Consider the following 57,671-nt stretch of genomic DNA (forward strand, 5'->3'; position numbering starts at 1 on the left):
AAATGCAATGGTGTCGAACCCGCTGCCCAGTTTGATGACCGCTCCCCTGACTCCCTTGTCGGACACGAGCGTATTGGAGCCGCGGCCGAGCGGCGTCCAAGGCACGCCATGCTTATGAAGAAGCCTCAGCGTTTCGGACAACTGTTCGCGGGATTCGGGAACGATGAAGAGGTCCGCAGGGCCGCCGATCTTCCAAGTCGTATGCTCGGCGAGCGGTTCGTTCAACTTCACGTGCCCGACTCGGGCTTGTTCCAATTCCGCGACCAACCGTTGCATGAATGTTCCTCCAATTCCGAAAGCTTATCAGTCCGCTGCCGCGCTGCCTTACGCATGCCGGTTCGACAGTCACGATTACGCTTCATCTTATGACGAGCGGCACGGTGTGGTGACAAACGCCCAGCAGCCGAACCTTTGCATTCCTGTATTAATTACGTTTGCTTATAATTTCTTTCATCTGTCCGTAAATGGTCGCGGCCGCTTCGGGCATGCCCAGGCCGCGGGCCGCCCGCGACATCGCCTCGCGGCGCGCGGGATCGCCCATGATGCCGGCGATAGACGCGAACAGGGCGTCCCCCGTCAGCTGCTTCTCCAGAATCATCACCGACGCTCCCGCAGCCGCAAGGCTCTCGGCATTGGGCTGCTGATGATTGTTGGTGACGTTCGGAGAAGGCACCAGAATGGACGGGACGCCGAGCGACGTGATCTCGGCAAGGGAAGAGGCGCCCGCGCGGCTGACGACAAGCGAGGCGGCCGCCAGCACTTCCGGCATGTTGTGCACGTAAGGCAGCACATGAACGCGGCTTGCCAGGGCGGAGAGCTGTTCCTTCATCCGCGCGAGCGTCTCTTCGTAATAGCGTTCGCCAGTGACGAAAACGTAGTGCACGCCCGAAAGGGACGCAAGCTTAGGGGCCATTTCCGCCACCGCATCGTTCAGCGCTTTGGCGCCGCGGCTGCCGCCGACGACAAGCACAAACGGCGTGCCGTCGGAAAGGCCGAGCGAAGCGAACCCCTTCCGCCGGTCCGCCCGGGCGACGGCCGAAGCGCACGGATTGCCGGCATGCACGACATAGGACTTGCCCTTGAAGTAAGGTTTCGAATCCGCGAAGCTGACGGCGACTCCGTCCGCGTAACGGCTCAAAAATTTGTTGGTCAGCCCGGGAACGACATTCTGCTCGTGAATGAGCGTCGGGATGCCGAGCTTCGATGCCGCGTACACGACCGGTCCGCACACGTAACCGCCGGTGCCGACCACGATGTCCGGCTTGAATTTGCGGAGCAGCTCTTTGGAGCGTCTCACGCCCCGGAGGAAGCGCGCGACCGTCCGGACGTTTTCCAGCGACAGCGAACGGCGGAAGCCGGTAATGTGAATGCTCTCGAACGGAATCCCCTGTTCGGGGACGATGCGGCTTTCCAGTCCGCGCTCCGTTCCGATGTACAGCAGCGAGGAATCGGGCTCGCGCTCCTTGACCTCGCGGCCGATCGCAAGCGCGGGGTAAATATGCCCGCCGGTGCCTCCCCCGGTCAACACGATACGCATACGAACGGTCACCTCGAATAACGGGATAGATTTAGCAAAATGCCGAGCGCCGTCAGCAGCAGCGTAAGCGAGGAGCCTCCGTAACTGACGAGCGGCAGCGTGATGCCCGTAACCGGCAGCAGGCCGATGACGACGCCCACGTTGATCAGCACCTGAACGCCGAGGATGCCGACGATCCCCGCGGCCAGAAAGCTGCCGAACGGGTCGCTCAGCGTAATGGCGCACCGCATGCCCCGCCAGATGAGAATCAGAAACAGCAGAAGCAGCAGCGATCCGCCGATGAAGCCGAGCTCTTCGGCCAGAATCGAAAAGATAAAATCGGTCTGCGGCTCGGGCAGGTAATTGTATTTCTGCCGGCTCATGCCGAGCCCCAGCCCGACAAGCCCGCCGGGCCCGATCGCATAGAGCGACTGGATCGCCTGGTAACCGGCGCCCAGCGGGTCCTGCCAAGGATCGAGAAACGCGGTGATCCGCTGCAGACGGTAGGGCGCCGCGGCGATCAGGCCGACGAGCCCGGCCGCTCCGATCAGCGCCAGCCCGCCCAAGTGGACGAGCCTCGCGCCCGCCACGAAGATGACAAGCAGCGACGCGCCGATCATAACCGCTCCGGTCCCCAGATCGGGTTGAAGCATGATCAGGCCGAACGCAGCGCCGAGGATGGCAAGCGGAGGCAGCAGCCCCTGCGTGAACGAATGCATCCGATCCTGGCGTTCGGCCAGAAAACGGGCCAGAAACAAAATCATGGCCAGCTTCATGAATTCCGAAGGCTGAATGCCGAAGGATCCGACCCCAAGCCAGCTGCGGGCGCCGCCCCGCACGACGCCGACGCCCGGAACGAGCACGACGACCAGCAGCGCAAAGCATACGATCAGTCCGGGCAGCGACCATTTCCGCCACCGCCAGTAATCGACGTTCATCGTGACGAACATCGCGGCTACGCCCATGGCGGCGAACAGCAGCTGGCGCTTGACGTAATAAAATTTGTCTCCGTAATCGTGGAAGGCGGCTACGGCGCTGGAGCTGTACACCATGACAACGCCGATCGCCAAAATGGCGATCGTCGCCGCGATCATCCAGATGTCGGGAGCGGAACGGGACTTGACCATGGTACCGGACACCTCACGTAAGCGAAGAAGTGGGGACATGCCCCCTTCTTACAACGTATGCGCCGATTCCTTAAAAATGCGGCCCCGCACTTCGTAGGACGGAAACATATCCCAGCTTGCGCAGGCCGGAGACAGCAGCACGGCGTCTCCGGGTTCCGCAAGCTTCGAAGCTTCCCTGACGGCAAGGCGCAGCGTTTCGGCGGCATCATCAACAGGATCGACGATTCTTACCGCCGCCAAACCGGCCGCTTCCGCCACTTTCGCAATCTTTTCCCGCGTCTGGCCGAGCGCGACGACGCCTTTGAGCCGGCGGCGGAACGCCGGCAGCAGTTCCATGTAGTCCGAGCCGCGGTCCAGTCCGCCGGCGATCAGCACGATCGGCGCGGACAGCGATGCGATCGACATCGCCGTCGCCGTCGGATTCGTCGCTTTGGAGTCGTTGTAATACTTCACGCCGCGGAACGTGCCGACGTACTCGAGCCGATGCTCCACGCCGGTAAACGTCTCAAGCGGCTCGACAAGCTTCTCCGGAGCCGCGCCGGCCGCCAGCGCGACCGCGATCGCCGCGAGCGCGTTGGCCGCGTTGTGCCGTCCCGGCAGGCCCAGCCGGTCGACCGGAACGATCGGCACCTCCGTGCCGTCGCCGGGACGGTACACGATCATGCGGCGCACGCTCCCCGCCGGCTCCTCGTCCTCCGAAGGACGGAGGGATGGAAACGGCGGCTCCACGCACACGCCGCGCTCAAGCCGCCGCGCCAGCGCGAACGGCAGGCGCCTCGCCCGGAACGACTCGGCCAGCTTCCGGCAGACCGGGTCGTCCGCATTGTACACCGCCGTGTCGTCTTCCGTCTGGTTGGCGAATAATTTCGCCTTGGAGCCGACATAATCCTCCATCGTTCCGTGATAATCGAGATGCGTTTCGGCGACGTTGAGCAGGCAGGCGATCTTGGGACGGAACGCGGTCGTCCCCTTGAGTTGAAAGCTGCTCAGCTCCGCGACGAGCCAGCCGTTCGGGTCGGCTTCCAGCACCGCGTCGCACAGCGGGCGGCCGATGTTGCCGGCGACAAGCGGCTTAAGGCCCGCCGCCTCCAGCAGCTTGCCCGTCCACGTCGTCGTCGTCGTTTTGCCGTTGGAGCCGGTGATGCCGACGATCGGCGCGGGCGAAATATGCCACGCCACCTCGACTTCCGTCACCACCTCTACGCCAAGCTCCGCAGCCTTGACGAGCGGCGGCGACGTGTACGGGATGCCGGGATTTTTGACCAGCAGCGCCGTATCCGGCGTCACCAGGTCGTCCGGATGTTCCCCGCACACAACAGAAATGCCCAAAGCTTCGAGTTCCGAAGCTTCGGGGCATTGTTCGCGGGGCTTGCGGTCGCTTGCGACGACGACGGCCCCCGCCTCGTAAAACAGCTTTGCGGCGGCGACGCCGCTTCGCGCAAGACCGAGGACGACGACGCGGCGTCCCCTGTAGTGGGTTGGCTGTTCCATCATTCTATATCCCCTTGTACAAGATGAATCCGGCCAGCGCAAGCACGAGGCCTGCCAGCCAGAACGTCGTGACGACCCGCCATTCGGACCAGCCCGACAACTCGAAATGGTGATGAATGGGACTCATTTTGAATACCCTTTTGCCCCGGGTTTTAAACGAAACGACCTGAATGATGACCGAGAGCATCTCCACGACGAACACGCCGCCGATCAGGATCAGGAGCAGTTCCGTCTTCGTGAGGATCGCCACGGCGGCAAGCCCGCCGCCGATGCCGAGCGAGCCGGTATCGCCCATGAACACCTTGGCCGGGTGCGCGTTGTAGACCAGAAAACCGAGCACCGCGCCGATCATGGCCGCCGAGAAGACAGCCGCCTCCGATTGCGACGCCTCCAGCGCGATCAGCGCGTAGGCGCCGAACGCCACAGCGCTTGTCCCCGACAGGAGGCCGTCCAGACCGTCGGTAAAGTTCACCGCGTTGCTCGCGGCAAAAAAGATCACGATGACAAACAGATAATAGCCCCAGCCGAGATCCAGCGACCAGCCGGTTCCGGGAACCGCAATCGCGGTGGAATGGCCCATCCGGTACAGCATTACGCAGAAAACGACCGAAAACAGCAGCTGACCGAGCAGCTTCTGCTTCGCCGTAAGGCCGAGCGAACGCTTCAGCGCGATCTTGATGTAATCGTCGAGAAACCCGACGAGCCCGAAACCGAGGCACGCGACGATCAGCGCCCAATATTCCGGCCCGCGGTCGGCGAACCGCAAAAAGGCGATCGTGAGCGACAGCAAGATGATGATTCCGCCCATCGTCGGCGTTCCGGACTTTTTCTGATGGGACTGCGGGCCTTCCGTCCGCACCTGCTGCCCGAATTTGAGCCGCCGCAGAACCGGGATGCACAGCGGGCCGAGCAGGACGGAGAGCAAGAAGGAGACGCCCATCGTCCACAGCGTTGTCGTATAGTCCATACTCTCACCCCACGGCTCCTTTTTGCAGCGCCGACACGACCTCTTCCAGCTTCATGCCGCGCGAAGCCTTCGCCAGCACCAGATCGTCCGGGGACAGCTCCCGCAGCAGCGCGTCGATCAGCTCCCGCTTCCGCTCGAAATGCCGCACCGCGCCCGGAGGAAAAGCGGCCTCCGCCGCCTTCGCCGTAAACGCGGAAAGCGGTCCGACCGTGTACAGGACATCCGCCTTGTCCGGCGTCAGAAACCGGCCGATGCCGGCGTGAAACTCGGCCTCGTCCGGCCCCAGCTCCAGCATGTCGCTGAGCACGACCCACTTGCGCCGGTACCCTTTCAACTGCGCGACAAGATCGATCGCCGCCCGCACCGACGTCGGGCTGGCGTTGTACGCGTCGTTCAGCACGACCGCGCCGTTGTACGCCTTCGTCCGTTCGATCCGCATCCCGGTGAGAACCGCGGTTTTGAACCCTTCGGCGATTTGCGTTTCGCTCAGCCCGAACAGCCGGCCGACCGCAAGGACCGCGAGCGCGTTCACCGCATTGTGCCGCCCGGTCACGGGCAGCTCGAACAGAGCGTCCGGACGGTCCGCCGTACGGAAGGCGCAGCCTTCAAGCGTCACCTCCGCTTCGAGCAGGCGCACGTCGCAATCCGCTCCTTCCCCGAACGCGATCCGCTTTATGCCCGCAGGGAGCTTAAGCTCCGCCAGTTCCTCCGCAAGCAGCGGCTCATCCCCGTTGTATACGAGCGCGCCGCCCGGCTTCAGCCCTTCGGCAATTTCAAGCTTGGCGCGGGCGATGTTGCGGCGCGAGCCGAGCTGCAGCAGGTGCGCGTCGCCGATGTTCGTGATGACGGCCGCGTCCGGCTTCGCCAACCGGGACAACAGCGAAATTTCGCCTCTGCCGCTCATGCCCATTTCGAGCACAAGCACTTCCGTGTCCGCGGGAGCGCGCAAAATCGTCAGCGGCAGTCCGATATGGTTGTTCAGGTTGCCCGCGGTGCAGGCGACCTTGAAGCCGGTCGCCAGCACGGAGGCGAGCAGATCCTTGGTCGTCGTCTTGCCGTTGCTGCCCGTCACGCCGACCACGCGGGCGTTCAGGCTGCCCAGATAGTTCTCCGCCAGCTTCTGCAAGGCGGCCAGCGTGTCGTCCACGACGACGAGCGGCACCCCGGGGGCTGCCGGAAGCGGTCGATCCGCCTGCCACAGCGCGGCGGAAGCCCCGGCCTTGACGGCCGCCTCCAGATGGTCGTGTCCGTCGAACCGTTCGCCGGCGAGCGGTACGAACAATTGGCCCGGCGCAAGCGTCCGCGTATCGGTCGACACGCCGGCGACGCGCTGCCGCCCGGCGTCCTCCGTCCCTTCGATCCGGCCGTTTCCGCACCAGTCCGCTACGGTTCTAAGCGATGCGATGATCACAATTTTCGACTCCTTAACGCTTCTTTCGCTACCAGGCGGTCGTCAAAATCGTGCGTGACGCCGCCGATAATCTGATAGGTCTCGTGGCCTTTCCCCGCAATCAATACTACATCTCCGGGGCTTGCCATTTCAACCGCCTTCCGGATCGCCTCGCGCCGGTCGGGCTCAAGCGTGTAGCGGTCCCGGGACGTTCCGGCTTCCGCGATTCCCGCCTCGATGTCGCGCAGAATCGCCAGCGGGTCTTCCGAGCGCGGATTGTCGCTGGTCACGATCACCCGGTCGGCAAGCTGGGCCGCCAGCCGGCCCATGATCGGGCGCTTCGTGCGGTCGCGGTCTCCCCCGCAGCCGAACACGCAGATCACGTTTCCTTCCGCGATTTCCCTTACGGTCCGCAGCACGTTTTCGAGCCCGTCGGGCGTGTGCGCGTAATCGACGATGACCGCGAACGCCTGCCCTTCGTCCACCGCTTCCATCCGGCCGGGCACGCCGGGCGCGCTTTCCAGGCTGGCGACCGCCTCATCCAGCCCGATGCCCTCGCAGAGCGCCGCCGCAAGCGCGGCGAGCGCGTTGTAGACGTTAAACTTGCCGACCAGCTTCAGGCGCACCTCGCGGCTGCCGCGGAACGTATCGGCCGTAAACGAAGTGCCGCTTGCGGAAATGCGCACGTTTTTCGCCCGGACGTGCGCCTCCCGCTCCACGCCGTACGTCACGACCTCCGCCGCCGTAAGGCGCGCGAACCGCCGCGACGCGTCGTCGTCCGCGTTCAGCACCGCGTAGCCGCGCTGCGCCGGATCGCTTTCGTACGCGTTGCCGAGCCGGGAGAAAAGCAGTCCCTTGGCGTCCGCGTACGCTTCCATCGTGCCGTGGTAGTCCAGGTGATCCTGCGTCAAATTGGTAAACACCGCGCCGCGGAACCAGGTTCCTTTCACGCGCCCTTGCTCCAGGGCGTGGGAGCTGACCTCCATGACGCAGCGCTCCGTTCCGCTGTCCACCATCTCGCGGAAAATCCGCTGCAGGTGAAGCGCGTCGGGCGTCGTGCCCGACATCGGCCTCCTTTCGCCATTAAAGCGGGTTTCGATCGTGCCGATGACGCCCGGCTTGATTCCGGCATCCGCCAAAATGCGCTCGATCAGGTACGTCGTCGTCGTCTTGCCGTTCGTGCCGGTGACGCCGATCGGGCGCAGCCTGTGCGACGGGCGGCCGAACCAGGCGTCCGCCAGCATCGCGAGCGCCTGGCCGACATCGGGTACGATCAGCTGCGGCAGGTTCACGTCAAGCCGGCGGTTGACGACCAGCGCGGCCGCCCCGGCCGCTGCGGCCTGGGGCGCGAAGTCGTGTCCGTCCACGGTATGCCCGGGCAAACAAAAGAACAGCTGACCCGGCCGCACGCGACGGGAATCAGCCTCCAAGCCTTGTATCGGAATGCGGATATCGCCGACGGAGCGATATACGATCAACTGATTGGCGAGCTCTTGCAACAACATCAACCATCGGCCTCCTTCGACTTGCAGTATCCTCATTATCAACCAATGACCATTCCGTTACAAGAGAAACCGGGCACGATTTTCTGAAAATGAAAAGATTTTTATGCGCTCAGGATTCCGGCGCTCCTTCGCCCAGATAGATGCGGATCACCGATCCTTTTTCCACCCTCGCTCCGGCCGCGGGCGCCTGGCGGATCACGGTCGTTCCTTTGCCCGAAGCGGACAGCCGGAAGTTCATGTTCAAATCCTCGTACAAATCCGTTACCGTCTTGCCGACGATGTTCGGCACGGTGACGATCCGGGTTTCGCCCGGCTTGTATTCCTTGGACAGCTGCTTGGCGCTCGGCTTCACGCCCAGATACGGCAGCGCGTCCGCCATGATGTTGCGCACGACCGGCGCCGCGACGACGCCGCCGAACTGGATGCCCTGCGGATTGTCGACCGCGACGTAAACGATCAGCTTCGGATCGTCGGCCGGAGCGAAGCCGATGAACGAAACGATATGCTCGTTCGGCGAGTACCTGCCGTTCACGACCTTTTGCGCGGTCCCCGTTTTGCCGCCCACCCGGTAGCCGTCCAGAAACGCGTTGCCGCCCGTCCCCCGGGCCACGACGCTTTCGAGCGCCTCGCGAACCTTCTTCGAAGTCTCCGGCGAAATCACCTGACGAACGAGCTCGGGCTGCGTTTCCTCCAGCACGGCGCCCGTTTCCGGCTGGATCCACGCCTTGGACACGTGCGGCTTATACAGCTTCCCGCCGTTGATCGCCGCCGCCACCGCCGTAATTTGCTGAATCGGCGTCACGGACACCCCTTGCCCGAACGAAGTGGTCGCAAGCTCCACCGGACCGACCCGGCTCGGCTTAAACAAAATGCCGTTTTCTTCGCCTTCCAGATCGATGCCGGTCCGCTTGCCGAAGCCGAAATCCTTGATGTACTTAAACAGCGTATCCTTGCCCAGCCGCTGTCCGAGCGCCACGAACCCGGGGTTGCAGGAATTTTCGACGACCTCGAGGAACGACTGGCTGCCGTGCCCGCCCTTCTTCCAGCAGCGCAGCTTCGCGCCGGCCACGTCGACATAGCCGGGATCGTAGAAAAATTCGTTTTTCAAATCCACCTTGTTTTCATTCAGCGCCGCGGACAGCGTAATGATCTTGAACGTGGACCCCGGCTCGTACGTCATCCAGATCGGCAAAATCCGGTTGTACACCGACGGATCGGCCTGCTGGTACTGATCCGGCTGGAACGTCGGCCGGCTGGCCATGGCCAGAATTTCGCCGTTGTTCGGGTCCATGGCGATGGCGATAACGCTGTCGGCCTGGTATTGCAGCATGGCCTGGTCCAGCTCCCGTTCGACAATCGACTGGATCGGCTCGTCGAGCGTAAGCTGCAGCGTCAACCCGTCGCGCGGAGGCGCGTAGTTTTCCGACGACTCCGGCATCTGCCTGCCCGCGGCGTCGGTCAGAAACGAGACGTTGCCCTCAAGGCCCGTCAGACGGTCGTTGTAGCGCTTCTCGAGCCCCGTGAGCCCCTCGTCGTAACCGACGATGCCGAGAATGTGCGAGGCCAGGCTGCCGAACGGATAATACCGCTTGCTGTCTTCGGCGACGATGATGCCCGGAAGGCCCAGATCGCGCACCTTTTGCGCCAGCTCCGTCGTCATTTTGCGGCCTCCCGGCTGCAGGCGAACGTTGCTGGCTCTTTTGGTCAATTGCGAATAGAGCTTTTCCTCCGTCATGCCGAGCAGCGGGGACAGCTTTCTCGCCGTCTCGCCCGGATCTTTGACCTGGGCCGGAATCGCGTATATCGTCGGCGCGCTGACGTTGTAGGCGAGGCTGACGCCATTGCGGTCCACGATGGCGCCCCTCTTGGCTGCAAACGGAATTTGCCTCCGCCACGAGTCTTCGGCCTTAGCGGACAGTTCTTCGCCTTTCCACAGCTGCACGTAACCAAGTCGGAAGATCAGCGCGCCGAAGCCGATGACGACGAGAATAAGGGCGGCAAACAGCCGCCTGCGGACGGTCACCTGAGATATTTTCATGCTAAAACCCCCTCCCCGGAACCGGCGGGCCGAGCCCGCGCCGCTTAGTTCAAGCTATTCCAAGGAAAGGGGGGTTAGAACAAGCCCTGCTATTTCTTTATAAAACCGCCCGCCGGACAAGGCGGATGACCCGGCTTCATCCGCCGGCCGGTCCATTCGCGCCGCCGCCTCCGGACGAATCGCCGGAAGAGGCGTCCGACTGCCCGCCGGCTGACGCGTCCGGCCGTTCCGCGTCCGCTTCGCCCGCAGGCCGCTGCATTTCCCCGGGAGGGGCGAGCGACAGCGCGACGGAGATCCGGCCGTCCTTCACCGTCGCCTGCTGCGCGATTACATATCCTTCGCCCGTTGCCTGGCACGTCGCGCCGAGCAGCGAGCAAAGGTCGAGCGCGTCGCGCAGCGACAGCCCCTTCATGTCCGGAACGCTGCCGACTTTCTTTTCGGTAAACAAGTACACCCGCTCCGATGTCGGCAGCACGCTTCCGGGTTCGGGCAATTGATTCAGCACCTTGCCTCCCTTGCCCAGCACCTCCGTCTGAAAGCCGGCGTTTTTCAGTTCCGCCGACGCCCGTTCCACCGTCATGCCGCCGACATCGGGAACGGCAACGGTGACCGGAGCCTTCTCCGCCTCCTTGCCGCCGCTGCCGTCTTTCTTCTCCACCTTCGGCAGCACGCCGAGATGGCGCAGCGACTGCTCCATGATCTGCTTGAAGATCGGCGCCGCAACCGAACCCCCGCCGGCGAACTTGTCGTCCGGGCGGTCCACCAGCACGTACAGCACGATCTTCGGGTCTTCCACCGGCGCGTAGCCGATGAACGATACGACGTATTTGTCTTCGGCGATTTTTCCGTTTTCATAGACTTGAGCCGTCCCCGTCTTGCCCGCGATGCGGTAGCCGGGAATGTAGGCGTTGCGTCCGGTGCCGATTTCCTGGTCGCTGACGACCTGCTCCAGATATTCGCCGACCTTCTTCGAAGTCGCTTCGGAAATCACCTGCCGCACGACCTCCGGCTCGACGACCGTCTTCTTGCCGGTAGCCGGGTCGGTAATCGCCTTGACCAGATGCGGCTTCATCAGCTTGCCGCCGTTGGCGACCGCCGCCACCGCCGCCACCTGCTGAATCGGCGTCACCGTGACCGCCTGGCCGAACGTGGCCGAAGCCCAGTCGCGGTTCCACGTGGGGGTCGATTTGCCGATAACCTCGCCCTGCAGCTCGATGCCCGTTTTGACGCCGAAGCCGAAGTTATCGATATACTGCTTGAATTTTTCCTTGCCGAGCATTTGGTAGCCGAGCTTGACGAACGCGACGTTGCTGGAATGCTTGAGGCCGTCCAGATAGGTGATTCGTCCCCAGCCGCTCCAGTTGTGGTCGTGAATGGGCTTGTCCCGGCTGGAGATGCTGATGCTCCCCGACTGGTAGTAGGCGTTCGGATTGAACAGCCCTTCCTGCACCGCCGCCGCGAGCGTGACGATCTTGAAGGTGGAGCCGGGCTCGTACACCGATTGGATCGCGTTGTTTTTAAACGCTTCCGGGTTCTTCGTCTCCCAATAGGCGTTCGGGTTGAAATCCGGAAGGCTGACCATGCCGAGAATGTCCATCGTCTTCGGATCGGCCGCGATCGCGGTAATGCTGACCGGATTGTATTGCTTGTAGGCCGCCCTCAGCGCTTCCTCCATGTAGAACTGAATGTCCCGGTCGATCGTCAGCGTGACGTTTTTCCCGTCAATCGCCTGCTTCACTTCCACCTTGCCGTTCGGAAGCTGCGTGCGGATGCCGTCTTTCTCGTACGTGATCGACCCTTCCTGGCCCTTCAGTTCGTCGTTCAGCGTCTTCTCCAGCCCCATCACCGCGACGCCCTCTTTATTCTCGTAGCCGAGGACGTGGGAAGCGAGCGAGCCGTTCGGATAGAAACGCTTCTTATCCTCGATAAAATAGAGGCCGACGTCGGTTTTGCCCGTCTGCTCCCTAAGCTGATCCCGAAACGCCATCAGCCGGTCGGCGACGTTCTTGTCCATCTTCCATCCTTCCGGCCGAATCTCGCGCTGGTCCAGATAGCTTCCGTCTTCCCGTTTGGCGTCGACGGCCGCGCGGACTTCCGATTCCGGCTTGTTCAGCACCAGATGCACCTTGTTGACGATCTGGTCGATCAGGCGCCATTCGGGATGTTCTTCGTCGAGCTCGTGAAGCTTTTTCGGCCCGACCGCCAGCGTATAGGCGACCGTGTCCGCCGCCAGCACGTTGCCGTCCCGGTCCGTAATGGTCCCGCGGTCCTGCACCAGCTTCTTGCTCGTGATCCATGTTTTGCGCGCCTGTTCCTCCCAAAACGCCGCATTGGCGACCTGCACCCAGTAGATTCTTACGATTAAACCGAAAAACAGGAGGGTGATGAACCCTCCCAGAAACAACGTGCGTAATTTGATTCGTTTGACCATGTCCGTTCACCCTCTGGCAAAGCTTCACGGCTTCGAAGCCGCATCCGTTCGGCTTCCGGCGGGAGACAGCGTGATCGGTTGCTCGTCGTTTTGAATCAGGCCGTTCTGTCTTGCAATCTCTTTGATCCGGCCCGGATCTTTCAGCTTTTCCACTTCTCTTTGCAGTTCTTTCGCTTCTTCCACCTGCTGCTCGTACCGCGCCGTCACGTCCTGAATCTCGCGGTTCAACTGATAGAGTCCCGCATAACGGTAGATGACGACGCTGGACACCGCAACAAACAAAAAGACGGTAAACAAATAAAGCAGCTTCTCTCCGACCGGAATCGAGCGCCGGCGCGGTTCGCGCGCGGACGCAGGCGACGGCGCCCGCCGCTTTGCCGGCTCCTCGGGCTTGCGTTCCGGCCGGAGCGCCAAGTTCCCATAGTAACGCTCAGGCATTCTTTTATTCCCCTTCCGGGCTATTGTTCACGGGCTCATCTTTTCCAAGCCTCTCGGCAATGCGCAATTTGGCGGAGCGGGCCCTGGGATTCTCCTTGAGCTCGCGTTCGGACGGCAAAATCGGTTTTCGCGGCGTAAGCTTAAGCCGACCCTCGCTCAGGATTTCGACGGGAAAACCCGGAGGGGACAGATTTTTCGGCACTTCGCTCACAAAGGTCTCCTTGCAGATGCGGTCCTCCAGCGAGTGAAACGTAATGACGGCGATCCGCCCTCCGGGCTTCAGGCAATCGATCGCCTGCAGCAGCGCTTCGCGGAAGGCTTCCAGCTCGTCGTTCACGGCGATGCGGATCGCCTGGAACGTCCGCTTCGCCGGGTGCGGCCCCGTCCTCCGGGCTGCGGCGGGAATGGAAGCTTTCACGATTTCGGCCAGCTCGCCGGTCGTTTCGATCGGCGATTTCGCCCTGGCCTCGACGATCCGGCGGGCGATCGGTTTCGCGAACTTCTCCTCGCCGTAATCGCGGATGATGCGGGCGATCTCCCGCTCGTCCCATTCGTTGACGATTTCCCGGGCCGTAAGCCGCTGATCCCGGTCCATCCGCATGTCCAACGCGGCGTCGTGGTTGTAGCTGAAGCCGCGTTCCGCCTCGTCGAGCTGCGGGCTGGAGACGCCGAGATCGAACAGGATGCCGTCCACCTGCGGCTTGCCGCCTGCCTGCGGCACGCCGGCCTTGCGGAGCACGGCTTCCAGATGCCGAAAGTTGCTTTTCACCAACGTTACCGTTTCGCCGTATGGAGCAAGCCGCTCCCGGGCGTGGGCAAGCGCCCGGTCGTCCTGGTCGAGGCCGATCAGCCTGCCGTAAGGAGCGGCGAGCTTCGCGGCGATCGCTTCGCTATGTCCGGCGCCGCCCAGCGTGCAGTCGACATAAATGCCGTCTTTCCTGACATTCAGGCCTTCTACCGCTTCCTCTTTAAGCACAGTAATATGGTGAAACAAATGCAAGCCCTCCCGGCAACCTCATGGGGTCCTTCTTTGTGTCTATTTTCTATGTTGAAAGCAATGTGTAAACCAGGTCTGTTCCCGACGAACCGGCCGGTCCGAACCTAAAACGGAAGATCGAAATCGACGAGCTTCTCGGCGATCTCGGCAAACGACTCCTCGGACTGCTCTTTGTAGGCGTCCCAGGTTGATTTGTCCCAAATCTCCACCCGGTTCGAGACGCCGATGACGACGCACTCTTTCTCCAGCTTCGCGTATTCCCGCAAATGGCCGGGCAACGTTACCCTTCCCTGTTTGTCCCATTCGCATTCGGACGCCCCGGAAAAGAAGAAGCGGGTAAACGACCGCGCGTCCGACTTCATCAGCGGCAGCTGTTTCAGTTTTTGTTCAAACGCATTCCACTCGGAGCGGGGGTAGACGAACAAGCAGTTGTCCAATCCGCGGGTGACGATGAAATCGGTGCCGAGGGCTTCGCGGAACTTCGCAGGGATGATGATTCGACCTTTGTCGTCGATCGAATGCTGGTATTCCCCCAAAAACATCGGCCCTCGCCACCCCCTCCACTATACACCACTTTCCCCCACTTTCAACCACTTAGAAAATTATTCGCCCCATAAAATAAAAATCCTGCCTTACGGGCAGGATTTTCGAAAAATATTTTACGGGATTAAACGATTTTCATTTTCCGCTCTCGCCTTGTTCCGCGTCGTCCTGTGCCGCCTCGTCGGACGCCGTGGCGTCCTGCGGCGTTTTTTCGGCGTTGAGCAGCCTTCGCTTCTCCGCGCTGCGCTCCCTTCTCGCTGCGCGGCTGCGGCGAACGAGCACGAACGTCGGCGCCGCCAATATGGCGGCGACCAGCAAAACGGGCAGCAGCGCCGCCAGGAACGTCAACAGCCCCTCGCCGATCAGGCCCAGCACGCGGGCGCTGCCCTTCATCGCGCGAGCCAGACGCGCGCCCAGGTCCGCGTTTCCGTCTTCCGCCGGCTCCGTCATGTCTTCCGGCTCGCCTTCGTAAAGCCGCAAGTTCACCGTGGAATACGCCACGTTCTGATCGAGGTAACGCATCCGGCCTTTGATCTGCTCGATTTTCTGCTGGACGCTTGCGATCTCGTTCGAAAAGCGGACCAGGTCGTCCGACTTCGTCGCCTTGTCCATAAAGGCGAGCAGCCGTGCCTCCAGCGCCTGCTGGGCCTTCAGCCGCGCTTCCAGATCCACATATTCCTCGGTGACGTCGTTGCCCTGCATCTGCCTTTCAAATTCGAGATGGGGGATTTGCTTGAGCTCGGCCAGAAAGGAACTGAAGCCGGACGAAGGCACCTTGATGACGTAAGTCGAGCCGATCCGGCCGTCCGTGCGCGTATCGGCAAACTGGACGATGTATCCGCCGCTTTGGAAAATCGCATTGGACACCTGTTCCTCCGCTTTGGCGAACGACGCGACTTTCATCGTCACGTTCGCGGAATAGATCATCTTCCGGTTGTACCCGGCGTTCGCATCGGCGACGGGACCGATTCCCGCGCCCGCGGCCGGCGGGATCGAATCGGCTTCGCTTCCGGAACCCGCCTCCCCCGCCGCCTCCTGTGCCTGAGCCTTGCCCACGTCGGCCGCCTGCGCCTCCTGTCCGGCGGCGGGCAGCGCATCATGCTGCGCGCCCCCTTCGAAGGTCGGCTGCGCCTCCGCCGCGGCCGGCGCTCCCGGCGCGCTCATTCCGCCCGCGGCCGCGTCGTTTTTTTCTTCCCCGCCGGAGCTGCATCCCCCCAGCAACAGCGCCAGGGCAAGCAGCGATCCCGCCGCCCAAACGCCGATGCTCCCGATCCTTGTCCGCCTTCCCTTTTCCATGCGCTCATCCCCCTTTGTTTTTCCATTTCGATTGACGAGGGGTAAAAGGAAAATGTTGCATCTTTTTACAAACGCAGTTCGAGGGCCGCTCCCCGCTTGTCCGTCGGGCGTCGGGAGACGGGAACCGATCCGAAACGGATTCTCCGTTCCGATCCGCGGATCCACTCGCCTCTCCCAACCGCTCAAGCCTTACGCGCTCTCTGCATCCGTACGCATTTTCTGCGCCGAGACCTGCTCCTTCGTCTGCAAAAATACGAGGTTCAGCAGGAGATCCCGGGAGAGCGGAACAGCTACAGCAAGAGGGAGCCGGACGCCGCCATCTTTGAGATGAAGGCAGAGCACAATATGAGGTATAGATCATGACGTTGGCGAGTCTCTTCGGGCGCGCGGCTCGTCTGACCGGCCGGGCGTAGCTGCAGTTGCCATAACCGCAACTGCGCAGCCCATTTTCGCGCAAGCCCCCGTTCTAGTTGCTTTAGCGGCAATTAAATCGGGCGCGCGGCTCGTCTGACCGACCGGGCGGCACTGCAGTTGCCATAACCGCAACTGCACAGCCCATTTTCGCGCAAGCCCCCGTTCTAGTTGCTTTAGCGGCAATTAAATCGGGCTGGCGAAAAAAGAAATATGAATCCGGATATGAAGAAATCCAATTCTCCAACCCGATTCGCCTTCGCCGGCTGTTCGAGGAAAGGATGAAGCCGAGAGACAAAAGCGAACCGAAAACGGAACGCAGGACAGACACGCCAAAGGCTGCTTCCCCTTTCCTTCCCCGGCTTATGGCCATAAAAATAGGCCAACCAGAAATCTCTGGCTGACCTGATCATACGAAAGCCGCTCCACAACGTTTGGACTGCTTAGGGGGCAGCCCCTTAACCGCTCCGGTACCGGTTGCCGGTCAGTGGGTCGCCCAGCTTTGCAGGTACGCTTTCTGCTCTTCGCTCAACGTGTCGATGGAAATGCCCATCGCCGCAAGCTTCGTCCGGGCGACCTGTTCGTCAATCTCGTACGGCACGTTGACCACTTTCGCGCCGATCGATTGGTAATTTTCGTTTACATAACGCAAGGAGAGCGCCTGCAGCGCGAACGTCATGTCCATAATCTCCGCCGGATGCCCGTCGCCTGCGGCAAGGTTGACGAGACGCCCTTCGGCGAGCACGTAGATGCGGCGTCCGTCCTTCAGCACGTACTCTTCGATATTGCGGCGGACGGTACGCTTCGAGACGGCAAGTGCGGCCAGCTCGACCAGATTGACTTCCACGTCGAAGTGCCCCGCATTGGACAAAATCGCGCCGTCCTTCATGTTTTCGATATGGCAGCCGCGAATGACGTCCTTGTTGCCGGTAACCGTCACAAAGAAATCGCCGACTTTGGCCGCTTCGGCCATCGGCAGCACCGTAAAGCCGTCCATGTACGCTTCGACCGCCTTGATCGCGTCCACTTCCGTCACGACCACGTTCGCGCCAAGCCCTTTCGCCCGCATCGCCACGCCTTTGCCGCACCAGCCGTAGCCGTTGACGACGACCGTCTTGCCCGCCACGACCAGGTTCGTCGTCCGGTTGATGCCGTCCCACACCGATTGGCCCGTGCCGTACCGGTTATCGAACAGATGCTTGCAATACGCGTCGTTCACCGCGACCATCGGGAATTTCAAGGTGCCGTCCTTTTCCATCGCTTTGAGCCGCAAAATGCCGGTCGTCGTCTCCTCCGCCCCGCCGCGGATCGTGGACAGCAGGTCCTGGCGCTCGGTGTGCAGAATGGTAACGAGATCGCCGCCGTCGTCAATGATCAAATCGGGCTTTGTTTCGAGCGTCTTGATGAGCAGATCGCGGTATTCCTGCGCCGTCGGATTGTATTTTGCGAACACGGTAATGCCGTCCGCGGCCAGCGCCGCGCAAATGTCGTCCTGCGTCGACAGCGGATTGCTGCCCGTGATCGCCACTTCCGCGCCGCCCGCCTGCACGACTTTGGCCAAATAAGCCGTTTTCGCTTCCAGGTGCAGCGAAATCGCGACCTTAAGCCCCTTGAACGGCTGCTCGCGCTGGAACTCCTCGCGGATACGGTTCAGCACGGGCATGTGCGCCTGCGCCCAGTCGATTTTAAGCTTGCCTTCCGGAGCCAGCGACGGGTCCCGGATAATGCTGTTGGTAGTCGTAGCCAATTCCTTTCCTCCTCAACCGTTTTATAGGTAGTTAAAGCTGTCAGGCTTGATCCAGCAATCCCTCGACCAGCCGGTGGCCGCCCGTCGGGTCGAACGGCACGCCGTTCCAGGCGTCCAGCCATTTGGGGCCGTATCGATTCAGAAAATGAACGATTCCCAAAACGCGCTCCTGCCATCTGTCCTGAGGAGCCAGCGACAGACGCATCCGGTCCCACTGCCTAAGCCCCGCCTCGTGCTGCTTGGCCAGCGCGTCGACGGCGCGTTTTTCCAGATAGTCAATCTGCTCCATAATTTTGCTTTGATTGCTTTCGCCGAGCTTCCGCAGCGCCGGCTGAAGCGCCTCAAGCGTGTCGAGGATCGGACCGTAAAGTCCGGCAAACCGGTCTCTGACTTCCTGAAACTTCTCCTCCAGACGCCACTTGTCCTGCTCGGCCAGCCACTGCGCCTTCTTTTCCGCGCCTTCCCGCACGATGTCTTCCGCCGTTACGCCGTATTTGTCGAGCAGCTTTGCGATGTTGGGCTCCAAATACGTGAACGATTGCCGCGGCACGATCAGCGGCAGCGACATGCCGAACCGCTCGAATGCGGGACCGAGCACGCTCCAATAAGCGATCTCGGCGGGACCGAGCACGGTGGCGAGCACCGGGAGCACGAACTCCTGCATGATCGGCCGCGTCAGGGCGTTGTTGCTCAGGCGGGCCGGGTCCTCGTCCGCCAAGGAAAGAAGTTCATCCCGCGAAAACAAAACGTTCCCCTTTCGATCGGCAAACCGGCCTTCCCGTTTAAACAGCAGCGTCCGGCCCGCATCGAGGTGGACAAACAGGTTCGCGCCCCCGGGCGCCGATTCGGCCTGCAGCGGAAAGCCGAGCGATTTTACGGCCCCCTCCCCTTCCCGCAAAGCCGCCTCCAATTCGTCGTTGCGATCGATCAGTTGGCGGAACATGGGCCCTTCCAGCGCCCTCAGCTCGGGATCGTCGGCGTCGAGCAGCAGCAGCCCGTCCGGAGCGAACCAATCCGCGATCAAGCGGGCGAACGCAAGCGTCAGCGTCGGCGCGTCCGCGGCATGCTTGCGCAGCCGGTCGAGCAGTCCGGGCTTGAACTCCGTTTCCGGAAGCGCAGCCGCCAAGGCGTCGAGCGCAGCCTCCCAATCCCGCTGCTTAAGCGGGGTCCGGCTGACGGAATGGCGGGGGCCTTCGGGACGCTCGATCCGAATCCGCGCCAGCTCGCCGTCGGCGGCCGCCACGTAGACGTGGTTCGCCTCGTCGAAATCGTGATCCTCGCCCGCTATCCAGAACACCGGAACCACCGGGCGGCCAAGCAGGCGTTCGGCGTAGCGGGCCGTTTGAACGACGGTCAGCGCCTTATAGGCGATCATCAGCGGGCCGCCGAACAACCCGGCTTGCTGCCCGCCCACGACCACCAGGCTATCGGGCCGCTCCAGCCGTTCCAGCGAGCGCGACACCGCTTCGTGCTTCGGCAGCCGGGCATGATAGGCGCGGAGCGCTTGCGCCAGAAGGCGCCGGTCCGCCCTCCGCTCCGCCGCCGCATCCAGCGCGGCGGCCCGCCGCTGCCAATTGGCGGAAACGGACGGGTGGCCGCCGAACAGCCCGCAAACCTTGTCGTCCCGGCGCCGGTACAGTTCCGCTAGCGAAGGAGAAGACAACCCTTCCAGGGGTGTTACGTTCATTAAGGGGTCCTCCCATATCTTTTGAGACATATCAAACTTGATTGTACACAACAGCCGGTAGGCCGTCAAAAAGAATCGCCGTTTGCCGAAGGCGGCAAGCCGGACTCGGGGAGGCCGGCTTGTTCGAAGCGGATGAGGCCGGACGGCGACAAAAAAAGCCGTCCGCAGCCTTTCGCTGCGAACAGCTTTAACCTTCGGCTTGCCGCGCGATCGCAAACCGGCTTTCTCCCGCCGCCGTCCGCGCCCGCGCCAGCCGGCGCGCCGCACCCGGCGTGCGGTCAGGCGTAATGGCACGCCACCCGATGCCCCGGACGGATCTCGCGAAAGGCGGGAGATTCGGCCGCGCATTTCTCCGTGGCGTACGGACACCGCGTGCGGAACGCGCAGCCGCTCGGCGGGTTGATCGGGCTTGGCAAATCGCCGGAGAGCACAATCCGCTCCCGCTCCGCCTCGACCTTCGGATCGGGGATCGGAATCGCCGAGAGCAGCGCCTGCGTATACGGATGCTTCGGATTGCCGTACAGCTCGGCGCTTTCCGCAAGCTCCACGATTTTGCCGAGATACATGACGGCGACGCGGTCGCTGATATGCTTGACCATCGACAGATCGTGCGCGATGAACAGATAGGTCAGCCCCATCGACCGCTGCAAATCCTTCAGCAGGTTGACGACCTGCGCCTGGATCGACACGTCGAGCGCCGAAATCGGCTCGTCGCAGACGACGAATTTCGGCCCGGCCGCAAGCGCGCGGGCGATGCCGATGCGCTGGCGCTGTCCGCCCGAGAACTCGTGCGGGTAGCGGGCGGCGTGGTCGGGGCGCAGGCCCACCTTGTCCAACAGCTCCTCGACCTTTTTGCGCCGCTCTTTGGCGCTGCCGGCAAGACCGTGAATGTCGAGCGGTTCCGCGATGATGTCGGCTACGCTGAAGCGGGGATTGAGCGACGCGTGCGGGTCCTGAAAGACCATCGCCATCTCCCGCCGCAGCGCCTTCAGCTTCGCGCCTTTTAGCTTGAAAATGTTTTGCCCCAAAAACCGCGCTTCGCCTGCCGTCGGCTCGTACAGCCGGACGATCGTCCGGCCCGCGGTCGATTTGCCGCAGCCGGATTCGCCGACGACGCCCAGCGTCTCGCCTTGCCCGACCTGGAACGTCAAATTGTCGACCGCGCGAAGCGTCTGCTTGTTGCCTATATGAAAAAATTTGCTGAGTCCGTTCACTTCCAGCAGCGCTCGATTCGTCCCTGCGCTCATCGTACCGCCTCCTTCGCCAACGGATGGTGCAGCCAGCACTTGGCCGCCTGCCCGGCCGGACCGACCGGCACCAGCTCGGGATCGCGGTCCGCGCACACTTCCATCGCCTCGGGACAGCGCGCGCAGAACGCGCATCCCGGAGGCGGCGCGAGCAGATCGGGAGGGGTGCCTTCGATCGGGATCAACGGCTTGCCTTTGGGCAGATCGAGCCGCGGCATCGAACGCAGCAGTCCGCGCGTATACGGATGCTGCGGATTGCGGAACAGCTCCCATGTCGTTCCCGACTCGACCACCTGGCCGGCGTACATGACGACGACGCGGTCGCACAGCTGGGCTACGACGCCGAGGTCGTGCGTGATCAGAATAATGGACGTGCCGAACCGTTCCTGCATCTCTTTCATGACGCGCAGAATTTGCGACTGGATGGTCACGTCGAGCGCGGTGGTCGGTTCGTCCGCAATCAGAAGCGACGGATTGCAGGCCAGGGCGATGGCGATCATCGCCCGCTGGCGCATGCCGCCGGAGAACGAATGCGGATATTGGCCGTAGCGCTTCTCCGGATTCGGAATGCCGACGAGCCGGAGCAGCTCGACCGCCCGTTCCCGCGCCTCGGTTCGGTTCATTCCCTGGTGCTTGAACAGGCCTTCCGTAATTTGCCGGCCGACGGTCATCGTCGGATTGAGGGATGTCATCGGGTCCTGGAAAATCATGCCGATGTCCCTGCCGCGCACCGCCTCCATTTCCCGCTCCGGCAGCTTCAGCAGATTCCGCCCTTTAAATTCGATCGAGCCCTTCTCGATCCGCGACGGCGGACTCGGCAGAAGCCGCATGATGCTCTGCGCCGTCACGCTTTTGCCGGAGCCGGATTCGCCCACGATCGCGACCGCTTCGCCTCTTTTCACTTCGAAATTGACGCCCCGCACCGCCCGAATCTTCCCGCCTCGCGCGGCGAACGATACGTGCAGGTCGGACACCCGAAGAATCGTTTCCATCTCCTCACCCCCAAGTCGAAAAGCGTTATTTTTTCAGCTTCGGATCAAACGCGTCCCGAAGTCCGTCCCCGAACACGTTGAACGCCAGCATCGTCAGACTGAGCAGCGCGGCGGGTATCAGCAGCTGCCACGGATACAGGCTCCAGCTTGCGAGCGAATCGTTGATCATCGTGCCCCACGAAGCCGCCGGCGACTGTACGCCAAGCCCGAGAAAACTCAAAAAGGCTTCGGCGAAAATCGCGGACGGCACCGAAAGCGTCAGGGTGACGATAATCGGACCGAGCGAATTCGGAATGAGGTGCCTGAACAGGATACGCATCGGCCCCGCGCCCATCGAGCGCGCCGCGAGCACGTACTCCTGGGTTTTGAGCTGCAGAATCTGGCCGCGGACAATCCAGCTCATGTTGATCCAGCCCGTCACGCACAGCGCCGCAATAATCGTCCACATGCTCGGCTCCATGACGACCAGAAGCAGAATGACGACCAGCAAATACGGAATCGAATAGAGGATTTCCGATATTTTGTTCATCGCTTCGTCGAGGCGTCCGCCCGCATATCCCATGATGCCGCCGTACACGACGCCGATGATCAGATCGATGAAGGCGGCGGCCAGCCCGACGGTGAGCGAAATCCGGGCTCCCATCCAGACGCGGGAAAACAAATCCCTTCCCAGATGGTCCGTGCCGAACCAGTATTCCGCAGACGGCGGCTGATTGGTCATGTCCAGATTGTTCGTGTAATAGTCGTGCGGCGAAATGACGGGGCCGATAACGGCCATCGCCGACAGCAGCGCCAAAAACGCGAGCCCGCTCATCGCCAGCCTGTTGCGGACGAGACGGCGCATCGCATCGCGCCAGAGGGGAACGCTCTCGCCGGCAATCGCTTCGGCCGAAGGACGCTTGGCCAGCTTCCGGAACATCTCCCGGGTCAGCGCCCCATCCCCGCCCCGCTGCCGGGCCGAAGACTCCGCTTGCGCCGCCGTTGTTTTTTCGCTCATGATGCCGCCCCCTTCCCGGACCGCAACCGGATTCTCGGATCGACCAGCCCGTAGACGATATCCGTAATCAAGCGGGCCGCCATCAGCACAATCGCGTAAAACAGCGTAATGCCCATGATGAGCGTATAATCCCGGTTCGATACGCTGGCGACGAAGTATTGCCCGAGCCCCGGGATGCCGAAAATTTGCTCGACGATCACCGAGCCGGTCACGATGTTGGCCGCCATCGGCCCCGCATAGGTGACGACCGGCAAAATGCCGTTGCGCACCGCATGCCGCAGCACGATCGCCCGTTTGCTCAGCCCTTTCGCTCTGGCCGTCTTGATGTATTCGGCGGACAGCGCTTCAAGCATCGAAGACCGGGTCAGCCGGGCGATATACGCGATCGGCAGCGCCGACAGCGCAATAACCGGCATGACGTAATCGAGCGGCCCGTTCAGTCCCGCCACCTGAAGCCAGCGGAGCTTGTAGCCGAAAACATACTGCATCAGGGAGGCGAGCACGAAGTTCGGCACGCTTACCCCAAGCACGGCGAGCACCATTGAAACGCTGTCAATCAGCTTGCGGTGATGCATGGCCGCCAAAATGCCCACCGCCACGCCGACGATGATCGATACGGCGATGGCGACGACGCCCAGCCGAAAGCTGTAGCCGAACGAGTCCGAGATGATGCCGGCCACCGTTTGATAATTGCTTTTCATGGACATGCCGAGATCGAAATGCAGCAAATTGTTCAAATACGCCAAATACTGCTGCCATACCGGCTTGTCCAGCCCGTAATAAGCCAGCAGCTTCTGCCTGATTTCCTCCGGCACCGCCTTCTCCTGCGTAAACGGATCGCCGGGGATGGCTTTCATCAGAAAAAAAGTCGCCGTTGCCAGCACGAACAGCGAGACGGCGACGGAGACGATTTTCCCGATCCAATAACGTGTCACGTGACCAAACGCTCCTTCCTGCCGCGGCGCGCCGGCGGCCAATCGGGATATGGAGTGGCGGCGCCCGGTACCATATCCCGATTGGCTCAGCCCGTTATTCCAGATAAGCCCGCGTATAGTCAACCATGCCTTGGTAGTCCATGACGATATTTTTCAGGTTCGATTTGACCAAATGAACGCCCGTGTAGTAATAGAGCGGCAATATCGCCATGTTGTCGCCGATCAGAATCTTCTCGGCCCGGTGCATCAGTTCCATCCGTTTCTTCTGGTCGACGGTTGCGTAAGCTTCCTTGACCAGCTTGTCGTACTCCGCGTTTTTGAAGCCGATATCGTTGTTCCCGCTCGCCGACGTCATCATGTCGATGAAGGTCATCGGATCGTTGTAGTCGGCGGACCAGCCGGCGCGGGAGATGTCGTAGTTCAGGCTCGTGCGGTTTTTGAGAAACACTTTCCATTCCTGCGTCTCGATCTTGACTTCGACGCCGAGCGTTTTGCGCCACATGTCGGCCAGCGCTTCGGCGACCTGCTTGTGGCCCGTGTTCTCGTTGATCGTAAGCGTCACCGGCGGCAGCTTCGCCAGCCCTTTCTCCTGCAGGCCTTTGGCCAGCGCCGCCTTGGCCGCTTCCGCGCTCGGGCTCATGAAATCCCGGTCCGGATACTCTTCGCGGTACGTTTTTTGCGCGCCCATGATGCTGGGGGGAACGAAGCCGTACGCCGGTTCCTGGCCGCCCTTGGTCACCTTGTCGACAAGCTGCTGCCGGTCCACCGCCAGGGCGAACGCTTTCCGGATATTGACATTGTCAAACGGCGATTTCGTATTGTTGAAGTTGTAATAATACGTGCTTGCGATCGGCTTGATGCGCAGCTCGTCCTTGTTCGTTTCCTTCAGCTTCCCGATCTGCTCGACCGGAATTTCGCCGGTCGGGAAGCCGGCGTAGTTGAGCTGTCCGGTCTGGAACATCTGCAGCTCGGTCGAAGCGTTGGCCACCATGACGAAACGGACTTTGGACAGCTTGATCTCGTCTTTGGCGTAATAGTTCTCGTTCGGAACGAGTTCGATTTCGTTGCCGTGCTTCCAGGTCGCGATTTTGAACGGACCGTTGGAGACGATCGTTTTCGCTTCGGCCGCCCACGCCTCGTTGTCCTTGGCGGACGAATGAACCGGGAACGTCGTCCAGAACGACGTAATACTCAAAAAGTAAGGCGTCGGATGTTCCAGCCGCACCTGCAGCGTATAATCGTCCAGCGCCTTTACGCCCACCTGCGCCGGATCGCTGATATGGTTCGGATTGTTCGCCTTGATGTTGTAGTTCTCCGCGTTTTTGATATAGTACAGCTGATAGGCGTACGGCGATGCCGGATTCAGATCCGGATCGAGCACCCGTTTCCACGCGTATTCGAAATCGTGCGCGGTTACCGGGTCGCCGTTGGACCATTTGGCGTCCTTGCGCAAATGAAACGTATACGTCAGCTGATCGTCGGAAATGTCCCAAGATTCGGCTATGCCGGGAAGGACCTTTCCGTTTTCGTCCTTGCGCGTAAGGCCTTCGTACAGTCCCGTAAGAACCGTAAAGGAAACGGAGTCCTGCGCCAGCGCGGGATCAAGCGTAGGCGGCTCCGACGTCAGATTCATGCTGAATACCTGATTTTTTGCTGAAGACCCGCCTTCTTTCCCCGATCCGCACGCGGCCAGCACGGAAGCCAGCGCCAAAATTAGCGAAAGGGTGACAACCCAAGATTTCCGCATACTGGAAAGCTCCTTTTTTTATCTATTTTTAATAACATCTAGCATTATACCGCCGAGTTCATGTTTGAACTACAGGTCGATATTTCCAAGCAGAATCGCGAAGGCGTTTGGCCCCAAAAAAAAGAAACAACCTTCCTCAATTGGTAGGTTGTTTCCGGAAACGCCTTTTTATGCCGACGTTTTTTTGTGCCAAAGTTTAAATGCTAATTTTTATGCTAATGAAAAGGTACGTCTTCCTTTACGCGGACAGCCGGAAGAGCGACCGAACAAGCTCAACCGCCATCAGCAGGACGTACATGACGCTGAGGACAAAAAAGGACAAGCGCCACACCGCCCGGATCAGTTTCGCTCCGTCGACCTTGCCCCTGACCCGGTTCTGGGCGTTGCCGATCAGGCCCGCAAGCAAAAGCATAAACAGCAGGATCAAGTAAGGTCCGAAGGAAGTGCCGAGCTTGTTGAGCAGGCTGGATACGATGCCGATCAGAAACAGCGTCGTGACATCCATCGACAGCCGGATGGCCCGCTTCTTGTCCTTGCTCCGCGCATGAGCGACGAAGAACACAAGCAGAAAAGGGACGACCGGCACAACGGCCAGCGCCGCGTAGCCGTATTTCAACGCTTCCCAGACAGCAGCCATGAACACCTCTCCTCATCCGCCGGATAACGCCTTCACCAATGCCGTCAGCTTGTCGTTCCAGGGCGATGCCCGTCCGATCGCGGACGCCAGGCGGCTGACCGCTCCGTTGATGGAGCCGATCTCCGTCGCCCGCCCCGCAAGCGCGTCCTGCAGCATCGAGGAGCGGTTGGCGGCCGTTCGTTCGCAAACGCCGATCACTTCCCGCCACAACTCCTCGGAAGCTTTAAGCCCATACGAAGCGAGAATGCCGGCCGTTTCCTCGTAGACCGCCCTCATCGCCGAGCGCCTCTCGGCCGTCGCCAGCATTTCCCCGTTCGTCACGCGCAGCAAAGCGGTCAAAGGATTGATCACCGCGTTGACGAGCAGCTTGCGCAATATCCGCTCCGTCATTTCATTCGACAAAAATACGGTAAATCCTGCCTGGGAAAGGCAACTTTCGACGGTACGGGCCGTTTCCGCGGGGATGGGACCGGCCAGGCGGACGGGGGTTGCGCCAAGCAAGGGAGCGCGGCCGAACCAGGTCGTCCCGCGCCCGGTATGCCGGACCGTCCGCGCGTCGATCTTCAGCGCCGCCTCGGTCGTCACCGCGGCCATAAGCGTTCTGCCGGGCAATGCGGCTTCAAGGCGCTCCAGATGGCCGATGCCGTTGCACAGCGCCACGATCGCCCCGCCCCGGCCGACGGCCCGATCCAGCGCCGCAAGCAGCGGCGGCTTCAGCGCGGTTTGCTTCACCGCCAGAAAAGCAATCACGTCTTCCCCGGGCGGCGCATCCTTGACCGCCGCCGCCTCGACGGAGGCGACGGCGTCCGCGGTCCCGTCCGCATGCTCGATGCGGACGCCTTCGGCTTTCAACAGCCTTGCCTGTTCTTCCGTGCGGGTCCAGATTTCCACCGGCTGGCCGGACGCCGCCAGCTTCCCGCCGATCAGCAAGCCGAGCGCTCCTCCCCCGACGACCGCAATGCGCGTCATGGCGTTTCCTCCTCTCTTTTTCGTTCCAATGCGTTCCCCCTCTTTCTCGCTTAAATACGTTTCCCCTCTCTTTCTCGCTCCAATATTATACAGCAAGATTGTACAGCCGGCTCTCAACGGGAGTTCCTCTCGTAGGGGCGACGCCCCGGGCGAGGGGGGGCTCCATGCGGCAGTGCGCATCCAGCATGTAGTCCGCCCCGTACCTCTCTTAGCCCCGAGCGGCTATATTGGAATTGGTGCAGGATATGGTCTCCTTTCGCGCCTTTCCGGATCGCATTCTCTTTTCGGGGACGACGCGATTTTTGAGCAGGGGGCGGGTCCGGCCGCACAAAAAAACGACCTGCCCACAAATCTTGTGGAAACAGGCCGATTTCTTCATTCGATGCGCTCCAGATTGCCGTTGGCGTCCATCTTGAAGCGAGTCTTCTCTTCCTCCGGTTCTTCCGCGAGAAACGCAAGCCGCCTCGCACGGTCCATAATCTTGATCAGCGCCTTATAGTCGTCGTTCACGACTTGGTAGTCGGTCTGGACCTCGTTTACTTCCTTGGAAAGACGCTCGTTCTCCTCCTGCAGGGCGGCAATCCGTTCGTCCTTCTCTTTCAATTCTTTTTCCAGGTGCTTGATTTGCCGGTTCAACTCCTGGATCAAGCCTTTCCATTGCCGCAGATAACGGATGACTGCTTCGAGCGACAGCGATTCGGCCGTCACCGCTTCCCCTTTGGCCAGTGGCGCCTCGCCGCCGGTTGTTTCTTCCGCGGCGTCCAAATCGGCTATGCCCTGCTTTTTCAAATAATTCCGCTTCTGCCGCTGCTGCTTGGCGAGCTGGATCGCCTCGCTATACCGTTTCCGCACGCAGCTGTTCCACCTGAATCCGCAGGCCGCCGCGGTCCGCGCGATTCTCCGCCCTACTTCTTCGAATGCGGCCAGCTGCGTGCCGCCTTCCCGGATATGCCGCAGGGTCACCTCGGCCAAAATCAAATCGTCGTCTTCCGTCCATGCATCCTGTCTGGCTGCTGTCATCTGACTGTTTTCCCTCCTCAACTTGCATCGATGCTTCTCAATCCATTTCTATGCTTGGCGAGAAATTCATAGAATCTATCGGATACTCCTATGTATATCCAATTTTTGCGCGCGTATACCTGTGCGGTACCGAAACGAAATCCAGAATAAAAACGCGATCCTTGCGGAAACCTACGTAACCGAAACGAAAAGTTTGCCAATTCGTCACTTCTTCCGGTTTACACTTCGTACGGGCAGCGGGTATAATAGCGTTTAGAATTGGGTTGGAATGCGAAGCAGAGAGGGGGATCTTTCATGGCACGCATGTTTCGGGTGCTCGGCTTCTTCACGCTTGTGATCGCGCTGATGTCCTTCGCAGGCGATATGTGGGAAATGGCCTTGCTGTTCTTTATACAGGCGGCCGTATTTTTCCTGTTCGGTTATCTGAAATTCACGGAGCGGACCTATATCTTCATGTTCTGGGGATATATGATCATTGCGTTCCTGGGCTTTACATACTGGTCGGTGTTCGAGATGGGTCTGCCGTTCTGATCGATGGCGGAGCCATTCGGAAGAAAAGCTTGAGACGCAGGCTTCCCTGCGTCTCAAGCTTTTTTGTTTGCCGCCCTTTCTTTTTCACCGTGCCGGTCAACCGCGTTTCGCGAAAATTTGCACCTTGAACAGTTCGCCCATCCCGTCGGACAGCAGAAGCTGGCGGATCTGGCGGTTGCGCCGGACGACCGGGGCAAACGGATCGGTACACGCATGCGCGGCAAGCCGGTCCAGCACGCCCGACGCGATCAGAAACCGCTGCTGCGTCCCGTACCAGAGCGGCTCCCAGCCCGCGTGAACGGCGGCGTCGCGGATCGCCGTAAAATTCACGTGCGCGGTGATGTCCTGCTCGCCGGGCAAAACGTAGGGTTCGCCGTGCGCGATATGCCGCCTGTAGCATACCAGCGTTCCCTCCATCCGGTGCGGACCCGTCAGCTCGGCCGCCTCATCCCCGTAATCGAGGATGACCAGCAGCGCATTTCCGAGCTTGCCGTACAAGCCGGCCACCCAATCGGCCGCGTCGAGGCCGACCTCCGCAATCTGCCCCTTAAGCAGCTTCGTCCCGTCCAGCGCAAGGCGTTCCGCGAGTCTCGGCGTGCTGAGTCCGGTCAGGCAAGGCGCGGGCCGCCCGGCGTTCTCGTCCCAGAACACGCCCTGCTCTGCCAGCCCGTCCTCCGTTTGCACGACCCGATGGACCGGAAAAGCATCGAGCAGCTCGTTCGCGATAACGATCGTGTTCCCTTTCCGCCACGGATAAGCCTCGGCCTCCGCTTCCGCGAAAATGCGGGCCGATCCGCTTTCGATCCGATCGCGCAGCGCAATCTCCGCCTCCCGGCGGTGCGCCGGATGATCCTCGACGACAAAAAGCCGGAACCGGTCGCTCGCCCCCTCCCGGCCCCAGGATTCGCCCAGCTGCCGGATCAGCCTTCCCGTCCCGCCTCCCCAATCGACCACGTTTGCGCCGCTTCCGACGCCGAACCGTTCGTCGGCCAGCTTCCAAAGCGCAGCCGCAAGCTGCTCGCCCATCGTTTCGCCGAGAAACGGGCTCGTGTAGAAGTCGCCGGACCGGCCGACCCGCACGGGACCGCTGCGGTAATAGCCGCAGTCCGGATCGTAAAGGCACAATCGCATGTAATCGCGGAAGGTCAGGCAGGGCACTTCCGCGCCCGAAGGCAGCCGGCCGACGCGGCCGCTTCCGGCCAGCTCGTTCCGGAACGCTTCGGCGAACTTGGGCACAGGCGCATGATCTTCCGGCAATCTTCTTCGCCTCCTTTCCCTGCGTTTGCCAACCGATTATAATTAAACTTCGGACAGAACGATCGCGTAATCTTATGCAGGCTCAAGAGAACGCCTGCCGGACTTCTATTTTCGACGTTCGGTTCATAGGCTGAACTACCGCGCCGCTCGTCCGCCCGAAAGGAAGGAGGCCCCGATGCGACGATTGTTATGGTTAGGATTGCCGCTGCTGCTGGTCGTTGCGGCGTTGACGCGGGCCGGGGCGCTCGTTCCCGTGTACGCCGACCCGGCGAGCATGACGGATGAAACGCGCAAGCTGCTGGAAAAAAGCCTGTCCGTCACCGAAATCGAACGCGAGATCGAACGGATCGGAACCTTAAGGCGCAGCGCCGAAAAAGACATTGCCCAGAGCGAGGCGAGACTGGCCCAGCAGGAGATGGCCATCTCCGCCCAGCGCGAACGGGCCGGCCGCGCCCTTCGTTCTTATTATATGGGACAGAAGGATATTCTGCTGTCCGCCGTTTTTCAAGCCCGGTCGCTGTCCGAACTGCTGCGGACATGGGAGCTGATGGAGCTGGTGTTTCGGGCCGACCGGGAAGCGATGCTGACCTATCAGGAAGAATACGACCGTCTGCGCCAAGGCTACGAAGCGCTCAAGCGGAGCAAGCAGGAGCTCTCCGACGTGGAGAACGCCCTGATCGCCCAGCGCAACCGGGTGGCCGCCTTGCGGCGCGAACTCGATCAGGCGCTTGCCGACAGCGGGCAGGGAGACTATTTGCGGCAGCTGATGAACGAGCTGCAGGCCTATTGGCGCAGCGTCGGCTTGTACGAGGTCCGCGAGCATTTCCGCGCGCTGGCGAAGGCGATGGGCCATTTGCCGGACTGGATTCAGGAGCACCCGGACATGATGACGACAAGCGGGTTGAAGACGACGATTACGATTCCCGACAGCATGCTGAACGAATTCATCCGCAGCCAGGACGAGCGCTTCAAGACGTTCACGATTTCGTTCAAACCCGGCCGGATGAAGCTGGAAGGTTCGCGCGGCGACCTGAGCGTTGCGATCGAAGGGCACTACACCCTGGAAAACGAGCCCGAAAATGCGATCCGGTTCCATGTCGACAAGCTGGTGTTCAACGGCCTCGAATTGCCGGATACGACCAGAGCCGATCTGGAGCGCGAATTCGACCTCGGGTTCTATCCGCAACAGCTCATTCGTTATGTAAAGGCCGACAGCGTCAGCATCGAAGAAGGACAATTAACGGTCACGCTTAAAATCGGCAAATAATTCCGTTGCGAGCGCCTTCCATCTCTCCGGCGCGACGGAACCGTCCAGCAACCCGCTCCACAAGGCTCCGATCTCGGCCAGACGCGAAGCGACTTCAGGACCCGAGGCGAGCGCCGGCTCGTTCGGGAACCCGCGCAAGCCCGAATCGCTTAACGCCTCTACGATCCCGTATGCCTCCGAATAAAGGGAACGGGAAACCGGCAGCCGTCCGGTTTGGCGATAGTTTTGCAATTGGTTGTCCTTGCTCGTCATTTCTGCGGCCCAGACGCGGGCCGCTTCTTCGTGTTTCGTCTTCGCGGACAGCACGATGCTGACGCCTCCGGGCCAGACAAAATCGCGGTTCCAGGCCGACCGGTCGATAGCCAGGGCGGCGGCCTCGGAGCCGGACAACGTCCGCAGCGCCCGTGTGGCGGCGGAATTTCTCGCGACAACCGCCGCCGCTTCCCCTGCGGCAAACGACCGCCAGAACGCCGGCGTCAGCGGACCGGAACGAATGCCGCTTCGCGCCTCGGCAAGCAGAGACAGCGCCTGTTCCAGCGCGCCGCCGTCCGACGCTTGTCCCGCCGAGGTCAGCGGCGCGTCCTCGCGCCGGTTTGCGAACAGCCCGATCCACGCGAGCAAAGCCAGCGGATCGGAGCCGTCAATGGCAAGCCATCCGGCGTTCAGCCCCGTTTCCGCAAGCTTGCCGGGCAGCTCCCGCCAAGCCTCGGGGGAAAGCGGGGGGCTGAACTTCGTCTCCCCCTCGGCCTGCAGGGCGCTGAGCACCTCGGTATTCCATACGACCACATACGGATCCATATCGCGAGGCACGGCCCAAACGTAGCCGTTCCATTTCAACTGGGAAACGAGAGAATCGAACGGCTCCGAAATCGCCTCGCCGACGAACACCTCGTCGGCCGGCAGCAGCTCGCCCGCCACCGCAAGCGCTGCGACCCATTCGTTCGGCACAAGCCAGATGTCCGCGCCGTCCGGGCTCCATTCCTCCCCGTTCCAGCGCCTGCCGGCCTCCGCCGGGTCCTGACGCCTCAGTTCGACCGAAACGTCGGGATGGCGGAGCCGAAAGGCCTCGTTCTGCGCCTGCAAGGTTTCGAATTCGGACATGCCGACGACGGCCGTGACCGCAAGCTCCGCCGGCTCCTCCCCAACGGGCGAAGCGGACGGCAAAGCCTCCGTCCCTCCGGAAGGACTGGCCGGCTTCACGGTGGGAGCGGGCGCCGAAGCCCAGGGAGACAGAAGCAGAACCGCCAGCGTCAGCAGCACGAGTATAACGGTCGACTTGCGACGCGCCACGCCGCTCACTCCTCTTTCGGTTTTTGCCATTTATCTATGATAACAGGTAGGAACAGGAATGTCTCGCGTTTTTGGCAATCGTGATCTGGCCGGCGCGCTACAGCCGTTCCGCCGCGAGCTGCGCGAGCCGGGAACGCTCCCCTTTTTCCAGCGTGACGTGCCCGCTGATGCTCTCCTCCCTGAACCGTTCGACCAGATAAGTCAACCCGTTGCTTTGCGCGTCCAGATACGGGTGATCGATCTGCTCCGGATCGCCGAGCAGCACGATTTTGCTTTGCTCGCCGACGCGGGAGACGATCGTCTTCACCTCGTGTCGGCTCAAATTTTGCGCCTCGTCGATGATGATGAACTGCCCGGGAATGGATCGTCCGCGGATATAAGTGAGCGCCTCGACCTGGATGCTGCCGAGCCCCATTAAGATTTTATCGAGATCCCCCGATTTTTTCGTATTGAAAAGAAACTCCAGATTGTCGTAAATCGGCTGCATCCACGGGCGCAGCTTCTCTTCCTTCTCGCCCGGCAAATACCCGATATCTTTGCCCATCGGCACGACGGGACGGGCGATCAGCAGCTTTTTGTACTTGTGCTCGTCTTCCACCTTTATCAGCCCCGCCGCCAGGGTAAGCAGCGTCTTGCCCGTTCCGGCCCGCCCGGTCAACGTCACCAGCGGAATGTCGTCGCTGAGCAGCAATTCGAGCGCCATCCGCTGCTGAGCGTTGCGCGCGGTAATCCCCCACACCGGATCGTTGCTCAGATGCAGCGGTTCGAGCCGCTGGCCGTCCGGACTCACCTTCAGCAACGCCGATTTGGACGTGCCGAGTTCGTCTCGCAAAATGACGAATTCGTTCGGGTGCAGGCCGGATGAAATACCAAGCTGCCGTACGGACAAAAACCGGAAATTGTAAAACTCGTCGATCACCGAAGGGTGCACGCGCAGCGTAACGTGACCGGTGTACTGGTCGGAAGGAGTAACCGTCCGGTCCGACAAATAATCTTCCGCCTTGATGCCGAGCACATCGGCCTTGACGCGGACAAGAACGTCCTTGCTGACCAGAATGACGGGACGGCCCGCCTCGCCGTGCTCGAGCTCTTCCATGTGGTAATTCAGCGCCACCGCTAAAATCCGGTTGTCGTTGGTCATTTCGCCGAAAAGTTCTTGCACCCGGACGAACCGCCGGTGATTCATCTCGACCTTGAGCAGCCCGCCGCTTGGCAACGCAATGCCGGCGTGCAGATGTCCCTGTCCGCGCATCCGGTCAAGCTCGCGGGATACGAAGCGGGCGTTGCGTCCGATTTCGTCGGCCAGCCGTTTTTTGGAGTCGATCTCCTCCAATACGACCGAAGGGATGACAACCTCGTTCTCCTCGAACGAAAACATCGCCAGCGGATCGTGCAGCAGCACATTCGTGTCGAGTACGTAAATTTTTTTCATCGGTGGTCCCTCCCGGGTTCGACGATTTTTGGCGTTTTTACATACCTGGCAGACGACAGGGGACAATAAGGGAAGCACTCCAAACGAAGAAGGTGAAAACATGCGATGGCAGCCATACGGGTATAAAGCTGCAATGGGCCTGCTGCTGGCCGCTTTGGCTTCAGGGGCCGCGGGCTGCGGCGCGAAAAAGGCCGCGCCCGAGCCGACGGCCAACCGCTTCCGGACTCAAAGCGAACAAACGGCCAACGCGGCGAAACAAAAGATCAAGGATCCGAAAGCGGTAGCCGCGCATCTGGAACGGCTTGCAACCAGCGTGCAGGGCGTCAAGGGAGCGAATTGCGTCGTCTTCGGTAATTACGCGATCGTCGGCATCGACGTGGATCCGGCGATGGATCGGTCGCGGGTCGGAACCGTCAAGTATGCGGTCGCGGAGGCCTTCCGCAAAGACCCTTACGGCATTGACGCGCTGGTGACGGCGGACGTCGATATCGCGCACCGGCTCCGGGAAATCCGGCAGGACGCGCAGCAGGGGAGACCGATTGCCGGCTTTGCCGACGAGCTCGCGGATATCGTCGGGCGCCTCATGCCGCAAGTGCCGCGCAGCATCATTCCTCCCGCTTCCCCGGATAACGACAGCGCGGTGAAGAAACGGGAAACGGATTCGGCTCGGGGTCATCACGTCCACTCCTCCCGATGAGGTTGAGCGCATGCAAAAAAGCCCAGTGAACCATCACTGGGCTTTGCGCATGCCGACAAACGCTTGTCCAAGGGTATGGAATTGTTCCGTCCGACGCTCGGCACGCTCGCCGGGCTGGCCGTCCGAAATCGCCGCGGGACAAGCCGGCCAACGCGCGCGAGCGGCGACGCCATGCTGAGCTGCGGATAATGGGGCGTTCATTCCGGATTCGGGAAGCAACGTGAACTGGACCGCCATTCGCAGACCTCCTCGAAGCGTTCGTGGCCTCATTATAGCATACGCCGAAATCCGATTCCAAGACCGATCCGCCCGGTTTTAACCGGCGTCGGAAGCAGACGCCGCCTCGTCCCCGCCGACCGTCCGGCCCTCCGGCGAAAGCTCCTCCGCCAGCGCCTCCCGCGCCTTTTGGACGCTGCTATCGTCCAGATAAACGTAAGGACTTTTCCATTTCCCTTCCAGCGGGATGAACCGGATATGCTCCGAATCGAGATCGTAATAGGCCTTGAGCATATGGGTAATCTGCTGTTTCGGGATGTCCGTCGTCATGTTGTTGCCGACGGCGCTGATGACGTTGCCGAGCCTGGTCACGCCGCCGAGCGACTTGAGCTTGTCGGCGATCGCCGCAAGGACGCGCGCCTGGCGTTCGTTGCGGGCGAAATCGCTGGAATCGGCGGTTCCCCGGTTCGACTTCCGGTACCGGACGAAATCAAGCGCCTGCTTGCCGTCCAGCACCTGCTCGCCTTTTTTCAAATCGATATTGGTCTTGTCCGCGTTGTCGACGTACCGCATGTCCTGATCGACATAAACCTTCACGCCGCCCAGCGCGTCCACGACATCGATGAATCCCTGGAAATTGATAATGGCCGTATAATCGAACTTGACGCCGAAAAACTCGCCGAACATCTTCCGCATTCCTTCCCGGGCGTAGGCGTAGGCTTGGTCCTCGTTCAGCCCTTCCTCCGACCGGCCTTCACGGTAAAATCCCGAATAATAAGCGTTCACTTTCTGTTTCTTGTATCCGTCCAGCTCGAGCAAGGAGTCGCGCGGAATCGAAACGACCGTGGCGGTATTCGATTTCGGGTTAAAGGCCGCCACCATCAGCACGTCCGTATTCAGCGTTCCCGTGCCCGAACGGGTGTCCAGTCCCAGCAGCACCATCGACACCGGCCTGACCTGCGCGCTGTCCGCCGAGGCGATCGGCTTGTCGTCTCCGCCCCCGGAGATATCGTTGAGAAACTGGTTGAATTCCCAGTACAGGTAGCCGGCATAAGCGCCCAAACCCAAAATCACGACGGCAAAAAACGACAGCAACACGGTTGCCCAACGGCGGCGCTTCGGTTTTTTCGTCTTTCGGGGCGCCGGCGTTCGACGCGTCTGTGCGCTCCTGGAGCGCGGCGGCAACGGCGTACTTGCGTTCATTCGCTCACCTCAGCATCTTCTCCGCCACCATCCGGAGCGAGGCCGTACAGCTCGTTGCGAAGCTGTTCGGACGCTTCCCGGTCGAACCAGACGGTCCGAGGGGCGGCATCCCGCTCCCGATACGTGACGTAATATTTCGCGGCGTCGGCCGAGCTGATTTCAAACGACGCCAATCCGTGATCTTCCGACAAAATTTGCGCGAAAAAGCGAAGCGAATCCCTTGCGGCCTCGTCGTCCGGCCGTACCTCGGTCATCAGCTTCGTCTGGAGCCAATAAAACAACGCGTCGGTCAGACGCATCCCGCTCCCCCCGATCGGCTGCGATCGCATCCTGAATCCGTCCCGTTCGGCTTAACGCGATCCGGACGTTTCGGACGCCGGCTTGTTGCCGCCGTCCTTGCGCTTGCGCCATTTGTCGTACAGCTGGCGAAGCCGCAGCATCAGCATCATGATGACGGCGACGCCCATGCATTGGATGATCGGCAGCTTGTCGATCTGGAGAATCAGCAGGATGAAGCAGCCGACCGCCATCATGACGTAAACCAGAATCTCTTTCAAAATCGGCAGTTTTCCGGGACGAAACACGGCGTTGAAAATATAGGCGGTAAACGCAAATATGAGCAGATAGGAGACGACAGGATGGTCCTGGAACCACTGCTGCACGCTTGTTTCCTCCTTCGTTGGCGCCCGGAGAAGCGGGGTAAAACCTTAAACGCCCGATTCCGCCAGTTTGCGCTGCTTTTCGTATTTGTCGCGCTCGCTTTTGTTCAAAATCTTTTTCCGCAGGCGGATCGACTTCGGCGTAATTTCGCAGTACTCGTCGTCGTCCAAATATTCGAGCGCCTCTTCCATCGACATCAGGCGGGGCGTCTTCAGCTTGACCGTCTCTTCCTTGTTGGCCGTCCGCATGTTGGTGAGCGCTTTTTCTTTGCAGATGTTGACGATGATGTCGTTTTCGCGCGTATGCTCGCCGACGATCATCCCTTCGTACACCTCCGTGCCCGGAAGCACGAACAGGGTGCCGCGGTCTTCGACGCTCAACATGCCGTACGTCGTCGAAGTGCCCGTCTCGCTGGCGATGAGCACGCCCTGATGACGGCCCCCGACTTGTCCGCCTACAACCGGTCCGTAATGGTCGAACGCATGGTTCATGACGCCGTACCCGCGGGTCAGCGTCAGGAAGTGCGTCCGGTAGCCGATGAGGCCGCGCGCCGGAATGAGAAATTCCAGCCGGACCTGGCCGTTGCCGTTGTTGATCATATTGACCATCTCGGCTTTCCGCGTGCCGAGGCTTTCCATGACGCTGCCCATGCTTTCCTCCGGCACGTCGATGATCAGCCGCTCGATCGGCTCGCATTTGACGCCGTCGATTTCGCGGACGATAACCTGCGGCTTGGACACCTGCAGCTCATAGCCTTCGCGCCGCATATTTTCGATCAGGATGCCCAGATGCAGTTCGCCGCGGCCGCTGACGATGAATGCGTCCGGGCTGTCCGTCTCCTCCACGCGCAGGCTGACATCGGTCTCCAGCTCTTTGAACAGCCGCTCGCGCAGCTTGCGGGACGTCACGAATTTGCCCTCGCGCCCGGCGAAGGGGCTGTTGTTGACGAGAAACGTCATCTGCAGCGTCGGCTCGTCGATCTTCAGGACGGGCAAGGGTTCGGGCTTTGCGGGATCGGCGACCGTTTCGCCGATATTGACGTCCTTGATGCCGGCGATGGCGATAATGTCGCCGGCTGCCGCTTCCTCCAGCTCGATCCGCTTCAGCCCCTGGAAGCCGAACAGCTTCTCGACCCGGGCCTGGCGGATCTTGCCTTCGCGGTCCAGCACGGCAACCGGCTGGCCTTGGCAGATTTTGCCCCGGTTCACGCGGCCGATCGGAATCCGGCCCAAATATTCGTTATAGTCGAGGAGCGTAACGAGGAACTGCAGCGGTTCTTCCGTGCTTTCGCGGGGAGCCGGAATATGCTTCACGATCGTTTCGTACAGCGGCTCCATCGAGGTGCCGGGCACGGAAGCATCGAGGCTGGCGATTCCGTTCAGTCCCGATGCGTAGACGACCGGGAAATCCAACTGGTCGTCGCTGGCTTCAAGCTCGATGAACAGCTCCAGCACTTCGTCGACGACTTCGGCCGGACGCGCCGCCGGCCGGTCGATCTTGTTCACGACGACAACCGGCACCAGCCCCGCTTCCAGCGCCTTCCGCAGCACGAATTTGGTCTGCGGCATGCAGCCTTCGAAGGCGTCGACGACCAGCAGCACGCCGTCGACCATCTTCATGATCCGCTCGACTTCGCCCCCGAAGTCCGCGTGCCCCGGCGTATCGACGATATTGATCAAATAGTCCTTGTAACGTACGGCCGTGTTTTTGGCCAAAATGGTAATGCCGCGTTCCCGTTCCAGATCGTTCGAGTCCATTGCGCGCTCCTGCACCTGCTCGTTGTCCCGGAACGTACCGGATTGACGCAGCAGCTGGTCGACCAGCGTCGTTTTGCCGTGGTCGACGTGCGCAATGATAGCGATGTTCCGGATGCGATCTCTTGGATGCATGGTTCCACTCCTCTTGATCTCTGTATCCCAACATAAAACGCCGACGCAAGGCCGACGTATACCCACATCCCTTCTATTATAAGCGAATCAGGCCTTAAATCAAGGGATTACCAGATTTTCGGGCGGCGCAGCACCAAGTAGGTGCCGATGCCGATCAGGATCAGCGCCAGGAGATATACCCCCCACGTCCACAGCAGCGTCATGACGAACATGAGCAGCGAAATCGCTCCGAGCCCGACCGAGGCGACCCAGACGCTGCGGTTGCGGACCGGGCCGAATATGTAGTATTCGTACAGTCCCACCGCAACGGCAAACAAAAAAAGCGGCCACAAATACTTCATCAGGCTCCAGTCGAACCAGCGTCCGATCAGCAGCGGAACGGATACGACGGTCAATATTCCCGCAGGAATAAGCGCAACCTCCGGCAAGATCCGGCCGAAATACAGCACATGGAGCAGCACGCCGGCAACCAGAACGAACAGCGGCCAGAACACCGAACCGATATAGGCAAATACGCCTAGCTTCCCCAACAAGATGATCAATCCCGCAGCCAAAACCAGAACGCCCACTGCGGCGGATTGCTTATTCACTTTGGCCCCCCCAATTCTCTCAAAAACTGTAGCTATGTTTGAACCAATTTCCTTTTAGTGTAATGGAATTGAGGCGAAAAAACTAGGCCGCTAAGTTAAATTTCAGACAAAGATCATGAATGGTCCGAAAGACGGAAACCGTCTTTATGCCGCGATTCAAACGCGCCTTCTCCGCAGCCAAAGCGCCGCGGCGAGCAGAATCGCAACGGCAACGAACGGAAGCGCCTCGGCCGCTTGGGGAGAAAGCTGCGGAAGCCAGCGGTTCCAGGCGGGGTCTTTAAGCACCATATCCCCGGCCGCATACCCGAGCAGCGCACCGCCGATGTAGACGAGGAACGGCAGGCGGTCGAGCGCGTTCATCATAAACGAACTGCCCCAAATGATCAGCGGTATGCTCATGGCGATCCCGATGACCAGCAGAACGACGTCCCCTCGGGCGACGGCGGCGATGGCCAGCACGTTATCCAAGCTCATGACGAAATCGGCGGTCACGATCGTCCAGACGGCGCCGGAGAGCGTCCCCGCCGCTTCCGTCCGCTGCGAATGGCCGTGGTTTTCCGCCAGCAATTTCAGCGCGATGGCAAACAGCAGCAGCGCCCCGGCCGTCTGCAGAAGAGGAATGTTCAGCAGCGTCACCGCTCCGACCGTCAGCACGCAGCGCAGCACAACGGCCGCAGCGCTCCCCCACCATATGGCTGCGCGGCGTTGCCCGGGCGGAAGCCGCTGCCCGGCCATCGCAATGACGACGGCATTGTCTCCGCTCAGCAGCACGTTAATGAGCACGATTTGCAAGAAGACCAACAGATTTTCTCCAAATCCCATCCCCTAATCCTCCCCTCATACCCGTTGTATGTACAAGCCGTTCAGGTTATGTTATAGAATGTTGAACAAATGCCGGGATTTCTTTTGAATCCTTTCGGCCGTCTCATACGTATTTAACAGTTGTACATTTTAGGGGGGTCCAACGTGGAAGAGATATTCAGTCTGCAGTTTTTCGGTTCTTTGCTACAGATCGTCTTTATCGATTTGCTCCTGGCAGGCGATAATGCGATCGTCATCGGACTTGCGGCAAGAAACCTGCCGAAGCACAATCAGCGGAAGGCGATATGGTACGGCACCGGAGGGGCGATTCTGATTCGCGTGGTCGCCACCTTGCTGGTCGTGAGCTTGCTCAAGATCCCGTTTTTGCAGGCGGTCGGCGGCGTCGTGCTGCTGTGGATCGCATACAAGCTGCTCGTTCAGGAGGACTCCCACGAAGAAATCAAAGCGAGCAATTCCCTGTGGGGAGCCGTTCGCACCATCGTGATCGCCGACGCGGCCATGGGACTCGACAATGTCATTGCCGTCGCCGGAGCGGCGCACGGCAACGATCTGCTGGTGATTCTGGGTCTTTTGATCAGCATTCCGGTCGTCGTCTGGGGAAGCACGCTGTTTGTCCGGCTGATTAACCGGTTTCCCTGGATCGTCTATTTCGGTTCCGGCGTACTGGCCTATACCGCGGCCAAGATGATTACGCATGAACCGAGATTCGACGGCCTGTTCCACGACAATCCCGTTGTGACGTGGACGTTCGTGGCGGCGATGATCGCCGTCGTGGTCCTCGGCGGCATGTGGACGAATGCGATCAAGGCGAGGAAGGAACGGGAGAAAGGCCTGGCGAACGGAGACGCGCGCAAATGAACGCTTGAACGATTTCCCGTATGCGGGATTATCCTCCGGCTCCTTTTCCGGCTTCGGGTCATCCGTGGTAAGCCGTCCCGGGCTTTGGCGTTTTGACGATCGGATCAAACGGACCGTGGTTCCGCTATCCCGTCCATATCCGGCTAAAATCCCAAGCGCCCGGACACAGAAGCCGTTATTCTATCCAAACAGGAGCCTTTTTTGATGAATGGACGGGAAATAACGGACCCGATGTCCGAAACGGCAACGATTTGGACTTTACAACGGTACATAGCGGATTTCCTGTCCCGCTCCCGAAAAGAAAGAACCCCCGAAACTCCGCATAACGCGGAATTCGAGGGTTCTTTCTTCGTTTATCGCGGCAGAGAGGCCGGACAACGGGGCCGGACAGCGGGCCGGCGCGTTCAGAACCACCGGTCTTCGTCGGCCGTCCCGGCCGCTTCCGCCTTTCGGGCGGCGGGGACGCGGCCGCGGGAGTCGATCAGCACCGTTTCCGTGCCGGCTACCGCCTCTTCGATCAGACGCTCAAGCTCCGCCTTCATTCCGGCTTCGATCCGCTCCACCACGTGCAGATTCGGATTGGTCGCCGGCGATTTCGGAACGAACAGCGTGCAGCAGTCCTCGTAAGGCAATATCGACGTTTCGTAGGTGCCGATTTTTTCGGCTTGACGGATGATGTCCAGCTTGTCCATCATCACCAGCGGCCGGAGCAGGGGCAACGACACCGTGCGGCCGATCACGTTCATGCTGCCGAGCGTTTGGCTGGCGACCTGCCCGAGGCTGTCTCCGGTTACGAGCGCGAGCGCGCCGCTGCGCTCCGCCAGCTTTTCCGCAATGCGGAGCATCGATCTGCGCATCAGCGTGATGATCAGGTTTTCCCGCCCTTTCTGCGCCAGCATCGTCTGAATCTCCGTAAACGGCACAAGATGCAGCTTCAACCGTCCTCCGTAATGCGCGAGCCGCTGCGTCAAGGATACGACTTTCTCCGTTGCCTGCTCGCTGGTGAACGGGTAGCTGTGAAAATGGACGGCCTCGATCTCCAGCCCTTTGCGCATCGCCATCCATCCCGCTACGGGGCTGTCGATTCCGCCCGACAGAAGCAGCATCGCTTTGCCGTTCATCCCGATCGGGAAGCCGCCGGCTCCCGGAATGACGCGGCAGTATACGAACGTTGCCTCGGCCTGAATATCGACCTTCAGTTCGATCTCGGGATTGCGCACGTCCACCTTTAGATCCGGCGTGTTGCGCAGCACATGCGCCCCGACCAGATGGTTCATCTGCTGCGAGTCGTGGGGGAAGTCCTTCCACGTTCTCCGCACCGTGACTTTAAACGTCTTCGGAGTCCGCTCAAGTCCCCGCATAACCTGAAGCGCGGCATCCTGAATCGCCTCGACTTTGTTTTCCGCCCTGACGACCGGGCTGAACGAGGACAGGCCGAATATTTCCGAAAGGCGCTCGGACACGGCGTCGAAATTTTCTCCGTTCAGATGAATGAAGAGTCTGCCGTACGATCTTTCGAATTCCAGCTTTGAAAAAGAAGCCAAGGCCTGCTTGATGTTGGTAAACATGAGCGATTCGAATCTGCGCCGGTTGCGGCCCTTGATCGTCAATTCTCCGAATCTCACCAGGATTAAATTGTAATTCATGAAAAACTCCTCTCCAACGGCTTCAGCTTCGCGACGACCGCCCTAAGCCTGTCGGCTAAAATATCGATATCGCGTTCCGTATGCTCGTCGCCGAAGCTGATTCGAATGCTGCCCGAAGCCCGCTGTTCGTCCAATCCCATGGCGGTCAGCACCCGGCTCGGCTTCAGGCTTTTGGAAGAGCAGGCCGACTGCGTGGAAATCAAAATGCCGTGCTCTTCGAGCATGTGCACAAGCACTTCCGGTCTCATGCCGGGGTAGGAAACGTTGACGATTTGCGGAGCGGACCGCTCTTCCTCTTCCGGCACGTTAAGGCAAAGCTCCGGAATGTCCTTGAGCAGCCCGATCAGCTTGCGCCGCAGCCCGTACATCCGCGTCCTCCGCTCGTCCATCGATTCCATCGTCAGTCGGAGCGCCTGCGCCGTCGCGACGATGCCCGGCACGTTGTGGGTTCCGCTCCTTCGGCCATCCTCCTGTCCTCCGCCGGCAAGCAGCGGGGCCAGCGCCAATCCTTCGCGTACCAGCAAGAAACCGACGCCCTTCGGGCCGCGAAATTTGTGCGCCGATCCGGTATACAGATCGATCCCCCATTCCTTCCAGCGCACCGGCACTTTGCCGATCGCCTGGACGCCGTCGACATGAAACCGCACCTGGGGACGGTCCGCCAGCAGCCGGCCGATTTCCTCGATCGGCTGGATCGCTCCGGTCTCGTTATTGACGTGCATGACGCTGACCAGCACCGTATCTTCCCGCAGCGCGTTGGCGACGGAATCGGGGCTGACGCGGCCTTGTCCGTCCACCGGCAAAATCGTGACCTCCACGCCCTGCCGCTCGAGCTGCTTGACGCACTCGTAGACGGAAGCATGCTCAATCGCCGTTGTAATAATATGCTTTTTCGGCTTGCGGGACGAAAACACGGTGCCTTTGATCGCAAAGTTGTTGCTTTCGGTGCCGCCCGAAGTGAAGACCACTTCGTCCGGCTTCGCTCCGAACGCTCCCGCTACGGCCGATCTTGCCCTTTCGACGAGCCTCATCGCCTCCGCGCCCGATTTGTGAAGCGCCGCCGCATTGGCGTAGTGCAGCGTCATCAGCTCTCCGACGGTCCGCACGACTTGCTCGTATGGAAGCGTAGACGCCGCATGGTCAAAATACAGCATGTCCATTCCTTCTCCTCCTTTCCCGCAACGATGCACAATCATTTTTCCCAATCGTAAAAAAAGACCAAAAAGGGATGACTGCGCATCCCCATTTGATCCCCGATCCGGATAACATGAAATGTATAGCGGCGGCTTTCTTACAACAGCGACGTCCAATTGCTTCGCGCATCCAGCACTTTGCGGATGTACGCCTGCGTTTCGGCGGGAAGCTCCGAAAGCCTGGAAAGAACATCTTCGTTCGTGCGCAATCCCAGACGGTCGACCCGTCCGGGCCCCGCATTGTAGGCTGCCAAAGCCGCCATCTCGTTGCCGTCGTATTTGCGCAGCAAATACGAAATGTAGCGGGTTCCGCCATCGATATTTTGCGCCGGATCGAACGCGTCGGTCACGCCCAACCCCCGCGCCGTGCCGTCCATAAGCTGCATCAAGCCTTTGGCTCCGGATGAAGATACCGCGTCGGCCCGAAACGACGACTCTGTCTGGATGATGGCTTTGACCAGAGCAGGATCGACGCCGTACCGGGCTGCCGCTTCCTTGATTAACGGATCGTAAAGCGAAGTGGCGCCAACGTCTTCGATAAGCCCCGCCGAGCCCCCGGTCCAGGCGTTCAAACCGGACAAGCCTAGGGGGCCGCTCGGCCCGAACAGTTGGGAAGAATCGGACGATCCCGAGCCGCCGTAGGCGCCGGATGAGCCGTAACCCGCCGAAGCCGCGAGGCTTTCCGATTCAAGCATTTGCGCCAGAAGCTGGCTGAACAAACTGTCGTCCCCGTCCCGCACGGACGATACGGGGTCGGTATCGAAACCGAGCGGATCCGCGCCGGCAAGCCACTGCGACAGCAGCAGCTCCTTCAAAATGCGGGGATCCGTCGCCATGACCTTCATGTCGCTCATCTGTCAATCTCTCCCGGAAATTGATGCCTGTCCTTACCCATTTTACATCAATTCGGGAGACCAAGAAAGAAAAAACTGACAATCGGAAGGGTCTTGGCCTCAAAACGCGCTTTTAGGCCTACGTCTTCTGTATCAGTCTTTGTTTTTGGGCTTCAGGCGGTTATTTTTGCTGGTTTTGCAGCCGGCGCTGGATCAAATATTCGCTTTCATAATACGACAAATCGTCGCGAAGTTCCTCGTAAATGCGGGATATGCTCAACACGATGTCGCGAATCGCGCGAACCGGCTTGATCCGGAACCGGATCGCGTCCTGGCCAGTGTACGCATAACGGCCGTCTTCGGAGTAGCCTTCGTTCTTCGGGTAGAAAAACGCGTTCACGCAATTGTGGTAAACCTCGTACAAAGCCTTTTCCGCCGCTTCGGCATCGAAATTCGGCCTGCGCAGCAATGCCCCCAGCTTCTCGTACGAAACTTCGGAGAAGACGAGCAAATGGCGAAGATCGGACAGCATGCCGGAATAAAAAGCGATCAGCTTCTCGTCTTGCTCTTCGACTAACTGCGGTAGTGCGTTAGCGTTCAAAAAAGCTTCCAGCTCGGCGCACGCTGCCTTTAATTTGTCTCGGCTGGATTCGGCGAGGGCCCTGGCATTGGCGGATGGCATAACTCACTTACCCCTTTCATTTTCCCACGGACATAAGTAAAAACGTTTCGTCAGATCGGCGTCCGCGAAACTTATCCTCATCGTACCATAAATTCAAATGAAACGGTACTGGCTCCCGCCAAAATCGCCCGTATTAATTTTGACCCGCTGCTGAAAGCTAACGTTAGTCCGGCGCCAACGATCGCCGGCATGCGGACAAGGAGGTTTAACGGGATGCGCCGTAAAACATGGTTCGGCCTATTGTTTGTCGCCGCCGTCTTCCTGCTGGCGGTTCCGCTTATCGTGCCCCCTTCGGGGCCGAGAGCGCCCGCTCCGGCTCCCCAGACGGAAGGCGGCGGCTTCTCGCCCGCGCGGCAGACGCGCGAGGCTTCCTTCAAGCAAAGCGCAATCGAGCGGGACAAGGCGGCGACCGAACGGCTAAGCCGCATGGACAGCGAGCGGGATCTTCGGCTGCTGCTTTCCGCGGAGGAGAAAACTCCCGCCGGCAAACGGCAAGCGCTTTTGCAGCAAACGGTTCGAAAGCATTCGCATTTGATCTCGGTCTGGTGGAAAACCGGCGGCCAGACGTACAAAGCCGATTCCGCGCCGGCCGGGCTTAAACGCAGCGCGGCGCCCTATTTGCGCAAAGCCAATGCCGCCTTGGCCCGCGGGAAAAGCTACCAGTCGCCGGCTTTTACAAGCGGCGGGGAAAGCAATTTCGTCGTGGCCATCCCGGGGGCAAAACGCGGCGAAGGCGTCGCGGCGCTCGTTCATTCCGATATCGTTCAGGAAGTCGAGCGGCATCAGAAGAAAAATTTGCGCGTCGTTCCTTATCCCGCGGAAGGAAGATACCGCCTGGAATCGGTCATCCCCAACTCGAACCGGGATACGACCGTGCGCAGCGGAGAGGACAACGGCAACGCCAGCCATTATGCGGTTGACGAGCTGGTCGTGAAGTTTAGGCAGCCGCTGACCGGAAAACAGCTTCTTCAGCTGCGGAAGCAGCTGCAAATCACGGTGGTCCGGCACCGCGGCACGACCTACCTCTTCCGGTCCGGCAAATACGACATGGCGCAATTAAAAGCGTTTTTTTCCAAATGGAATCCGGTCTATATGGAGCCGCACTACTTGTATCTGACTAACGAAGCGTCCGGGATCGACGGTTTCGGCGATAACGGCGATACCCCCGCCATCGTCCCCAACGATACGCTCTACGGCCGATACCAGTGGAACTTGCCGGAAATCGCGACGGAAAAAGGCTGGAACGTAACGCGGGGCAAAAACGAGATTATCGTCGCGGTCGTGGACACCGGCGTTCAGCTCGATCATCCCGATCTTCAGGGACGGCTTGTCCCCGGGACGAATATCGTCGATCCGTCCAAGCCGCCGGAGGACGATGTCGGTCACGGAACCCATGTCGCCGGCATTATCGCCGCGCAGGTCAACAACAACGAAGGCGTCGCCGGCATGACCTGGTACACGAAAATCATGCCCGTCAAAGTGCTGGACAGCACCGGAGCGGGAACGACGTATTCGGTCGCGGAAGGCATCATATGGGCGACGGACCACGGTGCGAACATCATCAATATGAGCCTGGGCAATTACGCCGATGCCCAGTTTCTCCACGATGCCGTCAAATACGCTCACGACCGGGGCGTCGCGCTCGTTGCGGCCAGCGGCAACGACAACACCGACCGTCCCGGCTATCCCGCCGCTTACCCGGAAGTGATCGCCGTCTCGGCGACCGATCCGGACGAGACCCGAGCCGAATATTCCAATTTCGGCGACTACATCGACGTGGCCGCTCCGGGCAGTTCCATCGCCAGCACGTATCCGGGAAGCCGGTACGCCGCGCTCTCCGGGACGTCGATGGCGTCTCCGCACGTCGCCGGGCTTCTGTCGCTGGTCAAAGCCGCCAACCCGAATTTGACCAACGACCAGATGGCGGACGTCATCCGCAAGACTGCCCGGGATTTTGGCGCCGCGGGCAAGGACGCCGACTACGGGTACGGGCAGATCGACGTCGATGCGGCAGTCAAGGCGGCCAGCGCCGGCGCTTCGGGCGGCGGTACCGGCTCTGCCGGGGTCCGGGCGGACCTCAGCGGCAGAGAAGGACTTGGCTCGCTGCAGTTGTTCCCCGAACGGGTTCGCCGGGAAGTGCGGCGGATTTTGGACAAAAGCCCTTGAATCTGCGAATTCCCGCATCCTCCGGGTCCGCGAACGTTTCGCGGATTTGGGGGATGTTTGTTTGTTCGCATTTTCTCATGCTTTTTTATGGATTTTCGTTTAAAATGAAAGATTGAGAGATATCGAGTCATTTCTAAATACGGAATAGAAAGGAAGAATAGATTGGACAAGCCGCAACGGAAAGCCTTGAACAAAAAACTGCGCCAGCAGCAGCAACAGCAAAAACAACGCAGAATGAGGATTCTGATTTGGGCTACGGCCATTTTGTTCGCCGCAATCGTCGCCGTCGCGTTTATCTTGAAGCCCGAACCGAAACCGATCGCGATCGATTACGGCAAAGTGCCGACGGTCGGCCCGGAAAATGCCCCGGTCAAAATCGTCGAGTTCGGCGATTTCAAATGCCCGGCATGCAGAATTTTTAGCCAAAACATTTATCCTCAACTGAAAGCGGATTTTATCGATACGGGCAAAGCTTCGTTTTCGTACTTAAACTATACGATCATCAGTCCCGACGGAGATTCGGTCACGGCGGCCGTTGCCGCGCAGGCGGTTTATCACCAGAACAAAGACGCCTTCTGGACATATTATAAAACGCTGTTCGACCACCAGGGCGACGAACATACCGTATGGGCCACGCCGGATTATTTGGTGCAGCTCGCCAAGCAGGCGGACCTCGGCATCGATTACGACAAGCTGAGTCAGGACATTGTCAACAACACCTACAAGGACGAGGTTGACAAGCAAACCCGCCTCGCCAGGGACAACGGCTTCTACTCTACGCCTACGATTCTGATCAACGGCAAAAAGCTCGACGATAACGCAAGCCTGAATTACGGCAAACTGAAAGCGGAAATCGAAAAAGCGTTGAAAGCGCAAGAGAACGGCAAGTAAAGGTGGGGATTTGAACGTGTTGGCCCGGATACGCGCATACAGCCTGTACCTCGCCTGGGTCGTGTCGCTTGCGGCAACCGGAGGCAGCCTTTTTCTCAGCGAAGTGATGCATTTCATCCCCTGCAGCCTTTGCTGGTTTCAGCGGATATTCATGTATCCGCTCGTTCTTTTGCTGGGACGGGCCGCGCTTCGGGACGACCGCGGCATCGTCGGCTACGCCTTGCCGCTTTCCGTCATCGGGGGGCTCATCTCTCTCTACCATTACGGAAAGCAAAAGATTCCCGCGCTGGCCCAAGTGCTGCCTTGCACGAGCGGGGTGCCGTGCGACAAGGACTACCTGGACTGGTACGGCATCATCACGATCCCGCTGCTCGCGCTGATTGCCTTTGTGCTGATTACGATATTGCTGCTTCTCGGCAAAACATCCTCGAACGGCGCGGACGAAGCCGACTCGGAGGAAGCCGGCGCCGAGGAAGCGTAAGGCGCGCGGCCGCCCGTTCCATCACTCCATAAGGAAAAAACGGTCGTTGGGGACCGTTTTTTCCTTATGACGGCCCCATTATCGGAAGCTCCATTGGAGGGGGCCGCCCCCTCAACCGCCATGTAGTCCGCCTAGTACCCTACAGCCGCTGCGCCATTCCAGGCAACTTCGCCCACAACTGGGCAACGGTGCTTAACCGCCCCGACTCCTTACTTTTGGTAAACAACCGGATTCAAAGGGCTAGCGGCTAACCCGCCGGGCCGGCAACCGGGCAACCAGGCTTGCAAATCGTTGCGGCGCGCGTTGCTGTCCGGTTCGGCCACTTTGGCGCCGTCCGCATAATAGATGATCGTCATCACCTCGCGCATCGTGTCCGTCGGATTGCCCGGGGCGCTGTGAAGCGTCCAGCCGGCGTGGAAGGTGGCGTCTCCGGCCGCCATGGCGCCGTAGCTCACGATCGGAAACCCTTTGTCGTCGATGTATTGCCGCAGCGTCCGATGCGACTCGTCGGATATTTCCAGCTTGCTGATGTAGCCTTTGAGATGGGAACCCGAGGCGAACGTCATCGAACCGACTTCTTCCGAAACGGGGACAAGCGGCATCCACATCGTGATCGTTTTGTCCGTATCCAGCGGCCAGTAAATTTGGTCCTGATGCCAAGGGGTGTGCCCTCCGCCGGGTTCTTTGAAAAGAGCTTGATCGTGATAGATGCGCACGCAGTCAACGCCCATCAGGTCCGCCGCGATTTTCGCAAACCGCTTGGCGAACACGAACCGCTTGACCGCTTCGCTTTTTTGCCACAAGTTCGTGATTTGAATGAACGCTTTGCCGTACGTATCCCGTTTGTGCACCGGTTTATCGTGATAGTTTAGCGCTTGGACCCAGCGGCTGATTATGGGCTCATAAACCCCGATTTCATCGGGAGACGCTACCCCGCGCAGGAAGATATGGCCGTCCCGCTGATAGGCGCCGATTTGTTCGTTTGTCAGATTATACTCATCTTGCATTAGCTGCAGCCCATCGGCTTGCTCGAAAGGCTCCGCTTGCTTTTCTTGGCTCATGCGCGTTTTCTCCTTTTTTCTTTGATTCGGATTCGTACTTTATTTATGATTGTAGGAAGGATTTTCTATAAAATCGTTGTCTAACTCTCTTGAGTATTTGTCAAAAACAACTGACGTGGGGGAAAGGTGCGCATGAAACCGATCGTTCCGTATATTCGCGAATGCGATTTTGCCGTGCGCAAGCCGTGGATCATGCCGGAGCGCCGGCTTCTCGATTACTTGATCGTTTTCATTCAAGAAGGCCAATGCCGCTTCACGGTAGACGAGGTCGAATATCGCTTCCAAAGGGGAGAGTTTTGCTTCATTCAGCCGGGCAGCTTGAATCGGTTGGAAGGTCTGACGAATACGATCACGCCGTTCGCCCATATGGACATTTTTTATCATCCCGATCGGGAACAGAGCTTTCCCACCAGGGCGGGCCAGACGGACTTAACCCCTTACCTGCACCTGCTTCAGCCGAGGTTGAACGATGTGTTCGGCATCGACGTTCCGGTCAGGCTCCAACCCCGAAATCCGGCCAAATTCCGCGATACGTTCCTTCAAATGGTGGAATGCTGGCAGTACCGCGATCCGCTGATGCAGCTCAAGGCACAGCATGCGGCGACGGAATTGCTCGTTGCCATCTTGGAAGAGCACCGCACGGACATCCAGCAGCTTCGGCCTTCTGCACAATCGTTCCATTGGATTTCGTCGTATTTTTCGTTCCATCTGAGCGAGCCGTTGTCGGTCGAAGCGATGGCGAGGCGCGCGAACCTGTCGCCTTCGCGGTTCAGCGCGCTGTTCAAGCAGCGCTTCGGCATGGCTCCGTACCAATATTTGCTGGAGATGCGCGTCAGCCATGCGCGGGAGCTCCTCGAGACGACGGAGCTGTCGCAAGAGGAAATTGCGGCGTACTGCGGCTTCGCGGATATCCATCATTTTTCAAAAACGTTCAAGAAAAAAACGGGCAAGCCGCCCGGAGCCTTTCGCCGCCGCCCGGAAGCATAACGAGCCGTTCCCGGTCCACCGTCCGGGAACAGCTTCCTTTCCGGCGCAGCCTAAACCAAAAAGCCCGCAAAGCCCTAAGGCCTTGCGGGTTATGTACGACCGGAAAGTTTGCCATAAGCCGGGTTCTGTTCTTCCGGTGGTATAACGGACCGGCAGGTCCTCCCACGTGATGGAAGCGACAATCATCTTTCTAGGCCGTACGTTACCGCACGGCTCAAGCGACCAACCCGAACGCACCTCGGGCCAAGGCTGCGGCTTCGAGAGCCGCTGCGTTCCTCTTCGGTCTTGCTCCGGATGGGGTTTACCAGGAGCAAAGTCGCCAGTGCTCCTCGTGGTCTCTTACACCACGGTTCCACCCTTGCCTGTGCCGCAAAACGCGGCCATCGGCGGTCCGTTTCTGTGGCACTATCCTTCGGCTCGCGCCGACTGGACGTTATCCAGCATCCTGCCCTGTGGAGCCCGGACTTTCCTCTCGCGGCAGACGCCGCCAGCGATTGTCTGTCAAACTTTCCGGTCCATTAGCCTAGTATACCGCGAATCGGCTCAAGACACAACGGGAATCGCTGGATATGCGAACAACCGGCACGGATCCGGCGCAGGCGCCGGCCCGGCCGGTTGCCGGTTATTTCAGCCTGAACGGCTCCGTATTGACTTGCGAGGCGATCACCTCGGTGGCGTATCCCTTTTCCTCCAAGCGCTCGCGCAGCCACTGCGCCGTTTTCGGCTTCATGATTTTTTCGGCATTGTGTCCCGGATCGATCAGAGCCAGCCCCATCGCGGCAGCGTCGTGCGCGGTATGGTAGTCGATGTCGCCCGTGACGAACACGTCCGCGCCCGCAAATTTCGCGTGGCGAATGTACCGGGAGCCCGAGCCGCCGAGCACCGCCACCTTCCGGACCGTTTTCGAGCCGTCGCCGACCGCCCGAACGAACGGAACGTCAAAAGCCCGCTTGACCCGCTCCGCGAACGCGTCCAGACTTTCCGGCTCCGGCAGCGCGCCGACCCTTCCCAGCCCGAACGACCGGCCTTTCAAATCCATCGGGTAGATGTCGTAGGCCACTTCTTCGTACGGGTGCGCCTTCAGCATCGCCTGCACCGCCGCTTTCAGCGCGCTTTGGGGAACGACCGTCTCGATGCGCGTCTCCGCGACCGTTTCGAGCTTGCCCTGCTTCCCGATAAAGGGATCGGTTCCTTCCCTCGGCAGAAAGGTTCCCGTTCCCTCCACGTTAAAACTGCAGTGGCTGTAATTGCCGATCCACCCCGCGCCGGCGTTGAACAGGGCTTCCCTTACCGCTTCCCGGTGTTCGTTCGGCACAAAAACGGCCAGCTTGTACAGCTTGTCGGTATGCACTTCCTCCAGCACGCCGGTAACGTTCAGGCCGAGCGCTTCGGCCATCCAGTCGTTCATGCCTCCCTCGGCGGTGTCCAGGTTCGTGTGCGCCACATAAACGGCAATGTCCTTGCGGAGCAATTCGGCCGCCAGCGCGCCTTCCGGCGTATCCGTGCGGAGCGTCTTAAGCGGACGGTAGATCAGCGCATGATGGGCAATGATGAGCTCCGCGCCTGCCGCTGCCGCCTCTTCCACGACGGCGGGCGTCACGTCCAGCGCCACGAGCACGCGGCGGACCTCCTTCTGCAGCGTCCCGACCTGAAGGCCGATGCGGTCGTCCGGCACCGCATAATGTTTGGGCGCAAGCCTCTCCATAAACTGAATTATCGTTTCTCCGCGTGCAAACATGCGAGCACCTCCCGCAAAAGTTCCGTTTTCGCTTCCCATTCCCGCGCCTTCTCCGCCGTTTCCGGCGAATCGGACAGACGAAGCCGAGCCAAAATCTGTTCCCGCTTGCCGATTTCCTCGGTCCATTTCCGCCTGAACAGCTCGCCGCCTTCCCGCACCAGCAGCGGTCCCATCTCGTAAGCCAACGGCTCCGGCAGCTTCAGCCCTTCGTCCTGTCCCTTTCCCCGCGGCAATTGGATATCGTACAGCTCTCCGTTCCGTTCGTCGGCCTCTTTCTCATCGGGGGCCTTGACTGCGCGAAGCAGCGTGTAAATTTCCCCGCCTTCCTCCAGCAGCCGCTCCGCGTCCAGCACGTATCCGTGCTCCCGCAGCCAGCGGCGCACCTGATCCTCCGCCACGTGAGGCGACAAAATCAAGGTGCGAACCCCTTCCAGACGGTCGCCGGCCGATTCCAGAATGCGCACGATCAGACTGCCGCCCATTCCGGCGATGCAAACGGTATCCGCTTCTCCGGGCGAAAGGACGGACAAGCCATCCCCTTGGCGGACGGATACGATCTCTTCCAAGCGGGCGTCGGCCACCTGGCGTCTAGCGGCTTCCGCCGGCCCGGCATGCACGTCGCCCGCCACCGCATACGCGATTTTTCCGGAGGCAGCCAAATAGACCGGCAGCAGCGCGTGATCCGTCCCGATGTCGGCAAATCTGGCGCCTTCCGGCACCCAATCGGCCAGGGCGGCCAGCCGCGCGGAAAGCCGGATTCCCATTTCTTTCGCTCGTTCATTCAGCATAGATTACGCAACCCATTCCATCCAATGTTTTCTCCATTTGTACAAGCTGATGCCGGCAATCGCGATCTTGGCCAGCAATTGAAACGGAATCCACTGCGTGTCGATGCCGTATAACGCGGAGTACAGTTCCGGCATAAACCACAGCACGATCGCCGTCGCGAACAAAACCGTTCCCGCGGAGCGGATTTTTACGCTGACGAACCAGCTGAGCCAGACAAACAAAACGGCGGCCGGAAGCCAGAACAGCTGCACCTCGATCCCGTTCGGCTCGTTTATTTTATGCGCCAGCGTCCAGGCGTACAGAACGACGACGGCCATCCAGCCGCACCATTGCAACAATCCGAACCGCAGCGCGACGCCGACGCCGATCCAGGTCAGGGCGCACACGATAAGCAGCAGGACGGGGCCCGCTCCCTTCTCCCAGCCGTGAAGATGCAAAATCGCCATTCCCGAGACGAGCAGAAGCAGCATGCCCGTCCCGAGCAGGAGAAACGCGCGATGCGGAAGCCTGTCCCGCCACCGGGCGCCTCCGGCGACAAAGCCGGCCGTCGCTGCGGCCGCAAGTCCGATTTGCAATGCAAGGGGAAACGCGTTAAAATAAAGTACAACCAAGCAGATCAAGGCAAAAATGCCAAATCCAAGCAACCATTGCCTGCGGGACGCCTGCTCGATTTTGCGAACGGCCCGGCCAACCAGATTTTTCGGCCGGTCTTCCAAATCATCCAGATACAGATTTTGCAGAAAGTCGCAATATTGCTCCGGAAGCAGCTTGCTTCTCCGCCAGGATTCGATTTCGTTCACGATTAATTTTTTCTTATCCCCATCCGATACAGGCATGCCGATTCGCTCCTTTCCGATTGGAACAAAAAGACCTTCAACCGTCTCGGCAGAAGGTCTCCCAATCAGGCTAATACCTGTATCGGCTTATTCGAGGAAATCTTTTAGCCGTTTGCTGCGGCTCGGATGGCGCAGCTTGCGCAACGCCTTCGCCTCAATCTGGCGAATCCGTTCGCGGGTAACGCCGAACACCTTGCCCACTTCTTCCAGGGTGCGCGTACGCCCGTCGTCGAGGCCGAAGCGCAATCTCAGCACATTCTCTTCCCGTTCGGTCAGCGTATCGAGCACGTCTTCCAGCTGTTCCTTCAGCAGTTCGTAGGCGGCGGCGTCAGCCGGGGCCAGCGCTTCCTGGTCTTCGATGAAGTCGCCGAGATGGGAATCGTCTTCTTCCCCGATCGGCGTTTCCAGCGATACCGGCTCTTGCGCGATTTTCATGATTTCGCGGACTTTATCCACGCTCAAATCCATTTGCTCGGCAATTTCTTCCGGCGTCGGCTCGCGCCCAAGCTCCTGGAGCAGTTGACGGGACACCCGAATCAGCTTGTTGATCGTTTCGACCATATGCACCGGTATCCGGATCGTGCGGGCTTGGTCGGCGATAGCGCGGGTAATGGCTTGACGGATCCACCATGTTGCATACGTGCTGAACTTGTAGCCTTTCGTATGGTCGAATTTCTCGACCGCCTTCAGAAGGCCCATATTGCCTTCCTGAATCAAATCGAGAAAGAGCATGCCTCGTCCGACATAACGCTTGGCGATGCTGACAACAAGACGAAGGTTCGCTTCGGCCAGTCTCTTTTTCGCCTCTTCCCCGTCCTGTCCGCCGCTTTCGATTTTTTTGGCAAGTTCGACTTCGTCGTCCGCTCCGAGCAGCGGAACTCGTCCGATTTCCTTCAAATACATGCGGACCGGGTCGTTGATTTTGATTCCGGGAGGCAGAGACAGATCGTCATCGAAATTGAAATCGTCGTTTCCGTCTTCATCGCCGTTTCTGCCAAGCTCGTCGTGATCGTTGGCCACCTCGATGCCAAGGTCCGCCAGCTGCTCGAAAAACTCGTCGATTTGATCGGGATCCTGATCGAATGGAGACAGCTTCTCCATGATCTCTTTATAGGTCAGAGAGCCTTTCTTTTTGCCCTGCTCAAGCAATTGCGCCTTGACCTGTTCCAATGTCGCTTCCGTTTCCAACCCGGTGTGTTGATCGTTCGCCATTACCGACTCCCTCCTCCCCGGATCATCCGCATCAAGCATCCTTGCGCTGTTTCTCCAGGGCGATAATCTCTGTTCCAATTTGTACGGCAAGCATGATGTCTCCGGCCCGCTCCGCGCGAAGCATCTCCTCTTTTTTTCTCTCGATTTCGCGGGTTAGCGCGGCCTGACCGATCGTGCGAATGCAATCCTCCATAACCTTCTCGTCAAAAGGGATATCCTCCATCGCGAGGGCGCTGGCCACCCGCTCGAGTCGTTCATCCTGCAAAAAAGCGGTAAACCGGCTGACATCGGGATCGTTGCCTTGCGCGTAATAAGCGTATAAATAAGCAGCAATGGCTGCATGATCCTCTATATGAAAGCCGTCTCCTATCCGATCCCGGACGGCAAATGCCGTTTCCGCGTCCTGCATCATCCAGGAGATCAGCTGGCGTTCCGCCTGCACATAGGCGGGAGCAAGCGACGGATGGCGGGATGAAGTTCGCTTTTCATTCCATACATTATTCCACGTTCCGCCAGGAATATCCCCAGTTGTTCCCAATTTTTCCTGACGGCGGATGTCGGCGACCTCCTGCTTCAGGGTATCAAGCGAAACGTCGAACTCCTGAGCCAGCTCTTTCAGGATCAACTCCCGTTCCGTCGGAGACGGTTGCCTTGCGACGAGGCGGGCCGCATCGCGCAAGTACCGAATCTTCCCATCTTCTTCTAGGAGTATATGGGATTTCCTTAAATAGATGAGTTGAAATTTGATGGCCGAAACCGCGCCTTCGACGATTTCCCGGACAAAAGCTTCCGGACCGTTTTGCGTTATGAATTCGTCGGGGTCCGTCTTCGCCGGCAGAAGCCCGACCCTTACCCGAAGCCCGACGGCTTCAAGCAAGGGGATGCTTTTGTGGGCGGCGGCTTGTCCGGCGTCGTCGCCGTCGTAGCAGACAATCGCCTCGTCCGCGAACCGCCTGAGCAGCGCCGCATGTTCGGCCGTGAGCGCCGTGCCCATCGTGGCGACGCCGTTGGTCACTCCCGCGTGCCAAGCTTTAATGCAGTCGACATACCCCTCGAACAGCACGACCTGCCTCGTCTTGCGGATCGCGCTTCGGGCATCGTGCAGCCTGTACAGCGTTCGGCTCTTGTTGAAAAGCGGGGTCTCGGGGGAATTCAAATATTTGGGCTGCCCGCTTGTCATCAGCCTTCCCGCAAAAGCGGCGATTCGTCCGTCGGGGCCGCGGATCGGGAACATGATCCGGTCCCGAAACCGGTCTACGTAGCCTTCTCCTTCCTGCCGTCTGGACAGAAGGCCTCCGCGCTCCATATCCGCAAGCGAAAAACCTTTCCTCTCCAGCGCCTTAGCCAGCGTATCCCACTTGGCAGGCGCATAGCCGATGCCGAATTCTTCGATCAGCTTGTCGTGAATGCCGCGGGAGCGCAAATACTCCATCGCCGGCTTGCCCGCTTGCGTGTTGCGAAGCACGTAACGGTACAGCTTGGCGGCGTATTCGTGGGCCTCGTGCAGCACGTCTTTCTCCCGCTGGCGCGGGGACGGCTCTCCTTGAGGCCGGGCCCAGGTTACCGGCAAGCCCGCCTCCTCGGCCATACGCTTCACCGCTTCGGGAAAGGTCTCGTTTTCCATCTCCATCACGAACTTGATGACGTTGCCGCTCTTGCCGCAGCCGTAGCAATGGAAAATCTGCTTCTCCGGCGTTACGGTAAACGACGGCGTCTTCTCGGAGTGGAACGGACAAAGCCCGACCAAATACTTTCCTCGTTTGGACAAATGAACGTAACGACCGACCGTCTCCCCGATCTCGTAACGCTTAAGAACCTCGTCAATCGTCTGCTGCGGAATCAAGCCGCTGTTCATCGTGCGTCCACCTTCTTCAGCGCGAACCGGCGGCGGATGCGGACAAACGAAAGAACGTCCCGAGACGCCCCAAAGAGACTTGTCCTTCTCCGCAAGCCGGAACGCCGACAACGAAAGTTCCTTCGGAACCTTCCGGCCGATCTATGTGTGTATTATTCGCTAGCGATCCCGGTTCTCCTGCATTTCTAGCAGCAACTGTGTCAGCTTTTGTTGAAATCTGACTCGGTCTTCGCTTGAAAAAGCCTTGGGTCCCTTGGTGCGCAAGCCTCCTCGTCGCAATCTGGCCGATTCGTGCCGCTGCGCCAGCAGCCCATCGATATCGGCTTCCGTAATCCGGTGTCCCCGCGGCGTCAATACGGCGGAACCCCGCGCCAGGCCGATCGCGGCAAGACCGTAATCGCCCGTCACCAGAACATCCCTGGATGTCAGCACGTTGGCGATATAAAGGTCGGCCGACTGCG

The 57,671-nt window shown here is 60.1% G+C and carries 52 protein-coding genes and 1 other RNA gene (2 of these 53 running past the window's edge); 8 read left to right on the forward strand and 45 right to left on the reverse strand.

Annotation, left to right across the window (positions count from 1 at the left end; genetic code table 11):
- The 23 genes from murB to F560_RS0108040 form a co-directional block, all read right to left on the reverse strand.
- Positions 1–276: the 5' end (the start) of a UDP-N-acetylmuramate dehydrogenase gene (gene murB / locus F560_RS0107920; RefSeq protein WP_019005185.1), read on the reverse strand. Its footprint begins 630 nt before the window's first position; only the first 276 of its 906 coding nucleotides appear in the window; the start codon lies at positions 274–276; its stop codon lies beyond the left edge, outside the window.
- Positions 277–424: 148 nt separating this feature from the next.
- A complete protein-coding gene (gene murG / locus F560_RS0107925; RefSeq protein ID WP_019005186.1) occupies positions 425–1,537 on the reverse strand; it encodes an undecaprenyldiphospho-muramoylpentapeptide beta-N-acetylglucosaminyltransferase in 1,113 nt (370 codons plus the stop codon).
- Positions 1,538–1,545: 8 nt separating this feature from the next.
- Positions 1,546–2,643: a stage V sporulation protein E gene (gene spoVE / locus F560_RS0107930; protein ID WP_019005187.1), complete on the reverse strand. Its 1,098-nt coding sequence runs from the start codon at positions 2,641–2,643 to the stop codon at positions 1,546–1,548.
- A gap of 48 nt (positions 2,644–2,691) precedes the next feature.
- Positions 2,692–4,134 (reverse strand): UDP-N-acetylmuramoyl-L-alanine--D-glutamate ligase, encoded by a 1,443-nt coding sequence (gene murD, locus F560_RS0107935; protein ID WP_019005188.1) that lies wholly within the window; start codon positions 4,132–4,134, stop codon positions 2,692–2,694.
- 4 nt (positions 4,135–4,138) lie between these two features.
- Positions 4,139–5,101 carry a phospho-N-acetylmuramoyl-pentapeptide-transferase gene (mraY, locus tag F560_RS0107940; RefSeq protein WP_019005189.1) on the reverse strand — a complete coding sequence of 321 codons (963 nt, stop codon included), beginning with the start codon at positions 5,099–5,101 and terminating at the stop codon, positions 4,139–4,141.
- 4 nt (positions 5,102–5,105) lie between these two features.
- Positions 5,106–6,512 carry a UDP-N-acetylmuramoyl-tripeptide--D-alanyl-D-alanine ligase gene (locus tag F560_RS0107945; protein WP_019005190.1) on the reverse strand — a complete coding sequence of 469 codons (1,407 nt, stop codon included), beginning with the start codon at positions 6,510–6,512 and terminating at the stop codon, positions 5,106–5,108.
- Complete coding sequence (locus F560_RS0107950) at positions 6,509–7,996, reverse strand: UDP-N-acetylmuramoyl-L-alanyl-D-glutamate--2,6-diaminopimelate ligase (RefSeq protein WP_019005191.1); 1,488 nt, start codon at positions 7,994–7,996, stop codon at positions 6,509–6,511. The genes F560_RS0107945 and F560_RS0107950 overlap by 4 nt, the downstream gene beginning before the upstream one ends.
- A gap of 109 nt (positions 7,997–8,105) precedes the next feature.
- Positions 8,106–10,034 carry a stage V sporulation protein D gene (locus F560_RS0107955; protein WP_019005192.1) on the reverse strand — a complete coding sequence of 643 codons (1,929 nt, stop codon included), beginning with the start codon at positions 10,032–10,034 and terminating at the stop codon, positions 8,106–8,108.
- 136 nt (positions 10,035–10,170) lie between these two features.
- A complete protein-coding gene (locus F560_RS0107960) occupies positions 10,171–12,465 on the reverse strand; it encodes a penicillin-binding transpeptidase domain-containing protein (protein ID WP_019005193.1) in 2,295 nt (764 codons plus the stop codon).
- A gap of 24 nt (positions 12,466–12,489) precedes the next feature.
- The gene (gene ftsL / locus F560_RS0107965; RefSeq protein WP_019005194.1) at positions 12,490–12,903 is read right to left on the reverse strand and encodes a cell division protein FtsL; all 414 of its coding nucleotides are present in this window, start codon (positions 12,901–12,903) and stop codon (positions 12,490–12,492) included.
- 4 nt (positions 12,904–12,907) lie between these two features.
- Positions 12,908–13,897 (reverse strand): 16S rRNA (cytosine(1402)-N(4))-methyltransferase RsmH, encoded by a 990-nt coding sequence (gene rsmH, locus F560_RS0107970; RefSeq protein WP_019005195.1) that lies wholly within the window; start codon positions 13,895–13,897, stop codon positions 12,908–12,910.
- A 107-nt stretch (positions 13,898–14,004) separates the two neighbouring features.
- A complete protein-coding gene (gene mraZ, locus F560_RS0107975; RefSeq protein ID WP_019005196.1) occupies positions 14,005–14,442 on the reverse strand; it encodes a division/cell wall cluster transcriptional repressor MraZ in 438 nt (145 codons plus the stop codon).
- A gap of 136 nt (positions 14,443–14,578) precedes the next feature.
- Positions 14,579–15,739, reverse strand: coding sequence for a DUF4349 domain-containing protein (locus tag F560_RS24525; protein ID WP_019005197.1), 1,161 nt, complete (start codon positions 15,737–15,739; stop codon positions 14,579–14,581).
- Between the two features lie 895 nt (positions 15,740–16,634).
- Positions 16,635–17,897 carry an adenosylhomocysteinase gene (locus F560_RS0107990; RefSeq protein ID WP_019005199.1) on the reverse strand — a complete coding sequence of 421 codons (1,263 nt, stop codon included), beginning with the start codon at positions 17,895–17,897 and terminating at the stop codon, positions 16,635–16,637.
- Positions 17,898–17,937: 40 nt separating this feature from the next.
- Positions 17,938–19,584: a bacillithiol biosynthesis cysteine-adding enzyme BshC gene (bshC, locus tag F560_RS0107995; protein ID WP_019005200.1), complete on the reverse strand. Its 1,647-nt coding sequence runs from the start codon at positions 19,582–19,584 to the stop codon at positions 17,938–17,940.
- A 278-nt stretch (positions 19,585–19,862) separates the two neighbouring features.
- Entirely contained in the window at positions 19,863–20,831 is a 969-nt protein-coding gene (locus F560_RS0108005; RefSeq protein ID WP_019005202.1) for an ABC transporter ATP-binding protein, read from the reverse strand.
- Complete coding sequence (locus tag F560_RS0108010) at positions 20,828–21,823, reverse strand: ABC transporter ATP-binding protein (RefSeq protein WP_019005203.1); 996 nt, start codon at positions 21,821–21,823, stop codon at positions 20,828–20,830. Before F560_RS0108010 ends, F560_RS0108005 begins: the two co-directional genes overlap by 4 nt.
- A gap of 25 nt (positions 21,824–21,848) precedes the next feature.
- Entirely contained in the window at positions 21,849–22,742 is an 894-nt protein-coding gene (locus tag F560_RS0108015; RefSeq protein WP_051088311.1) for an ABC transporter permease, read from the reverse strand.
- A 74-nt stretch (positions 22,743–22,816) separates the two neighbouring features.
- Positions 22,817–23,755 carry an ABC transporter permease gene (locus F560_RS0108020; protein ID WP_019005205.1) on the reverse strand — a complete coding sequence of 313 codons (939 nt, stop codon included), beginning with the start codon at positions 23,753–23,755 and terminating at the stop codon, positions 22,817–22,819.
- A gap of 94 nt (positions 23,756–23,849) precedes the next feature.
- Positions 23,850–25,502, reverse strand: coding sequence for a peptide ABC transporter substrate-binding protein (locus F560_RS0108025; RefSeq protein ID WP_019005206.1), 1,653 nt, complete (start codon positions 25,500–25,502; stop codon positions 23,850–23,852).
- A 238-nt stretch (positions 25,503–25,740) separates the two neighbouring features.
- Positions 25,741–26,139, reverse strand: coding sequence for a DUF3397 domain-containing protein (locus tag F560_RS0108030; RefSeq protein ID WP_019005207.1), 399 nt, complete (start codon positions 26,137–26,139; stop codon positions 25,741–25,743).
- A 12-nt stretch (positions 26,140–26,151) separates the two neighbouring features.
- On the reverse strand, positions 26,152–27,108 hold the full coding sequence (locus F560_RS0108035) for a ketopantoate reductase family protein (protein WP_019005208.1): 957 nt from the start codon (positions 27,106–27,108) through the stop codon (positions 26,152–26,154).
- A gap of 375 nt (positions 27,109–27,483) precedes the next feature.
- Positions 27,484–28,128 carry an RsfA family transcriptional regulator gene (locus F560_RS0108040; RefSeq protein ID WP_019005209.1) on the reverse strand — a complete coding sequence of 215 codons (645 nt, stop codon included), beginning with the start codon at positions 28,126–28,128 and terminating at the stop codon, positions 27,484–27,486.
- Positions 28,129–28,422: 294 nt separating this feature from the next.
- Between F560_RS0108040 and F560_RS0108045 the strand changes: the two genes are divergently transcribed.
- Positions 28,423–28,659 carry a DUF2626 family protein gene (locus tag F560_RS0108045; protein WP_019005210.1) on the forward strand — a complete coding sequence of 79 codons (237 nt, stop codon included), beginning with the start codon at positions 28,423–28,425 and terminating at the stop codon, positions 28,657–28,659.
- Positions 28,660–28,755: 96 nt separating this feature from the next.
- Here the strand turns inward: F560_RS0108045 and F560_RS22795 are convergent, their stop codons facing one another.
- On the reverse strand, positions 28,756–29,916 hold the full coding sequence (locus tag F560_RS22795) for a class I SAM-dependent methyltransferase (RefSeq protein ID WP_019005211.1): 1,161 nt from the start codon (positions 29,914–29,916) through the stop codon (positions 28,756–28,758).
- A 175-nt stretch (positions 29,917–30,091) separates the two neighbouring features.
- Between F560_RS22795 and F560_RS0108055 the strand changes: the two genes are divergently transcribed.
- Positions 30,092–31,183 carry a coiled-coil domain-containing protein gene (locus F560_RS0108055; RefSeq protein WP_026298157.1) on the forward strand — a complete coding sequence of 364 codons (1,092 nt, stop codon included), beginning with the start codon at positions 30,092–30,094 and terminating at the stop codon, positions 31,181–31,183.
- Here the strand turns inward: F560_RS0108055 and F560_RS0108060 are convergent.
- Together F560_RS0108060 and F560_RS0108065 are read right to left on the reverse strand one after the other, a co-directional pair.
- The gene (locus tag F560_RS0108060; RefSeq protein ID WP_019005213.1) at positions 31,154–32,473 is read right to left on the reverse strand and encodes an ABC transporter substrate-binding protein; all 1,320 of its coding nucleotides are present in this window, start codon (positions 32,471–32,473) and stop codon (positions 31,154–31,156) included. The two genes, F560_RS0108055 and F560_RS0108060, sit on opposite strands and share 30 nt — an antisense overlap.
- 97 nt (positions 32,474–32,570) lie before the next feature.
- Entirely contained in the window at positions 32,571–33,905 is a 1,335-nt protein-coding gene (locus F560_RS0108065; RefSeq protein ID WP_019005214.1) for a PhoH family protein, read from the reverse strand.
- Positions 33,906–34,005: 100 nt separating this feature from the next.
- Between F560_RS0108065 and F560_RS22800 the strand changes: the two genes are divergently transcribed.
- A complete protein-coding gene (locus F560_RS22800; RefSeq protein WP_245554827.1) occupies positions 34,006–34,602 on the forward strand; it encodes a YhcN/YlaJ family sporulation lipoprotein in 597 nt (198 codons plus the stop codon).
- A 33-nt stretch (positions 34,603–34,635) separates the two neighbouring features.
- Here the strand turns inward: F560_RS22800 and F560_RS0108075 are convergent, their stop codons facing one another.
- From F560_RS0108075 to F560_RS0108105, 7 genes are all read right to left on the reverse strand, one after another.
- Positions 34,636–34,839, reverse strand: a complete 204-nt coding sequence (locus F560_RS0108075; protein WP_019005216.1) for a hypothetical protein — start codon at positions 34,837–34,839, stop codon at positions 34,636–34,638.
- 78 nt (positions 34,840–34,917) lie between these two features.
- Positions 34,918–36,021: an LCP family protein gene (locus F560_RS0108080; protein ID WP_019005217.1), complete on the reverse strand. Its 1,104-nt coding sequence runs from the start codon at positions 36,019–36,021 to the stop codon at positions 34,918–34,920.
- A complete protein-coding gene (locus tag F560_RS22805; protein ID WP_019005218.1) occupies positions 36,018–36,320 on the reverse strand; it encodes a hypothetical protein in 303 nt (100 codons plus the stop codon). The genes F560_RS0108080 and F560_RS22805 overlap by 4 nt, the downstream gene beginning before the upstream one ends.
- Before the next feature lie 51 nt (positions 36,321–36,371).
- Positions 36,372–36,683: a YlaH-like family protein gene (locus F560_RS0108090; protein WP_019005219.1), complete on the reverse strand. Its 312-nt coding sequence runs from the start codon at positions 36,681–36,683 to the stop codon at positions 36,372–36,374.
- A gap of 45 nt (positions 36,684–36,728) precedes the next feature.
- Positions 36,729–38,570: a translational GTPase TypA gene (typA, locus tag F560_RS0108095; RefSeq protein ID WP_019005220.1), complete on the reverse strand. Its 1,842-nt coding sequence runs from the start codon at positions 38,568–38,570 to the stop codon at positions 36,729–36,731.
- A 107-nt stretch (positions 38,571–38,677) separates the two neighbouring features.
- Positions 38,678–39,160, reverse strand: a complete 483-nt coding sequence (locus F560_RS0108100) for a hypothetical protein (RefSeq protein ID WP_019005221.1) — start codon at positions 39,158–39,160, stop codon at positions 38,678–38,680.
- A gap of 156 nt (positions 39,161–39,316) precedes the next feature.
- On the reverse strand, positions 39,317–39,982 hold the full coding sequence (locus F560_RS0108105) for a TerC family protein (protein ID WP_019005222.1): 666 nt from the start codon (positions 39,980–39,982) through the stop codon (positions 39,317–39,319).
- Between the two features lie 144 nt (positions 39,983–40,126).
- On the opposite strand from F560_RS0108105, the gene F560_RS0108110 reads away from it, so the two are divergent.
- Positions 40,127–40,840 (forward strand): TerC family protein, encoded by a 714-nt coding sequence (locus tag F560_RS0108110; RefSeq protein ID WP_019005223.1) that lies wholly within the window; start codon positions 40,127–40,129, stop codon positions 40,838–40,840.
- Between the two features lie 404 nt (positions 40,841–41,244).
- On the opposite strand, the gene thiI is transcribed toward F560_RS0108110, so the two are convergent.
- From thiI to F560_RS0108130, 4 genes are all read right to left on the reverse strand, one after another.
- Positions 41,245–42,486: a tRNA uracil 4-sulfurtransferase ThiI gene (thiI, locus tag F560_RS0108115; protein WP_019005224.1), complete on the reverse strand. Its 1,242-nt coding sequence runs from the start codon at positions 42,484–42,486 to the stop codon at positions 41,245–41,247.
- Positions 42,483–43,640, reverse strand: a complete 1,158-nt coding sequence (locus F560_RS0108120; RefSeq protein ID WP_026298158.1) for a cysteine desulfurase family protein — start codon at positions 43,638–43,640, stop codon at positions 42,483–42,485. Before F560_RS0108120 ends, thiI begins: the two co-directional genes overlap by 4 nt.
- Before the next feature lie 137 nt (positions 43,641–43,777).
- Positions 43,778–44,533 (reverse strand): lytic transglycosylase domain-containing protein, encoded by a 756-nt coding sequence (locus F560_RS26425; RefSeq protein ID WP_019005226.1) that lies wholly within the window; start codon positions 44,531–44,533, stop codon positions 43,778–43,780.
- A 160-nt stretch (positions 44,534–44,693) separates the two neighbouring features.
- Positions 44,694–45,194, reverse strand: coding sequence for a DUF3907 family protein (locus tag F560_RS0108130; protein WP_019005227.1), 501 nt, complete (start codon positions 45,192–45,194; stop codon positions 44,694–44,696).
- Between the two features lie 213 nt (positions 45,195–45,407).
- On the opposite strand from F560_RS0108130, the gene F560_RS0108135 reads away from it, so the two are divergent.
- The 3 genes from F560_RS0108135 to F560_RS22810 all read left to right on the forward strand — a co-directional run bounded on the left by F560_RS0108135 (position 45,408) and on the right by F560_RS22810 (position 48,732).
- Positions 45,408–47,360: a S8 family peptidase gene (locus F560_RS0108135; protein WP_019005228.1), complete on the forward strand. Its 1,953-nt coding sequence runs from the start codon at positions 45,408–45,410 to the stop codon at positions 47,358–47,360.
- Between the two features lie 162 nt (positions 47,361–47,522).
- Positions 47,523–48,251, forward strand: coding sequence for a DsbA family protein (locus F560_RS0108140; protein WP_019005229.1), 729 nt, complete (start codon positions 47,523–47,525; stop codon positions 48,249–48,251).
- A 16-nt stretch (positions 48,252–48,267) separates the two neighbouring features.
- Positions 48,268–48,732: a disulfide oxidoreductase gene (locus F560_RS22810; RefSeq protein WP_020621273.1), complete on the forward strand. Its 465-nt coding sequence runs from the start codon at positions 48,268–48,270 to the stop codon at positions 48,730–48,732.
- Positions 48,733–48,941: 209 nt separating this feature from the next.
- Here the strand turns inward: F560_RS22810 and F560_RS0108150 are convergent, their stop codons facing one another.
- Complete coding sequence (locus F560_RS0108150; RefSeq protein ID WP_019005231.1) at positions 48,942–49,793, reverse strand: phytanoyl-CoA dioxygenase family protein; 852 nt, start codon at positions 49,791–49,793, stop codon at positions 48,942–48,944.
- Positions 49,794–49,925: 132 nt separating this feature from the next.
- Between F560_RS0108150 and F560_RS0108155 the strand changes: the two genes are divergently transcribed.
- The gene (locus F560_RS0108155; protein WP_019005232.1) at positions 49,926–50,780 is read left to right on the forward strand and encodes an AraC family transcriptional regulator; all 855 of its coding nucleotides are present in this window, start codon (positions 49,926–49,928) and stop codon (positions 50,778–50,780) included.
- A gap of 99 nt (positions 50,781–50,879) precedes the next feature.
- Here the strand turns inward: F560_RS0108155 and rnpB are convergent.
- The 7 genes from rnpB to F560_RS0108185 form a co-directional block, all read right to left on the reverse strand.
- Positions 50,880–51,290: RNase P RNA component class A (gene rnpB / locus F560_RS24530), an RNA gene on the reverse strand.
- A gap of 112 nt (positions 51,291–51,402) precedes the next feature.
- The gene (locus tag F560_RS0108160) at positions 51,403–52,518 is read right to left on the reverse strand and encodes a Nif3-like dinuclear metal center hexameric protein (protein WP_019005233.1); all 1,116 of its coding nucleotides are present in this window, start codon (positions 52,516–52,518) and stop codon (positions 51,403–51,405) included.
- The gene (locus F560_RS0108165) at positions 52,494–53,306 is read right to left on the reverse strand and encodes a tRNA (adenine(22)-N(1))-methyltransferase (RefSeq protein ID WP_019005234.1); all 813 of its coding nucleotides are present in this window, start codon (positions 53,304–53,306) and stop codon (positions 52,494–52,496) included. The genes F560_RS0108160 and F560_RS0108165 overlap by 25 nt, the downstream gene beginning before the upstream one ends.
- A 3-nt stretch (positions 53,307–53,309) precedes the next feature.
- Positions 53,310–54,143 (reverse strand): hypothetical protein, encoded by an 834-nt coding sequence (locus tag F560_RS0108170; protein ID WP_019005235.1) that lies wholly within the window; start codon positions 54,141–54,143, stop codon positions 53,310–53,312.
- An 87-nt stretch (positions 54,144–54,230) separates the two neighbouring features.
- Positions 54,231–55,355, reverse strand: coding sequence for an RNA polymerase sigma factor RpoD (gene rpoD, locus F560_RS0108175; RefSeq protein ID WP_019005236.1), 1,125 nt, complete (start codon positions 55,353–55,355; stop codon positions 54,231–54,233).
- A gap of 31 nt (positions 55,356–55,386) precedes the next feature.
- Complete coding sequence (gene dnaG, locus F560_RS0108180; RefSeq protein ID WP_019005237.1) at positions 55,387–57,210, reverse strand: DNA primase; 1,824 nt, start codon at positions 57,208–57,210, stop codon at positions 55,387–55,389.
- A gap of 159 nt (positions 57,211–57,369) precedes the next feature.
- On the reverse strand, positions 57,370–57,671 hold the 3' portion of the coding sequence (locus F560_RS0108185) for a YaiI/YqxD family protein (protein ID WP_020621274.1). 169 nt of this gene lie beyond the right edge of the window; 302 of the gene's 471 nt are visible here — the last part of the coding sequence; its start codon lies beyond the right edge, outside the window; its stop codon occupies positions 57,370–57,372.

It is taken from the genome of Cohnella laeviribosi DSM 21336, assembly GCF_000378425.1.
Taxonomy (GTDB): domain Bacteria; phylum Bacillota; class Bacilli; order Paenibacillales; family Paenibacillaceae; genus Cohnella; species Cohnella laeviribosi.

Coding starts and splice junctions, on each gene's coding strand:
- murG (WP_019005186.1), bottom strand. CDS start 1,537: ATGCGTATCGTGTTGACCGGGGGAGGCACCGGCGGGCATATTTACCCC.
- spoVE (WP_019005187.1), bottom strand. CDS start 2,643: ATGGTCAAGTCCCGTTCCGCTCCCGACATCTGGATGATCGCGGCGACG.
- murD (WP_019005188.1), bottom strand. CDS start 4,134: ATGGAACAGCCAACCCACTACAGGGGACGCCGCGTCGTCGTCCTCGGT.
- mraY (WP_019005189.1), bottom strand. CDS start 5,101: ATGGACTATACGACAACGCTGTGGACGATGGGCGTCTCCTTCTTGCTC.
- F560_RS0107950 (WP_019005191.1), bottom strand. CDS start 7,996: ATGTTGTTGCAAGAGCTCGCCAATCAGTTGATCGTATATCGCTCCGTC.
- F560_RS0107955 (WP_019005192.1), bottom strand. CDS start 10,034: ATGAAAATATCTCAGGTGACCGTCCGCAGGCGGCTGTTTGCCGCCCTT.
- F560_RS0107960 (WP_019005193.1), bottom strand. CDS start 12,465: ATGGTCAAACGAATCAAATTACGCACGTTGTTTCTGGGAGGGTTCATC.
- ftsL (WP_019005194.1), bottom strand. CDS start 12,903: ATGCCTGAGCGTTACTATGGGAACTTGGCGCTCCGGCCGGAACGCAAG.
- mraZ (WP_019005196.1), bottom strand. CDS start 14,442: ATGTTTTTGGGGGAATACCAGCATTCGATCGACGACAAAGGTCGAATC.
- F560_RS24525 (WP_019005197.1), bottom strand. CDS start 15,739: ATGGAAAAGGGAAGGCGGACAAGGATCGGGAGCATCGGCGTTTGGGCG.
- bshC (WP_019005200.1), bottom strand. CDS start 19,584: ATGAACGTAACACCCCTGGAAGGGTTGTCTTCTCCTTCGCTAGCGGAA.
- F560_RS0108005 (WP_019005202.1), bottom strand. CDS start 20,831: ATGAGCGCAGGGACGAATCGAGCGCTGCTGGAAGTGAACGGACTCAGC.
- F560_RS0108010 (WP_019005203.1), bottom strand. CDS start 21,823: ATGGAAACGATTCTTCGGGTGTCCGACCTGCACGTATCGTTCGCCGCG.
- F560_RS0108015 (WP_051088311.1), bottom strand. CDS start 22,742: ATGTTCCGGAAGCTGGCCAAGCGTCCTTCGGCCGAAGCGATTGCCGGC.
- F560_RS0108025 (WP_019005206.1), bottom strand. CDS start 25,502: ATGCGGAAATCTTGGGTTGTCACCCTTTCGCTAATTTTGGCGCTGGCT.
- F560_RS0108030 (WP_019005207.1), bottom strand. CDS start 26,139: ATGGCTGCTGTCTGGGAAGCGTTGAAATACGGCTACGCGGCGCTGGCC.
- F560_RS0108035 (WP_019005208.1), bottom strand. CDS start 27,108: ATGACGCGCATTGCGGTCGTCGGGGGAGGAGCGCTCGGCTTGCTGATC.
- F560_RS0108040 (WP_019005209.1), bottom strand. CDS start 28,128: ATGACAGCAGCCAGACAGGATGCATGGACGGAAGACGACGATTTGATT.
- F560_RS0108045 (WP_019005210.1), top strand. CDS start 28,423: ATGGCACGCATGTTTCGGGTGCTCGGCTTCTTCACGCTTGTGATCGCG.
- F560_RS0108055 (WP_026298157.1), top strand. CDS start 30,092: ATGCGACGATTGTTATGGTTAGGATTGCCGCTGCTGCTGGTCGTTGCG.
- F560_RS0108065 (WP_019005214.1), bottom strand. CDS start 33,905: ATGAAAAAAATTTACGTACTCGACACGAATGTGCTGCTGCACGATCCG.
- F560_RS22800 (WP_245554827.1), top strand. CDS start 34,006: ATGCGATGGCAGCCATACGGGTATAAAGCTGCAATGGGCCTGCTGCTG.
- F560_RS0108075 (WP_019005216.1), bottom strand. CDS start 34,839: ATGGCGGTCCAGTTCACGTTGCTTCCCGAATCCGGAATGAACGCCCCA.
- F560_RS0108080 (WP_019005217.1), bottom strand. CDS start 36,021: ATGAACGCAAGTACGCCGTTGCCGCCGCGCTCCAGGAGCGCACAGACG.
- F560_RS22805 (WP_019005218.1), bottom strand. CDS start 36,320: ATGCGTCTGACCGACGCGTTGTTTTATTGGCTCCAGACGAAGCTGATG.
- typA (WP_019005220.1), bottom strand. CDS start 38,570: ATGCATCCAAGAGATCGCATCCGGAACATCGCTATCATTGCGCACGTC.
- F560_RS0108105 (WP_019005222.1), bottom strand. CDS start 39,982: ATGGGATTTGGAGAAAATCTGTTGGTCTTCTTGCAAATCGTGCTCATT.
- thiI (WP_019005224.1), bottom strand. CDS start 42,486: ATGAATTACAATTTAATCCTGGTGAGATTCGGAGAATTGACGATCAAG.
- F560_RS0108120 (WP_026298158.1), bottom strand. CDS start 43,640: ATGCTGTATTTTGACCATGCGGCGTCTACGCTTCCATACGAGCAAGTC.
- F560_RS26425 (WP_019005226.1), bottom strand. CDS start 44,533: ATGAGCGACATGAAGGTCATGGCGACGGATCCCCGCATTTTGAAGGAG.
- F560_RS0108130 (WP_019005227.1), bottom strand. CDS start 45,194: ATGCCATCCGCCAATGCCAGGGCCCTCGCCGAATCCAGCCGAGACAAA.
- F560_RS0108135 (WP_019005228.1), top strand. CDS start 45,408: ATGCGCCGTAAAACATGGTTCGGCCTATTGTTTGTCGCCGCCGTCTTC.
- F560_RS0108150 (WP_019005231.1), bottom strand. CDS start 49,793: ATGAGCCAAGAAAAGCAAGCGGAGCCTTTCGAGCAAGCCGATGGGCTG.
- F560_RS0108155 (WP_019005232.1), top strand. CDS start 49,926: ATGAAACCGATCGTTCCGTATATTCGCGAATGCGATTTTGCCGTGCGC.
- F560_RS0108160 (WP_019005233.1), bottom strand. CDS start 52,518: ATGTTTGCACGCGGAGAAACGATAATTCAGTTTATGGAGAGGCTTGCG.
- F560_RS0108165 (WP_019005234.1), bottom strand. CDS start 53,306: ATGCTGAATGAACGAGCGAAAGAAATGGGAATCCGGCTTTCCGCGCGG.
- F560_RS0108170 (WP_019005235.1), bottom strand. CDS start 54,143: ATGCCTGTATCGGATGGGGATAAGAAAAAATTAATCGTGAACGAAATC.
- rpoD (WP_019005236.1), bottom strand. CDS start 55,355: ATGGCGAACGATCAACACACCGGGTTGGAAACGGAAGCGACATTGGAA.
- dnaG (WP_019005237.1), bottom strand. CDS start 57,210: ATGAACAGCGGCTTGATTCCGCAGCAGACGATTGACGAGGTTCTTAAG.